This is a genomic window from Actinoplanes sp. NPDC049802, from assembly GCF_040656595.1.
Classification (GTDB): domain Bacteria; phylum Actinomycetota; class Actinomycetes; order Mycobacteriales; family Micromonosporaceae; genus Actinoplanes.
Genome location: NZ_JBFAMR010000034.1, coordinates 1 through 56011 on the forward strand (window position 1 = coordinate 1; position 56011 = coordinate 56011).

General features: G+C 69.5%; 54 protein-coding genes, 2 tRNA genes and 1 other RNA gene (1 of these 57 cut by a window edge). 23 read left to right on the top strand and 34 right to left on the bottom strand.

Annotated features, from left to right (window positions below; translation table 11 throughout):
• The coding region (locus AB0I88_RS23295) for a DUF397 domain-containing protein (protein WP_361028347.1) at positions 1 to 140 on the bottom strand (140 nt) is incomplete at its 3' end.
• A gap of 261 nt (positions 141 to 401) precedes the next feature.
• Here AB0I88_RS23295 and AB0I88_RS23300 point away from each other — a divergent pair.
• Together AB0I88_RS23300 and AB0I88_RS23305 are read left to right on the top strand one after the other, a co-directional pair.
• Entirely contained in the window at positions 402 to 650 is a 249-nt protein-coding gene (locus AB0I88_RS23300) for a hypothetical protein (RefSeq protein ID WP_361028113.1), read from the top strand.
• On the top strand, positions 643 to 1002 hold the full coding sequence (locus AB0I88_RS23305) for a hypothetical protein (RefSeq protein WP_361028116.1): 360 nt from the start codon (positions 643 to 645) through the stop codon (positions 1000 to 1002). Before AB0I88_RS23300 ends, AB0I88_RS23305 begins: the two co-directional genes overlap by 8 nt.
• A 54-nt stretch (positions 1003 to 1056) precedes the next feature.
• Here the strand turns inward: AB0I88_RS23305 and AB0I88_RS23310 are convergent, their stop codons facing one another.
• The 8 genes from AB0I88_RS23310 to AB0I88_RS23345 form a co-directional block, all read right to left on the bottom strand.
• Positions 1057 to 2037, bottom strand: coding sequence for a sugar kinase (locus AB0I88_RS23310; protein WP_361028119.1), 981 nt, complete (start codon positions 2035 to 2037; stop codon positions 1057 to 1059).
• Positions 2009 to 2620, bottom strand: coding sequence for a bifunctional 4-hydroxy-2-oxoglutarate aldolase/2-dehydro-3-deoxy-phosphogluconate aldolase (gene eda, locus AB0I88_RS23315; RefSeq protein WP_361028122.1), 612 nt, complete (start codon positions 2618 to 2620; stop codon positions 2009 to 2011). The genes AB0I88_RS23310 and eda overlap by 29 nt, the downstream gene beginning before the upstream one ends.
• Positions 2621 to 2764: 144 nt before the next feature.
• Positions 2765 to 3484: an SDR family oxidoreductase gene (locus AB0I88_RS23320; RefSeq protein WP_361028125.1), complete on the bottom strand. Its 720-nt coding sequence runs from the start codon at positions 3482 to 3484 to the stop codon at positions 2765 to 2767.
• A gap of 68 nt (positions 3485 to 3552) precedes the next feature.
• Entirely contained in the window at positions 3553 to 4374 is an 822-nt protein-coding gene (locus AB0I88_RS23325) for an IclR family transcriptional regulator (protein WP_361028128.1), read from the bottom strand.
• A 27-nt stretch (positions 4375 to 4401) separates the two neighbouring features.
• Entirely contained in the window at positions 4402 to 5241 is an 840-nt protein-coding gene (kduI, locus tag AB0I88_RS23330; protein WP_361028131.1) for a 5-dehydro-4-deoxy-D-glucuronate isomerase, read from the bottom strand.
• An 82-nt stretch (positions 5242 to 5323) separates the two neighbouring features.
• Positions 5324 to 6631, bottom strand: a complete 1308-nt coding sequence (locus tag AB0I88_RS23335; protein ID WP_361028134.1) for a TRAP transporter large permease — start codon at positions 6629 to 6631, stop codon at positions 5324 to 5326.
• Positions 6632 to 6643: 12 nt separating this feature from the next.
• Positions 6644 to 7150 (bottom strand): TRAP transporter small permease, encoded by a 507-nt coding sequence (locus tag AB0I88_RS23340; RefSeq protein ID WP_361028137.1) that lies wholly within the window; start codon positions 7148 to 7150, stop codon positions 6644 to 6646.
• A gap of 40 nt (positions 7151 to 7190) precedes the next feature.
• Complete coding sequence (locus AB0I88_RS23345; protein ID WP_361028140.1) at positions 7191 to 8228, bottom strand: TRAP transporter substrate-binding protein; 1038 nt, start codon at positions 8226 to 8228, stop codon at positions 7191 to 7193.
• A gap of 265 nt (positions 8229 to 8493) precedes the next feature.
• Here AB0I88_RS23345 and AB0I88_RS23350 point away from each other — a divergent pair, with 265 nt between their 5' ends.
• Positions 8494 to 9447: a DUF4862 family protein gene (locus AB0I88_RS23350; protein ID WP_361028143.1), complete on the top strand. Its 954-nt coding sequence runs from the start codon at positions 8494 to 8496 to the stop codon at positions 9445 to 9447.
• Positions 9448 to 9464: 17 nt separating this feature from the next.
• On the top strand, positions 9465 to 10703 hold the full coding sequence (gene nhaA, locus AB0I88_RS23355; protein ID WP_361028146.1) for a Na+/H+ antiporter NhaA: 1239 nt from the start codon (positions 9465 to 9467) through the stop codon (positions 10701 to 10703).
• Between the two features lie 170 nt (positions 10704 to 10873).
• On the opposite strand, the gene AB0I88_RS23360 is transcribed toward nhaA, so the two are convergent.
• The 4 genes from AB0I88_RS23360 to AB0I88_RS23375 all read right to left on the bottom strand — a co-directional run bounded on the left by AB0I88_RS23360 (position 10874) and on the right by AB0I88_RS23375 (position 15470).
• Complete coding sequence (locus tag AB0I88_RS23360) at positions 10874 to 11695, bottom strand: SAM-dependent methyltransferase (protein WP_361028149.1); 822 nt, start codon at positions 11693 to 11695, stop codon at positions 10874 to 10876.
• Between the two features lie 89 nt (positions 11696 to 11784).
• The gene (locus AB0I88_RS23365; protein ID WP_361028152.1) at positions 11785 to 13359 is read right to left on the bottom strand and encodes a diguanylate cyclase; all 1575 of its coding nucleotides are present in this window, start codon (positions 13357 to 13359) and stop codon (positions 11785 to 11787) included.
• Between the two features lie 129 nt (positions 13360 to 13488).
• Positions 13489 to 15039 carry an MDR family MFS transporter gene (locus tag AB0I88_RS23370; RefSeq protein WP_361028155.1) on the bottom strand — a complete coding sequence of 517 codons (1551 nt, stop codon included), beginning with the start codon at positions 15037 to 15039 and terminating at the stop codon, positions 13489 to 13491.
• Positions 15036 to 15470, bottom strand: coding sequence for a MarR family transcriptional regulator (locus AB0I88_RS23375; protein ID WP_361028158.1), 435 nt, complete (start codon positions 15468 to 15470; stop codon positions 15036 to 15038). Before AB0I88_RS23375 ends, AB0I88_RS23370 begins: the two co-directional genes overlap by 4 nt.
• Positions 15471 to 15697: 227 nt before the next feature.
• On the opposite strand from AB0I88_RS23375, the gene AB0I88_RS23380 reads away from it, so the two are divergent.
• A complete protein-coding gene (locus tag AB0I88_RS23380; protein ID WP_361028161.1) occupies positions 15698 to 16330 on the top strand; it encodes a helix-turn-helix domain-containing protein in 633 nt (210 codons plus the stop codon).
• A 66-nt stretch (positions 16331 to 16396) separates the two neighbouring features.
• Here AB0I88_RS23380 and AB0I88_RS23385 read toward each other — a convergent pair whose 3' ends face one another.
• The 14 genes from AB0I88_RS23385 to AB0I88_RS23450 form a co-directional block, all read right to left on the bottom strand.
• Positions 16397 to 16960 carry a helix-turn-helix domain-containing protein gene (locus tag AB0I88_RS23385; RefSeq protein WP_361028164.1) on the bottom strand — a complete coding sequence of 188 codons (564 nt, stop codon included), beginning with the start codon at positions 16958 to 16960 and terminating at the stop codon, positions 16397 to 16399.
• A gap of 178 nt (positions 16961 to 17138) precedes the next feature.
• Positions 17139 to 17561: a VOC family protein gene (locus AB0I88_RS23390; RefSeq protein WP_361028168.1), complete on the bottom strand. Its 423-nt coding sequence runs from the start codon at positions 17559 to 17561 to the stop codon at positions 17139 to 17141.
• A 38-nt stretch (positions 17562 to 17599) separates the two neighbouring features.
• Positions 17600 to 17944 (bottom strand): hypothetical protein, encoded by a 345-nt coding sequence (locus AB0I88_RS23395; RefSeq protein ID WP_361028171.1) that lies wholly within the window; start codon positions 17942 to 17944, stop codon positions 17600 to 17602.
• A gap of 11 nt (positions 17945 to 17955) precedes the next feature.
• Positions 17956 to 19527, bottom strand: a complete 1572-nt coding sequence (locus AB0I88_RS23400; RefSeq protein ID WP_361028174.1) for a polysaccharide deacetylase family protein — start codon at positions 19525 to 19527, stop codon at positions 17956 to 17958.
• Positions 19527 to 20714, bottom strand: coding sequence for a UDP-N-acetylglucosamine 2-epimerase (non-hydrolyzing) (gene wecB, locus AB0I88_RS23405; RefSeq protein ID WP_361028177.1), 1188 nt, complete (start codon positions 20712 to 20714; stop codon positions 19527 to 19529). Before wecB ends, AB0I88_RS23400 begins: the two co-directional genes overlap by 1 nt.
• 23 nt (positions 20715 to 20737) lie before the next feature.
• Entirely contained in the window at positions 20738 to 22066 is a 1329-nt protein-coding gene (locus AB0I88_RS23410) for a glycosyltransferase family 2 protein (protein WP_361028180.1), read from the bottom strand.
• Positions 22067 to 22382: 316 nt separating this feature from the next.
• Positions 22383 to 23165 carry a hypothetical protein gene (locus tag AB0I88_RS23415; protein WP_361028183.1) on the bottom strand — a complete coding sequence of 261 codons (783 nt, stop codon included), beginning with the start codon at positions 23163 to 23165 and terminating at the stop codon, positions 22383 to 22385.
• Positions 23166 to 23285: 120 nt separating this feature from the next.
• On the bottom strand, positions 23286 to 23912 hold the full coding sequence (locus tag AB0I88_RS23420; protein WP_361028186.1) for an ATP/GTP-binding protein: 627 nt from the start codon (positions 23910 to 23912) through the stop codon (positions 23286 to 23288).
• Complete coding sequence (locus AB0I88_RS23425; protein ID WP_361028189.1) at positions 23890 to 24351, bottom strand: DUF742 domain-containing protein; 462 nt, start codon at positions 24349 to 24351, stop codon at positions 23890 to 23892. The genes AB0I88_RS23420 and AB0I88_RS23425 overlap by 23 nt, the downstream gene beginning before the upstream one ends.
• The gene (locus tag AB0I88_RS23430) at positions 24348 to 24794 is read right to left on the bottom strand and encodes a roadblock/LC7 domain-containing protein (protein ID WP_188120236.1); all 447 of its coding nucleotides are present in this window, start codon (positions 24792 to 24794) and stop codon (positions 24348 to 24350) included. Before AB0I88_RS23430 ends, AB0I88_RS23425 begins: the two co-directional genes overlap by 4 nt.
• Positions 24791 to 27784: an ATP-binding protein gene (locus AB0I88_RS23435; RefSeq protein ID WP_361028193.1), complete on the bottom strand. Its 2994-nt coding sequence runs from the start codon at positions 27782 to 27784 to the stop codon at positions 24791 to 24793. Before AB0I88_RS23435 ends, AB0I88_RS23430 begins: the two co-directional genes overlap by 4 nt.
• Positions 27771 to 28850, bottom strand: coding sequence for a hypothetical protein (locus tag AB0I88_RS23440; protein WP_361028196.1), 1080 nt, complete (start codon positions 28848 to 28850; stop codon positions 27771 to 27773). The genes AB0I88_RS23435 and AB0I88_RS23440 overlap by 14 nt, the downstream gene beginning before the upstream one ends.
• A gap of 516 nt (positions 28851 to 29366) precedes the next feature.
• The gene (locus AB0I88_RS23445) at positions 29367 to 31037 is read right to left on the bottom strand and encodes a DUF885 domain-containing protein (RefSeq protein ID WP_361028199.1); all 1671 of its coding nucleotides are present in this window, start codon (positions 31035 to 31037) and stop codon (positions 29367 to 29369) included.
• Positions 31038 to 31058: 21 nt separating this feature from the next.
• A complete protein-coding gene (locus AB0I88_RS23450; protein ID WP_361028202.1) occupies positions 31059 to 32117 on the bottom strand; it encodes a PHP domain-containing protein in 1059 nt (352 codons plus the stop codon).
• 105 nt (positions 32118 to 32222) lie between these two features.
• On the opposite strand from AB0I88_RS23450, the gene AB0I88_RS23455 reads away from it, so the two are divergent.
• Positions 32223 to 34073 carry a M48 family metallopeptidase gene (locus AB0I88_RS23455; RefSeq protein WP_361028205.1) on the top strand — a complete coding sequence of 617 codons (1851 nt, stop codon included), beginning with the start codon at positions 32223 to 32225 and terminating at the stop codon, positions 34071 to 34073.
• Positions 34073 to 35035 carry an S-methyl-5-thioribose-1-phosphate isomerase gene (gene mtnA / locus AB0I88_RS23460; protein WP_361028208.1) on the top strand — a complete coding sequence of 321 codons (963 nt, stop codon included), beginning with the start codon at positions 34073 to 34075 and terminating at the stop codon, positions 35033 to 35035. Before AB0I88_RS23455 ends, mtnA begins: the two co-directional genes overlap by 1 nt.
• Here the strand turns inward: mtnA and AB0I88_RS23465 are convergent.
• From AB0I88_RS23465 to AB0I88_RS23475, 3 genes are read right to left on the bottom strand one after another with little or no spacing between them, the layout of a single operon-like run.
• Positions 35032 to 35604 (bottom strand): DinB family protein, encoded by a 573-nt coding sequence (locus tag AB0I88_RS23465; RefSeq protein ID WP_361028211.1) that lies wholly within the window; start codon positions 35602 to 35604, stop codon positions 35032 to 35034. The two genes, mtnA and AB0I88_RS23465, sit on opposite strands and share 4 nt — an antisense overlap.
• A gap of 41 nt (positions 35605 to 35645) precedes the next feature.
• A complete protein-coding gene (locus AB0I88_RS23470) occupies positions 35646 to 36590 on the bottom strand; it encodes a prephenate dehydrogenase/arogenate dehydrogenase family protein (RefSeq protein WP_361028215.1) in 945 nt (314 codons plus the stop codon).
• A 10-nt stretch (positions 36591 to 36600) separates the two neighbouring features.
• The gene (locus tag AB0I88_RS23475; protein ID WP_361028350.1) at positions 36601 to 37320 is read right to left on the bottom strand and encodes a M23 family metallopeptidase; all 720 of its coding nucleotides are present in this window, start codon (positions 37318 to 37320) and stop codon (positions 36601 to 36603) included.
• Between the two features lie 135 nt (positions 37321 to 37455).
• On the opposite strand from AB0I88_RS23475, the gene AB0I88_RS23480 reads away from it, so the two are divergent.
• The 3 genes from AB0I88_RS23480 (at position 37456) to AB0I88_RS23490 (ending at position 39164) form a co-directional block, all read left to right on the top strand.
• Complete coding sequence (locus AB0I88_RS23480; RefSeq protein WP_361028218.1) at positions 37456 to 37857, top strand: hypothetical protein; 402 nt, start codon at positions 37456 to 37458, stop codon at positions 37855 to 37857.
• 360 nt (positions 37858 to 38217) lie between these two features.
• Entirely contained in the window at positions 38218 to 38721 is a 504-nt protein-coding gene (locus AB0I88_RS23485; RefSeq protein ID WP_361028221.1) for a tRNA adenosine deaminase-associated protein, read from the top strand.
• Positions 38718 to 39164 carry a nucleoside deaminase gene (locus AB0I88_RS23490; protein WP_361028224.1) on the top strand — a complete coding sequence of 149 codons (447 nt, stop codon included), beginning with the start codon at positions 38718 to 38720 and terminating at the stop codon, positions 39162 to 39164. The genes AB0I88_RS23485 and AB0I88_RS23490 overlap by 4 nt, the downstream gene beginning before the upstream one ends.
• Positions 39165 to 39230: 66 nt before the next feature.
• Here AB0I88_RS23490 and deoD read toward each other — a convergent pair whose 3' ends face one another.
• Positions 39231 to 39938 (bottom strand): purine-nucleoside phosphorylase, encoded by a 708-nt coding sequence (deoD, locus tag AB0I88_RS23495; RefSeq protein ID WP_361028227.1) that lies wholly within the window; start codon positions 39936 to 39938, stop codon positions 39231 to 39233.
• Positions 39939 to 40053: 115 nt separating this feature from the next.
• Here deoD and AB0I88_RS23500 point away from each other — a divergent pair.
• The 4 genes from AB0I88_RS23500 (at position 40054) to AB0I88_RS23515 (ending at position 42437) form a co-directional block, all read left to right on the top strand.
• A tRNA-Ser gene (locus AB0I88_RS23500) sits at positions 40054 to 40143 on the top strand.
• A 345-nt stretch (positions 40144 to 40488) separates the two neighbouring features.
• On the top strand, positions 40489 to 40698 hold the full coding sequence (locus AB0I88_RS23505) for a hypothetical protein (protein WP_361028230.1): 210 nt from the start codon (positions 40489 to 40491) through the stop codon (positions 40696 to 40698).
• A 191-nt stretch (positions 40699 to 40889) separates the two neighbouring features.
• Positions 40890 to 41231 carry an STAS domain-containing protein gene (locus AB0I88_RS23510; protein ID WP_361028233.1) on the top strand — a complete coding sequence of 114 codons (342 nt, stop codon included), beginning with the start codon at positions 40890 to 40892 and terminating at the stop codon, positions 41229 to 41231.
• A gap of 558 nt (positions 41232 to 41789) precedes the next feature.
• A complete protein-coding gene (locus AB0I88_RS23515) occupies positions 41790 to 42437 on the top strand; it encodes a hypothetical protein (RefSeq protein WP_361028236.1) in 648 nt (215 codons plus the stop codon).
• Between the two features lie 78 nt (positions 42438 to 42515).
• Here AB0I88_RS23515 and AB0I88_RS23520 read toward each other — a convergent pair.
• Positions 42516 to 42603: transfer RNA gene (locus AB0I88_RS23520), tRNA-Ser, on the bottom strand.
• A gap of 84 nt (positions 42604 to 42687) precedes the next feature.
• Between AB0I88_RS23520 and ffs the strand changes: the two genes are divergently transcribed.
• The 9 genes from ffs (at position 42688) to AB0I88_RS23565 (ending at position 53992) form a co-directional block, all read left to right on the top strand.
• An RNA gene (ffs, locus tag AB0I88_RS23525) (signal recognition particle sRNA small type) lies at positions 42688 to 42784 on the top strand.
• Positions 42785 to 42866: 82 nt separating this feature from the next.
• Positions 42867 to 46193 carry a DNA polymerase III subunit gamma and tau gene (locus AB0I88_RS23530; protein ID WP_361028239.1) on the top strand — a complete coding sequence of 1109 codons (3327 nt, stop codon included), beginning with the start codon at positions 42867 to 42869 and terminating at the stop codon, positions 46191 to 46193.
• Positions 46194 to 46686: 493 nt separating this feature from the next.
• Positions 46687 to 46986: a YbaB/EbfC family nucleoid-associated protein gene (locus AB0I88_RS23535; RefSeq protein WP_361028353.1), complete on the top strand. Its 300-nt coding sequence runs from the start codon at positions 46687 to 46689 to the stop codon at positions 46984 to 46986.
• 3 nt (positions 46987 to 46989) lie between these two features.
• Positions 46990 to 47583 (top strand): recombination mediator RecR, encoded by a 594-nt coding sequence (recR, locus tag AB0I88_RS23540; RefSeq protein ID WP_361028242.1) that lies wholly within the window; start codon positions 46990 to 46992, stop codon positions 47581 to 47583.
• A gap of 390 nt (positions 47584 to 47973) precedes the next feature.
• On the top strand, positions 47974 to 48972 hold the full coding sequence (locus AB0I88_RS23545) for an ABC transporter permease (protein WP_361028245.1): 999 nt from the start codon (positions 47974 to 47976) through the stop codon (positions 48970 to 48972).
• Between the two features lie 75 nt (positions 48973 to 49047).
• A complete protein-coding gene (locus AB0I88_RS23550; RefSeq protein ID WP_361028248.1) occupies positions 49048 to 50805 on the top strand; it encodes an ABC transporter substrate-binding protein in 1758 nt (585 codons plus the stop codon).
• A 93-nt stretch (positions 50806 to 50898) separates the two neighbouring features.
• A complete protein-coding gene (locus AB0I88_RS23555; RefSeq protein ID WP_361028251.1) occupies positions 50899 to 51912 on the top strand; it encodes an ABC transporter permease in 1014 nt (337 codons plus the stop codon).
• The gene (locus tag AB0I88_RS23560; RefSeq protein WP_361028254.1) at positions 51912 to 52955 is read left to right on the top strand and encodes an ABC transporter ATP-binding protein; all 1044 of its coding nucleotides are present in this window, start codon (positions 51912 to 51914) and stop codon (positions 52953 to 52955) included. The genes AB0I88_RS23555 and AB0I88_RS23560 overlap by 1 nt, the downstream gene beginning before the upstream one ends.
• Positions 52952 to 53992, top strand: coding sequence for a dipeptide ABC transporter ATP-binding protein (locus tag AB0I88_RS23565; protein WP_361028257.1), 1041 nt, complete (start codon positions 52952 to 52954; stop codon positions 53990 to 53992). Before AB0I88_RS23560 ends, AB0I88_RS23565 begins: the two co-directional genes overlap by 4 nt.
• A gap of 58 nt (positions 53993 to 54050) precedes the next feature.
• On the opposite strand, the gene AB0I88_RS23570 is transcribed toward AB0I88_RS23565, so the two are convergent.
• The gene (locus AB0I88_RS23570; protein WP_361028355.1) at positions 54051 to 54926 is read right to left on the bottom strand and encodes a calcium-binding protein; all 876 of its coding nucleotides are present in this window, start codon (positions 54924 to 54926) and stop codon (positions 54051 to 54053) included.
• 42 nt (positions 54927 to 54968) lie between these two features.
• Positions 54969 to 56011: the 3' portion of a calcium-binding protein gene (locus AB0I88_RS23575; protein WP_361028260.1), read on the bottom strand. The gene runs 337 nt beyond the window's last position; only the last 1043 of its 1380 coding nucleotides appear in the window; the start codon falls outside the window, past its right edge; the stop codon is at positions 54969 to 54971.

Below are 56011 nucleotides of genomic sequence, written 5' to 3' on the forward strand. Positions count from 1 at the left end.
CGGGAGTTACGCACGGCAACATCACCACTCGGCAGGACGGCGCACTCCACGCAGTTGCCACTTGGGTTGCTGCGCCGGCTCTTCTGCCAGGTCACGCCCTGCAGCTCGCCGGCAGGCATGCCGTTGACCGCATAGGTCATTCCAAGCTCCCTAGATTTGCCCCGGATCGCCCATCGATCCGGGAATCGGTGGTCTCCGCGTGCCTAAACGGGGCGCTGATGCAAATGCACGTGCATCTGGCCTTGCGTAGTCACGAGATTCTGAGCATGATAACGCACGTACTGGTTCCTATGGGTGTCACTCAGGGTGACATCTTTAGGTGACGGGTCGGCTGCGGAGCGACGTCTGCGGCCTCGGCGCGAGGCTCCCTGGCGGGGGCGTCCGAGCGAGAGGTGACGAGTATGTCGATACCCAACGCGGGCCCCGAGCACCCCGATTCGAGTGAGCCCGGCGCGACCGACAGCTCGCGCCGGGCGAACCCGTTGGTTTATCGGGACGAGCCGTTCGCGGATGATGTGTTCGCGGCGTCGACCCGGGCCAGCGCGGTCACCCACCGTTTCGGAGGGGTGAGGTATGCGCTGAACAGGCCCGGGGACACCACCCCGCGGCGGCCGCCGGCCGAGGAGGATGAGTCCGACGCGCGTGACTGAGCTCGTTCGTTGCCGCCGCCGGCAGCGACCCGCCGGGCTGCCTCGGCCCCGAGCGCCGCGCGTCCGTGACAACCGGCTGCAGCCGAGTGGTCCCGCCTGGCCGGTGTATGAGTTCGCCGAATCGGACTACTGCTACGGCATCGGCCCGATCCGGGTTCGCCTGGTGCGGGTCAACCGGGCGCGGCCCATCCCGCACGAGGGAGACGTCTGGCTGGGCGTCCGCGCCATCGTGATCGACCGGTTCGGCCGGGAAGGCGCGGTCCGCGAGATGCTCGTCCGCGCCGGCAGCGTGCCGGTCCCCCCGGCGTGCAAGCGCCCCCGCCTGCGGGTGTTGCGCAGCACGCCCGTCTGACACCGGGTGGGCGGCGCGGTTCCCCGTGCTGGGCCGCCCACCCGGCTAAATCCGTCAGCGGCGCACTGCGGCGCCGGCGCCGTCGGCGAGCGCCATCACCTCAGCGGCCGTGGCCATCGACGTGTCACCGGGGGTGGTCATCGCCAGTGCCCCGTGCGCCGCGCCGTACTCGACAGCGACCTGAAGCGGACGCCCGCTGAGCAGCCCGTAGATCAGCCCGGAGGCGAACGAGTCACCTGAGCCGACGCGGTCGAGCACGTCAAGGTCCAGTCTCTCCCTGGCGTGAACCACTCCGGTCGACGGTGACCAGGCCACGGCGCCGAAGTCGTTGCGACTGGCGCTCACCACGCGCCGCGTGGTGGTCGCGACGACGGGCGTCTCCGGGTACGACTCGACATCCCGCACCCCGATCAATGCGTCCACGAACGGGAGCACCTCGGGCAGCAGGTCGTTACCGAGACTGGGCCGGTAGTTCACGTCGAACGACACCACGGTCCCGTGTCGCCGGGCAGCCTGTACAGCGGTGAGAACCGTGGAAGCCGCCACCGGCGACAGCGACGCGTAGATCCCGCCGGTGTGCAACCACCGCACCCCGGCGACCCCGAACAGGTGGTCCCAGTCCACGTCGGACGGCCGCATCTGCGAGGCCGCGCTGTGACCACGATCGGAGGTGCCGAGCGCTCCGCGTACCCCGAATCCGCGTTCGGTGAAGTTGAGCCCGTTACGCACCGTACGACCGACTCCGTCATAGGGCACCCAGCGCACCAGCGACGTGTCCACCCCGCCGGCCAGCATGCAGTCCTCGACGAGCCGCCCCACCTCGTTGTCGGCGAGCGCCGTGACGACCGCGGTACGCATGCCGAAGACACGTCGCATCGCGCGGGCCACGTTGTATTCGCCGCCGCCCTCGGAGACCCGGAACGTCCGCGTGGTCCGCACCCGTCCTTCCCCCGGATCGAGGCGCAGCATCACCTCGCCGAGGCTGACCAGGTCGTACCGGCAGGAGTCAGCGTCCCGCAGCCGCAACGACGTCATGCACCCCTCCGATGAGCTCTTGGATCCGGTCGAGATCGGCCGAACGCGGCACCATCCAGGAACCGCCGATCGCGAGTACCGAGGGCAGCGCGAGATAGTCACCGGCATTGGCCGCGGTGATTCCACCCGTCGGCACGAACCGCATGTCACCGAAGACCGCCGCGAGCGCGGCCACAGCCGGCGCCCCTCCCGAAGTCTCGGCCGGGAAGAACTTGACGGCCTCCAGGCCGAGCTCCCGGGCAGCCAGGACTTCCGTCGCGGTGGCCACCCCCGGGAGTACGGGTAACCCGAGCATGCCGCACCGCTCCACCACGGCACGGGACAGGCCCGGGCAGACAGCGAAGCGGGCACCGGCTTCCGCGGCGGCGGTCGCCTGCTCCGGCGTGAGCACGGTCCCCGCTCCGACCAGCAAGTCCCTGTTGCGCGCCATCGTGGCGATCGCCGCGATCGCCCCCGGCGTACGCAACGTGACCTCGGCGATCGGCAGCCCGCCACCGACCAGGGCCTTTCCGAGGTCGGCTGCCCGGGATTCGTCGTCGAGGACGACGACCGGCACGACGGGATGTCCCTCAAAGATCTTCATCGGATTACTTTCTCCAGGCCGCGACCGGCCCGGTGTTGCGAATCGTGCGCACGCGCTCGGCGACCCGGGCCGCGAGCCGCGGATCCGCGGTCGAGAAGAAGTCGCCGAACTCATCGGCGCGCCCGAGCTTTCTCGGCGCCGGCGTCAGCGGGCGAGCCAGCCGCCGTCGACGGGAAGGATGGCTCCATTGATGTAGTCGGCCGAGCTGGAGCAGAGGAAGAGCACCGCGCCGGCGATATCGGCAGGCTGGGCCCAGCGCGCGGCGGGGATCCGGCTGAGGATCTCGCCGCTGCGCTGGGGGTCCTGGCGCAGGTCGTGGGTGTTGGCGGTGGCGACGTAACCGGGGGCGACGGCGTTGACGTTGACTCCCTGGCCGGCCCACTCGTTCGCCAGGGCCTTCGTCAGGCCGGCGACAGCCGACTTGGATGATGTGTAGCCCGGGACATTCACCCCGCCCTGGAAGCTCAGCATGGACGCCATGTTCACGATCTTCCCGTGGCCGCGCTCCAGCATCGAGCGGCCGATCTCGCGGGACAGCACCCAGGTCGCGCGGAGGTTGACATCCATCACGTGGTCGAAGTCGTCGTCGGAGTGTGTCGCAGCGGGGTTCCGGCGGATCGTGCCGCCGTTGTTGACCAGGATGTCGACTTCGCGGCCGGCCAGGTCGGTTGCCAGCGCCGTCACGTCCGGCCGGATGGAGAAGTCGGCTTGCAGGGGGGTGAAGCTGCGGCCCAGTCCTTCCACCACAGAACGGATCTCGCTGGCTCCGGACGGCATGTCGTGGCTGACACCGATGATGTCAGCACCCGCGGCGGCCAGCGATTCTGCGATCGCCAGCCCGATTCCCCGGTCAGCGCCGGTCACGACCCCGACCTTTCCCTCCAGGCTGAAGCTGCGGGTGAGGTATGCGGAAGTACTGCCGGCTGGGCGCATCATGAATAGGCTCCTTCAGGTGGCGCGGAAGAGGATGAGGGGACGAATCCGAGGGCTGCCGAGATCTGCGCGGCGGTCTTGATGGCCAGCGGGGCCATCGCCTCCAGTTGCTCGCGCGTGTGTTCGATCGTCAGCGTCGAGATGCTTATCCCGTAGTTGATCTTGTGGGTCGAGTCCAGGATCGGCGCCGCCACGCAGATGACGCCGGGGACGTTCTCCGCGAGGTCGAGCGCGTAGCCGACCTCGCGGATCCTGTCGATCTCGGCGCGCAGTCCGTCCAGGGTTGTGATCGTGTTCGGGGTCAGGGTCGGCAGTCCCGCGCGAGCCACGAATCGGTGGAGCTCGTGGTCGTTGTATCCGCTGAGCACCACCTTTCCGATGCCCGATGTGTGCATGGGGATCGCAAGCCCGACCCGGGAAGGCATCCGGTAGGGCTTGTCGGAATCGGCACGGATCAGATAGATGATCTCGTCACCGTTGGCCACGCCGACGTGGACCGTGCAGTGCACCTCGTCGACCAGAGCGTCGACGAAAGGTTGTGCGATCGCGGAGATGTCGATTCGCCGCAGGGCCTGCCCGGCCAGCGAGAGGATCTTCGGGCCGGGCAGGTAGCCACCGTCGGGCGCGACCGTGACGAATCGCCGCTCGATCAGGGTGGCCAGGATGCGGTGTGTGGTGGCCTTGGCGAGACCGGTCGCCTCGACCACCTCCGAGAACCGCGCATGAGTCATGACCGCTTCCAGGACGAGCAGGGTCTTCTCGCTCGCGTTGGCACCACCGGTTAGCAGCTGGTCGGTCACTCGGACCGTGTCGTTGGTCATGAACTCACCTAACTGGAGGATGTGGGATCAGCGCATGTCAGCGATGGCGAAGCCATCCATGTCGTCGAACGACTGATTTTCCCCTGCCATCGCCCAGACGAAGCTATAACTTGCGGTGCCGACACCGGAATGCACCGACCAGCTCGGGGAGATCACAGCTTCCTCGTTGCCGACCACCAGGTGCCGGGTCTCGGTGGGCTCGCCGAGCAGGTGGACCACCCGGGCATCGGCCGGAAGGTCGAAGTACAGGTACACCTCGGTCCGCCGGGCGTGGGTGTGCGCGGGCATGGTGTTCCACATGCTGCCCGTGTGCAGGGTGGTGACGCCCATCACCACCTGGCAGCTCCGAACACCCTTCTCATGGATGTACTGGTTCAGAGTTCTCCGGTTCGATTGCTCCGGGTCACCGAGTTCCCGGACGGTGCCCTCGCCGGGAGCCACGAAGGTGGTCGGATACGCCGTGTGGGCCGGTGCGGAGAACAGGTAGAACCGGGCCGGGCCCGCCTCCCCGGCGGCGTCGCCGGACTCGAACACCACGTCGACGGCACCGCGTCCCACGTACAGGCATGCGCCGTGCTGGGCCTCGTATCTGGTGCCGTCCACGGTGATGATTCCGGGACCGCCGACATTGACGATCCCGGCCTCGCGGTGCTCGAAGAAGTACGGGCTGACGATCTCCGGGAACGTCGGGAGTGTGACCGGCCCGGTCACCGGCTTCACGCCGGCCACGACCACCCGATCGTGATGCGTGTACAGAGCGTTGACGTCGTCGTCCACGAACAGGCCGGGCACGAGGTAACGGCCACGCAGCTCGCTGGTGTCCATGCCCGGGACATGCTCGGGGCTGGTCGCGTAGCGCTGCTCCATGATTCTCCTTACAACTGTGGCGGGCAGCCCGGCCGACGGTGCGGCCGGGGCGATCCGGGTTCGGTCGAGGTATCGACCTTGGTCAGGGCATGAGGCCGAAGAGCTCCGGCAGCCAGAGCGACAGGCCAGGCGTGAAGATGACGACGATCAGGCACACCACCAGCCCGCCCAGGAAGGGCAGCAGTTGCCGGACGATGCCTTCGATCGGCTGGCCTGAGATCTTCGCCCCGACGAAGAGCACGGTTCCGACCGGCGGGGTGACGGTGCCGATGCAGAGGTTGAAGATCATCATGATGCCGAAATGGATCGGGTCGACGCCGAAGCTCGTCACGATCGGCAGGAAGATCGGCGTGAAGATCAGAACGGCCGGGGTGGCGTCCATGAACGCGCCGACGACGAGCAGGATGGCCGCGATCAGCAACAGGATGACGACCGGGTTCTCGCTGAACCCGAACATCGTGTCCGCGACCAGGTCAGGAATCTGGGAGAAGGACAGGACGAAGCCCATGATCGTCGAGGCCGCGATCAGGAACATGACCACTGCCGTGATCCTGGTGGCCTCCAGCAGGATGTTCGGGACGTCACGGAGCTTGATCGTGCGGTAGAACGCCGATTGGATCGCCGAGTAGAACACCGCGATGACAGCGGACTCGGTCGCGGTGAAGAAGCCGGCCAGGATTCCGACGATCACCACGGCGATGAGCAACAGCGACGGCAGTGCGATGAGCAGCACCCGGACGCCTTCGCGGAAGCCGACCCGCTGGGTCTCCCGCAGCTCGGGACGCCGGCGGACGTAGAGGAACACCATGATCGAGCAGGTGATCGCCCACAGAGCGCCGGGCAGGTACCCGGCCATGAACAGGGCCGCGACCGAGGTTCCCGACACCAGCGAATACACGATCATCAGGTTGCTGGGCGGGATCAGCAATCCGGCCGGGGCCGAGGCGACGTTGACCGCCGCGGAGAAGTTCTTGTCGTAACCGCCCTTGGCCGCCAGCGGGCCCATCGTGGTGCCGATCGCGGCGGCAGCCGCGATCGAGGATCCGCTGACCGCTCCGAACAGGGCGTTGGCCGCCACCGTGGTCTGGGGCAGCGAGCCCGGCACGCGGCCGACCAGCACCTTGCCGGCATTGATCAGCTGTAGGGCGATGCCGCCCTGGCTCATGATCACGCCGGCCAGCACGAAGAACGGGATGGCCAGCAGTGCGAATGAGTTGATACCTCGAAACATCTGCTGTGCCGCGGTGAGGGCACCGCTGTCGAAGCCGACCACGACGAACATGGCCAGCGCCGAGGACAGCCCTACCGCAACGCTGATCGCCGCTCCGATCAGGAGAAGAACGGCGATACCGACTACCAGTACGAGACCTGCGATTGCTGCAGTTTCCATGGTTCCTCCTTCCTATGACAGCGCGGTCTCGGCTTCCGAGTCGATCGCGTTTTCGTTGCCTTTGCCGATGTAGATCGCGTGGTAGACGTTGTAGAAGGCGATGATGACGCCGGAGATCGGCAGGGCCAGATACATCCAGCCGACGTTCGCCGGCAGCCCGGTCAGGGTCTGGTCCCACGTCAGGTCCACCACCTGGTAACCGCCCCAGACCAGGACCAATACCGCGAAGGCCAACGTGCAGAGCTGGACGACGACGGCGGTGACGCGCTGAACCTTGGCCGGCATCCGCTGAACCGCCAGATCAGCCGCGACGTGCCCGCGCTGACCGAAGACCCAGGCCGCGCCCAGCAGGCCCAGCCAGATGAACAGGTACTTTCCCAGCTCCTCCGACCAGCCGCTGGGGGAGTTCAGCACCTGACGGGCGAACACCTGCCAGCCGACGTCGAGCACCAGAGCCGCGAACAACACGATGCAGCACCAGGCCAGTACCCGGTCCACCACACCCTTGACCGCCGTCATTCCTCGAACCCTTCCGCTGTCATCCACCCGGACCGCCGGCTCATTTGGCGGCCGCACGGACCTTGGCGTGGATGCCGCGGGTCGTGTCGTTGGTGAGCTTCTGCTGCGTCAGCGGAGCGATCAAGCTGGTGAAGGCGGCCGAGTCGACCTCGTTGAACTTCGCGCCGGCCTTCTCGGCCAGTGCCTTGGACCTGGGAATCTCCTGCCCCCAGAGCGCCCCCTCCTCCTCGACCGCGATGGCGAGCTCCTCCAGGAAGGCCTTCCGGGCGTCCTCGGGCATCGCGTCCAGAACCTTCGGGTTGATCAGGAGGTAGTCGGGCAGCATCAGGTGCCGGGTGTAGCTGTAGAACTTGGCGACCTCAGCGTGCTTCACGTTGGCGTACGTGAGTTCGTTGTTCTCGGCGCCGTCCAGCACCCCGGACTGGATGGCGGTGTAGACCTCGCCCATTCCCATCGGGGTCGGGCTACCGCCCATGAGCTTCATCATGTCGATGTTCGTGTCCGACTCGATGACCCGGATCTTCAGGCCCTTCATGTCGGCGGGCGTGTTGATCGGCTTCTTCGAGGTGTACATGTTCCGCACTCCGCCGTGGAAGGCGGCGAGCACGTGCAGGCCCTGGCTGTCCAGCGAGGAGTACAGCTCGGAGACGATCGCCGGGTCGTTCGCCGTCTTCCGCTGATGTTCCTGCGAGTCGAAGGTGAACGGCAGGTTGAAGACGATGAAGTCCTTGTTGTAGCTCTCCATCAGCGGCGCGGCGATCATCGACATCTCGAGGGTGCCGGCCTTGACCAACTCGACGGTGTCCTTCTGGGTGCCCAGGGTCTCGTTCGGGAACACCTCGATGTCGTACTTGCCGTTGGTCCGCTTCTTCAGCCGCTCGCCCATGGCGTCGAGGGCGACGAACTGCGGGTGGTTCGGCTGCTGGTTGAACGCCAGCTTGAAGACCTTCTCGGCTTTCGCGCCGCCGTCCTTCGCGGCGTTCTTGCTGCTCGTCCCGTTACCAGCCGCGCACCCGGACAGGGCGAGCGCGGCGGCCATGGCCGCGGCGGTGAGGGTAACGGCCTTAATCCTTCTCATGCTGAACTCCTTCTCGATACACCGACGCGTGCCGCGCCAGGGCGGCCCGCGTGTCGGGGGCTGTCCCCCGGAGCGAGGCCCCGGGGGGTTAGGACGGTCCTTGCGTGCCCCCGATCTCAGTGCGAGACTTATATGGAACCGCGTTCCGTCGGACGGAACCATAGCGGGGGGCAGGCGAGGCGTCAATCCCCATTTGTGACCGCCGACACCCCCGCAGAAGCAGCCGCGGCTGCTGCCCCCTGCACGCCACGTCACGGAGGAATCGATGACCAACCCCGCCGGCCTGTTCCTGTCCGCGTACATCTCCGCGCCGACGGATCCCGTCGATGAAGACGCCTTCTACGATGCGGCTGCCCGGCTCGACATTGATGGGCTGGAATTCGCCCTGTTCCCGTCCGGCGCCCGGACCCTCGAACTGGACTGGATCCGGGAGCACGTCAACCCGGGACACGACCTGATCGTCTCACTCGTGCCGTCGATGATGGCCGCACTTGGCAGCACCCCGAACTACGGCTTGGCCTCGACCGATGACGTGCAGCGCAAGCGGGCGCTGAGCGACGTAGGGCGGGCGTGCGACCTGGCCGTCAGCCTCGCCGCCGAGTACGGGACCCGGCGGGTGGTCGCGATCGAGATCCACACCTCCCCCGGCCCCCGCGGTGGCTCGCTCGAGGCGTTCGAACGATCGCTTGCCGAGATCCTGACCTGGGACCGGGCCGGGGCCGAACTGCTGGTCGAGCACTGCGACGCCTACGTCCCCGGCCAGACACCCGCCAAGGGCTTCTTCCCGCTGGCCGACGAGATCGCCGTCGTCCGGTCCTTCGGCCTGCCCACCGACGTTCTCGGGATGAGCCTGAACTGGGGCCGCTGCGCCATCGAGGGGCACGGGTCGCGGCTGCCGATGGAGCACATCCAGGCCGTCACCGACGCCGGGCTGCTGCGGGCCTACATCTACTCCGGCGCGACCGGCGAGGACACCGTTTGGGGGCCTGCCTGGACCGACATGCACATCCCCAGTCGCGGTGACGCCCCCGCCCTGGCCGCCTCCGCGGCCTCCCTGCTGGGGCCCGACGAGATCGCCGAAACCCTCCGCGCGATCGGTGACACCCCGCGGATCGGGTTGAAGTTCGGCATCCGCCCGCTCGACGCCGACGTGGCGACCCGGCTTGCGGTTGTCGAGGCGACACTCGCGCAAATCGTCGCTGCCCGCGCTGCCGGCTGACCCGGCCACCACCTCCGATGACCAACCGACCCGTCGACGCCTTCAGCAGCCTGTCCCCTGGCGGCAGGCGCAACTTCACCGACACCCTCCGGGCCGAGAACGCCGGCGCGATCCTGCTCGCCATCGGGACCGTGCTGGCCCTGATCTGGGCCAACTCACCCTGGCGCGACTCCTACACCGATCTGAGCAGCATCGTGGTCGGCCCCGCCGGCCTGCACCTGAACCTCTCCATCGCGGACTGGGCCACCGACGGACTGCTGACGATCTTCTTCTTCGTCGTCGGCCTGGAGCTCAAGCGCGAGTTCGTCACGGGCCAGCTCCGCAAGCCCGCCACCGCGGCGGTCCCGATCATCGCCGCGGTCGGCGGCATGATCATGCCGGCCGCCATCTACGCCCTGGTCAACCTCGCCCACGGCGGCCCTTCGATGGGCGGTTCGGCCATACCGGTCGCCACCGACATCGCCTTCGCGGTGGCTGTCCTCACCCTGTTCGGCCGTAGGTTGCCCATCGCGCTGCGGGCCTTCCTGCTCACCCTCGCCGTCGTCGACGACCTGCTCGGCATCGTCGTCATCGCGGTGTTCTACGCCCAGGGCCTGGCCTTCGGGTGGCTGGGCGCGGCCTTCCTGGCGATCGGCGTTCTCGCCGTCCTGATCCGTCGGCACGTCACCGCCTGGATCCTGGTGCCGCTCGCCGTACTGGCCTGGGTCTTCATGCACCTGTCCGGAGTCCATGCCACGATCGCCGGTGTCCTGATCGGGTTCACCGTTCCCGCGCTGGCCCGGGACGGCCAGGACCGCAGCGTGGCCGAACGCTGGGAGCATTACTGGCGTCCGGTGTCGGCAGGGCTGGCCGTCCCGATCTTCGCCCTGTTCGCCGCCGGAGTCAGCCTGAGCCCGGACGCGCTGGCGACCACCATGACCGAGCCCGCCGCCCAGGGCGTCATCCTCGGGCTCGTGGTCGGTAAACCCCTCGGCATCATGCTGGCAACGTTCGCCCTGGTCAGACTCACCCGGGCGAGCCTTGACCCGATGGTCACCTGGCTCGACCTGCTCGCCGTCACCGCGGTCGCCGGGATCGGGTTCACCGTCGCGCTGCTGATCGGGGAACTCTCCTTCGCCCCCGGCGCCCCGCAGTCCGAACCCGTCAAAGCGGGCATCCTGATCGGGTCGCTCACCTCCGCCGTGATCGGCAGCCTGCTGCTCGCCTGGCGCAGCCGGGCGTACCAGCGCCGCGAAGTGCCGGTACCCGTCGAATAGATCAGTGACCGTGAGAACGAGTCCACCGCGACAGCCTTGATGGTCGGCGGGATTCGCTCGCCCGGTCGCTGACCGGCCCTACCGCGGGTCACGGGCTCTCCTCGAGATGGCGGGCCAATCGAGGAGAGCCCGGGTGCGGTGCCGTCACATCACGGTGCCCTTGTGGGGCATCAGGGTTTACGGGCCACGCCCGACCAGTAGTAGGCCGCCTGGGGGTCTTCGACCTCGATGTCGGGGCGCCACGCCGAGACCGGGACGATGCCGGGCTCGAGGAGCTCCCAGTCGCCGAAGAAGCGCTCGACGGCCTCGCGGCTGCGGGCGACCAGGGTCATGCCGGCGCCGGTGGCGGCGGCGACCGCGGCATCCACCGCGACCGGGTTGAAGTCGGCGGTCGGGTGGGTGATGGCCAGGCAGCTGCCGGAGGGCAGCGCGTCGCGCAGCTCGGCGACCGTGGTCCACGGGTCGTCGGCGTCGGCGAGGAGCATGAGGATGGCGATCAGGGTGAGGCCGACCGGCTTGTCGAGGTCGAGGGTTTCGCGCAGGGCCCGGTCGTCGAGGATGGAGCGGGGCCGGCGGATGTCGGCGGCGATGTACTCGCTGCGGCCGGACGGGTGGCTGATCATCAGGGCGCGGGCGTGGACCAGCACGATCGGGTCGTTGTCGACGTAGACGACGCGGGTCTCGGGCGCGATCTGCTGGGCGATCTCGTGCAGGTTGGGCCGGGTGGGGATGCCGGTGCCGATGTCCAGGAACTGGCGGATGCCCTCTTTGGCGACGAGGTCGCGGGCGACCCGGTGGACGAATTTCCGGTTTTCGCCGGCCATGTATTTCATGCCGGGGATGGCCTGGATCATCGCGTCGCCGACGGCGCGGTCGACGGCGAAGTTGTCCTTGCCGCCGAGCCAGTAGTCGTAGATGCGGGCGGAGTGCGGCACGTTGATGTTGACTCCGGGCGGGGCCACCTCGATGGGTGCGGAACTGTCCTCTGCCACGACCGCCTCCTTGCGTCACAACCCGTCGAGCCGAGCGCACCCAGCCTAGCCCGGACGATCGATCGACTTCACCCCTCGGGGCCGCGATTTCAGGCGGCCGAGGCATACCCGCGGGAGGCGGCTGAGACGACTCGATCACGTCCGGCGTGCTTGGCAGCGTACAGGCGACTGTCCGCAGTGGACAGTAGAGCCGGCTGTGTCGCGGCCGGCACGTCCGCCGCGGCGGCGACGCCGATGCTCACGGTGACCGGCAGGCCGTGCGTCAGGTCGCGCCAGTCGTGCTCACGGATCGTCCGGCGGATGTCGTCGAGCAGGGTGAACGCCCGGCCCGGGGTGGTGCCGGGCAGCACGATCAGGAACTCCTCGCCACCCATCCGGGCGGCGAAACCCTCCGGGCACCCGGCCGCCACGCCGTCGGCGAGCAGGGCGGCCACCATGATCAGGACCTGGTCGCCGGCGCTGTGCGAGAGCCGGTCGTTGACCTGCTTGAAGTGGTCGAGGTCGATGAGAGCGACGATGAGCGCCGGGTCCGTCTCGATGAGGACGGGCAGCGCCTCGTCGACGTGGCGCCGGTTGTGCAGGCCGGTGAGCGGGTCACGGCGGGCCTGCTCGCGGAACCGCTCGGCCTCCTGCCGGGCCTCGACCGTCTCGAACATCGCCTGCCGCGTACGAGTACGCGCTTCCCGCTGGAGGGAGTGCATCTTCTGGTACTCCGCGAAGAACGTCTTGTGCACCGCGAACGCCTCGGCGAAGTCGCCCCGGGCGGCGTGCAGCTCGGCCTGCTCCTGATGTACGCGGACGAGCACGTCGACGATGTCTCGTTCGGCGCACAGGGCACGGCACTCGTCGAGGCTCTGCTGCGCCCGCTGGAACGCCCCGAGTCCGCGCTGTGCCTCGGCGAGGGTCAAGAGGTACTCCGGGAGGGCGTCGGCGTCCTCGTGCCGTCCTTCGGCGTGCCGCTCGATGCAGAGCCGCATGGTCGCCTCGGCCTCGGCGAACCGCCCGTTGCCGATCTGGATGGCGCCGACCGTGTCGAGGAAGGCCGGCTCTAGGGGGATGCCCCGTTCGTCGGCGAGCCGTTGGAGGCGGTTGGCGACCTCTTCGGCACGCTGCTGGTTGCCGGTGTCGTACTCCGCGTAGGCGTGGTTGTTGAGCAGGCACAGCAGGGCCGGTGAGCCGCTGAGGACGGCCAGTTCCTCGGCCTGCGCGTAGCGGATCCGGGCGGCCTCCATCGACCCGGCCGACCACAGCGCGTCGGCCAGCTTGGTGCGGTGCCAGATGTGCATGTGGGTGGTGGACTCGTCGTCGAGCAGCTCGACCGAGAGCAGCGCGTGCTCCAGGGCCTGCTCGGAGTCGCCGAGATGCTGGTGGATGCTGGCCCAGATGAGGTGGGTGCGGGCGAGCAGGAGCCGGGCGTCGTTGCTGACGGCCCACTCGTGGACCTGCCAGATCTGCTCGGCGGCCCCGGCGATGTCGCCCGAGCGCATCCGCATGTTGGCCTGGCAGAGCCGGGCCCGGGCGATCAGGAGTGGATCGCCGAGGGCCCGGGCGGCCTCCTCGATGGAGATCGCCCGGGTCAGCTCGGCCTGTGCGTCCCAGGAACGCTCGTCCTCGATGGTGAGCAGAGCGGCCGAGAGCACTTCGGCGTCGATCGACCGCACCATCCGCCTCCTCCGTGATGCCGACAGGTGTTGTGCCGACAAGGCTCATCGGCGGGAGAACGTCCTGACTGAGGAAACCCGAGATTAGCGCTGTGTGAACGGATCATTCCAAGGAGTGCGGAGTGATCTGCCCTACTTCGTGGGCGCGGACAGGTCGACGGTGGAGCGCAGCCGGGCCGGTTTCATCGCGATGGCGGCCACCACACCGATCACCGCGACCCCCATGGAGATCAGGAAGATGTGGCCGGTGGCGTCGCCGTACGCGGACCGGATCACCTGCTGGATCGGCTCCGGCAGCGCGGCCAGGTTGAGCGAGCTGGTGCCGGAGCCGCTGCCGGCCGGTACGCCCAGAGCGGTGAGCTGCTCGGTGATCGAGTCGGTGACCCGGCGGGCGAGGACCGCGCCGAGGACCGAGACGCCGATGGTGCCGCCCAGCGACCGGAAGAACGCGACGGTGGAGCTGGCCGCGCCGATGTCCTTGAGCGCCACGGTGTTCTGCACGGCGAGGACCAGGTTCTGCATGGACATGCCGACGCCGACGCCGACGAGGGCCATGGCGAGGAAGATGTACCAGAGCGGGGTGTCGTGGTCGAGCGCGGACAGCCCGCCGAACCCGATGACCAGGATGATCGTGCCGGCCACCACGTACGGCTTGATCCTGCCGCTCTTGGTCATGGCCTTGCCGGCGATGGTCGAGGAGACCAGGATGCCGAACATCATCGGGATCATCAGCAGGCCGGCCTCGGTGGGGCTGTAGCCGCGGCCGATCTGGAAGTACTGGCCCAGGAAGACGGTGCCGCCGAACATCGCCATGCCGACCGCGAGGCTGCCCAGGATGGCCAGGGCCGTGGTGCGCTCGCGGACGATCGGCAGCGGCACCACCGGCTCGGCGACCCGCGACTCGACCCAGGTGGCGATGCCGAGCAGGGCCAGGCCGGCGCCGACCATGGCGAAGGTCTGCCAGGACAGCCAGGCGAAGGAGTCGCCCACGAACGACACCCAGATCAGGATGACGCTGACGCCCGCGGCGATCAGGGTGGCGCCCGCGTAGTCGACCTTCACGTTCTCCCGGCGCATCACCGGCAGGTGCAGGGTCTTCTGGAGCACGAGCAGGGCGATCACGGCGAACGGGGCGCCGATGAAGAAGCACCAGCGCCAGCCGAGCGCCTCGGTGTCCACGATCAGGCCGCCGAGCAGCGGGCCGGCGACGGTGGAGAGGGCCATCACGCCGCCCAGGTAACCGTTGTAGCGGCCGCGCTCCCGGGGCGGGATCATCGTGGCGATGGCGACCTGGACCAGCGCCTGCACGCCACCCATGCCGAGGCCCTGGAAGGCGCGTGCGGCGATCAGCTGCTCGGTGGTCTGGGTGAAGCCGGCCGCGAGCGAGCCGATCACGAACAGCACGATGGCGAGCTGGACCAGCAGCTTCTTGCTGTAGAGATCGGAGAGCTTGCCCCAGATCGGGGTGGACGCCGTGGCGGTCAGCAGGGTCGCCGTGATCACCCAGGTGTATTGGGTCTGGCTGCCGTTCAAGTCGCCGATGATCTTCGGCAGGGCGGTGGAGACGATGGTGGAGCTGGCCATCGCGACGAACAGCACGAGAAGGAGGCCGGAGAGCGCCTCCAGGATCTCGCGGTGCGTCATCGGGCTCTGCTCCACCCGGTCCAGGGTGGGTGCGCTCATCGAGTGGCCTCCAAAACGGTTTCCTGGGCGATCAGGTCGTGGGCGAGGCGGCTCATCGACGCGGTCAGCGCGTCGATCTCCTCGGGGCTCCAGTCGCGGAGGGCATGGCTGATCCGCTCCTGGTAGAAGGCGTGCGCCTCGTCGATCGCCTGGTGCCCGGCCGCGGTGAGGTGCAGCTGGGTGGCGCGACCGTCGTCCGGGTCGGGGGTGCGGTCCACCAGGCCGGCGCGGACCAGGGCGGCGACCGAGCGGCTGATGGTCGACGGGTCGAGGGCGTGCTCGGCGGCGAGCTCCTTCATGTGGCAGGCGCCGGCCGGCTCACGGCGCCGGATCGCGGCCAGCACGCCGACCGGCGCGGCGACGGGATGCCGCTGTTTGAGCAGCCGGACGGCCTTGAGGACGTCGTAGATCGACTTCACCAGCGGATCCATGTCCATCTCCTTGCGATGCTTGTTGCATACAACTATTCCGGCAAGATTGCTCACTGCGCAAGTTTGCTCATTGGGAACTGAATCACACGCCGGTAGGCTCAGGTACATGAGCGAGCTTGCGAGCGAATCAACTAGCTCAGGTTTGAACTCATGACGATGCCGGAGCGCAGCGGAGGCGTCGTCATGAGCGAGCTTGCGAGCGAATCAACTAGCTCAGGTTTGAACTCATGACGATGCCGGAGCGCAGCGGAGGCGTCGTCATGAGCGAGGCGGGCCTTCGGGAGCGCAAGAAGGAGGCCACCCGGCAGGCCCTGCACGAGTCGGCGCTGCGGCTGGCGCTGGAGCACGGCCCGGAGCGGGTCACCGTCGAGGCGATCGCCGACGACGCGGGTGTCTCCCGGCGCACCTTCTCCAACTACTTCGCCAACAAGGAGGAGGCGCTCTTCCACGGCGACCGGCGCCGGATGCGGGAGCTGGGCCGCCTGGTCCGGGCCCGGCCGGCCGGCGAGCCGCCGTGGGCCGCGCTGACCGCGGCCGCCGCCGAGTTCTACAGCGAGACCAGCGGCCTCGATCCGGAGTGGATCGCCCGCAGCCGGCTGGTCCGCCGGCATCCGTCGCTGGCCGCCGCCCAGGTGCAGACCTTCGCCGCGATGGAGCGCGAGCTCGCCGCCGAGGTCGCCGTCCGATTCAAGGATCAAGACCCCTCAGGGGTACGCGCGACGCTGCTCGCCGCCACCTTCCTGGCCGCACTGCGGATCTCGTTGAACGTGTGGCTGGAGAACCCCGCGGAGTCGTCGTTCTGGGACCTGGTCCGGGCGGCGCTGGCCGACGCGGGCCGGGGCTTCGCGGCACAGCGTTGACGAAGAGCGCTGCTCCGAGGTGGGCACCCGACTCGACGGCGCTCCGCCCGTACACACAAAGGGTTTTTAGATCGACCGCGTGCCGAGGCCGCCGATGACGAGGATGAGTTGCCGTCGCCAGGCGTGCGGATCGGCCGCGTGCTGGGCGACGCCGGCGTTCGCCATCATCAGCAGGCTCAGGTCGTCGCGGGTGAAGTCGGATCGGAGCCGGCCGGCGCGCTGGGCCCGGGTCAGCACGTCGACGGCCCGCTGCTGGGCGACGGCGCGCAGCCCGGCGAGGCGTTCGTCGTCGTCGAACGCCGTGGTGACCAGCAGTTCGGCGAGACCCCGGTCGGTGGCCTGCAACTCGCAGACCCGGGTCAGGTAGCCGACGAACGCGGCCCACGGGTCCGGATGTTCGAGCGCCTGCTCGGCCAGATGAACCGCGGCGGTCATGTGGCTCGCGAAGACCTCGGCGATCAGATGGCGGCGGCTCGGGAAACGCCGGTAGAGGGTGGCGTTGCCGACGCCGGCCCGCCGGGCGATCTCGTCGAGCGACGCGTCTAGGCCCTGCTCGGCGAAGACCTCGCGCGCCGCGGCGAGCAGGGCTGCGCGGTTACGGCGGGCGTCCGCACGCAGCCGGGTGGCCATGGGCCACAGGATACGACGTGCGGCGGGAAACACGGAGATCCGATGTCACGGTGCCGGAATGTCACTCGGGGAGATCGACGTTCCGGCCGCTGACGGCGTTGCCGGGGCGCGTCCCGCGACTCCGGACGGCCCCGGACGGCGCCCCGCGGTGCTGATGTTCATGGATCTTTCGGGCCGGTCAGGTGATGCAGAACTCGTTGCCTTCCGGGTCGGCCATCGTCAGCCACGAGTGCGGGCCCTGCCGGCCGGCCCAGAGGAACGTCGCGCCGCGCTCGACCAGCCGGTCGCGCACGGCGTCACGGTTGTCGGCGCCGACGAAGACGTCGATGTGCGTCCGGTTCTTCACGGTCTTGGCGGCGGCGTCGTACTGGAAGAGCATCCGCCGGTCCGTCTCCGGATGCCGGATCGCGGAGCCGGTCCGCCACACCAGCCTGCCCCGGTGGTGGGTGGTGTCCTCGTCGGTGGCGAACCCCTTGGCGACCATGTCCTTGATGAACGCCTCGTCCTGGGGCTCCACGTTCCACTCGAGGGTCTCGGCCCACCAGTCGGCGAGTGTGTGCGGTTCGGTGCAGTCCACGACGGTTTGGAAGTCGTATGCCATGGACCGCACGCTACCGACGATTCAGGTCAGGAAACGGCCTAATCGGCGTACAGGCCCGGAAAGAACCGATCGACCGCGGTCACGTCGTACACGTGCCGCACCTCGTTGATCCGCTGCCCCTCGACACCGAGGAACTCGACCAGGCGAGCCGTGCCGAACGGCGCCACCAGGTCGTAGACCAGCGCCGATCCGTCCACCGCGTCGGTCCGGGCGACCACCGTGACGCTGTCCGCGAAGGCGGCGATCCGGTGCAGCACCTGCAGCAGTTCCTCGTCGTCCACCGGGGCGTCGAGATTCCACTCGGCCTCCACGTCCGGGGCGAGCAGCCTCCTCGCCCCGGGCAGGTCGTCGCTGGTCCAGGACCGGGCCCAGAAGTCCACCACGTCCAAGGTTCTCAGCCGTTCAGCATGGTGCCGGCGCTCACGAACGTGTAGCCGGTCCTGATGATGCCCGGAACCAGCTCCCTCAAGTGCTCGGTGCCGAGATACGGGTGGTAGAAGAAGCTGGCCACACCGTCACGGACCACCAGGTTGCGCTCCGCGCTGGCGATCAGGTCGGCCGGCAGCCGAACCGGGTGCGTGTTGTACGCCTCCGGCTCCACGTTGCCGATGTTCTCCGGCACCACGACCGAGCCGTAGACGTCCCGGACCGTGTACGGGAAGAACTGCCCGAACTGGCGCGTGTAGTCGTAGCCGCCGCCGGTCAGCACACCCGGGAAGTACAGGCCGCGGTCGTACCGCTTGCCGAAGAGCCGGTGCACCGCCTGATAGTCGGCCGGGCTGGCGGCGTAGTGCGGGAACTCGAAGATCGACGGGGCGCCCAGGCCGGCCGACACGAACAGCGCCCCGGACGTGACCATCCGGGCGGTGGCCCAGGCGACCGAGTCCTCCCGTACCGGGCCGTCGTAGATCACCCGGTCCGCCGCGTCGACGTGCGCCGTGTAGAACTCGAAGTCGTTCCCGCTGGCCCCGTCGTACGGGTTGGCGACCGTGCCGTACTGGTGGGTGTAGCCGTGCATGAGCAGCGTCCCGCCCCGGCTCTGCATGTACCGCAGCGCGGCCACCACCTGCGGCCGTTTCAGCAGGGTGTAGTCCTCGCCGTCGGCCGGGTTGCGGTAGCGGGGGTAGACCGCCACGGTGAACGGCACCTTCACCGACGACAGGTAGTCGGCGATCGCCCGCAACTGCTCGGGGTCGGCGTCCGGGCCGACGTCCTCGATGCGGATCAGCGCCCGGTGCCGCTCGGCGGTGGCCGGGGCGAGGGCGTCGAACAGCAGGTCCGCGAAGATCAGGTAGCGGTCGTCGTGCGTCACGTACGAGAACGGGATCTCACCGACGTAGGTGAGGTTGCCCGAGCGGACCGCCCACGGCAGGTCGCCGGCCGACGCCAGCGTGGTCACCTTGCCGGCGTCGCCGATCGTGAGGTTCATCAGGCCGGACCTGTTGTCGGCGGCGCGGGTCAGGACCCGGCCCTTGTAGGTGACCTCGGCGACGTCCCGGAAGTCGTAGAGCCCACTGGTGAAACCGTGCTTCGCGGCGAAACCGTCCAGTGCGGACAGCTGCCAGACGTTGTCGCGGACCCAGATCACCGGCTTGGTGGTGGCCAGCACGTCGGCCAGGAACGCGGCCGGCAGCGGCTCGTCGTAGGTCGAACCCAGGTAGATCACCGCGGTGTGGTTCCTCAGATCGCCGGCCCGGTAGGCCGCCACCGGCGCGGCCGTCCACGAGCCGAAGTGTGAGGCCAGATTCGCCGTCTGGGTGGCGTAGACCTCGCCGAGCCAGCCGTAGTCGCCGGTGGTGTCGTACAGGATCAGGGTCTTGGCGGTGCCGCCGCCGGGCGCGGCCTTGCCGGTCCGGACGGCCGCGGTCGCGGCGCCCGCCTCGATCACGTTGTAGCCGACGGTGGCGACCGCGGCGGCCGCGCCGGCGGCCAGGATACTGCGGCGGGAGATGGCGGTGTTACGCATCAGGCGACGGCTCCGGTGGTGAGGGCGGTGTGCTGGGCGACGGGCATGGCCTCGGGCGCGGGTGCGAGACCCAGGAGGGCGGCGGTGGCCTGCGCGGTGCGCCGGGCGGCCAGGCCGTCGCCGTACGGGTTCCCGCCGGCCGTCATGGAGTCGCGCCGGACCCGGCTGTCCAGCAGCGCGGACGCCTCCGACACGATCAGCGCGGTGTCCGAGCCGACCAGCTTGGCGCAGCCGGCGTGCAGCGACTCGACCCGTTCGGTGACCTCCCGCAGCACCAGCGCCGGCACCCCGAACGACGGGGCCTCCTCCTGGATGCCGCCCGAGTCGGTGAGCACCAGGTACGCCTCGGACAGCAGCCGGGACAGATCCGGGTAGGGCAGCGGGCCGGTGACCGTCACCCGCTCCACCCCGGCCAGCGCGGCGTCGACCTGGGACCGGACCGCCGGGTTCGGGTGGCTCGGCAGGATCACGTCGATGTCGTCGTACCGGGCCACCAGTTCGCGGACGGCGGCGAGGATCCGGTCCAGCGGCTCGCCCCACGACTCACGGCGGTGCGCGGTCACCAGGATCAGGCGGTTCGTGCCGGCCGCGCGGGCCGCCGCGACGGCCGGGTTCTCGAACGGCAGCCGCCGGCCGGCGACCGCGAGGGTCGCGTCCACCACGGTGTTGCCGGTGATCAGCACGTCGCCGGCCGGGATCCGCTCGTCCAGCAGGTTCATCGCGGCCAGCGGGGTGGGCGCCAGGTGCAGGGCGGTGACCTGGGCGACCAGGCGGCGGTTGCCCTCCTCCGGGAACGGCGAACCCAGGTCGCCGGAGCGCAGGCCGGCCTCCAGGTGGACGACCGGGATGCGGCGCCAGAACGCGGCCAGCGCGCCGGCCAGGCTGGTGGTGGTGTCGCCCTGCACGATCACGGCGGCCGGGGTGCGTACCGACCACAGCTCGTCCAGCTCGCGGATCATCGCGGTGAGCAGCTCGGCCTGGCCGCCGGTGGACCGCTCCACCGACAGCGTGATGTCCGGCTCGAGACCGAACGCGGCGAGCGCCTGCGTGACCATCGTGGGATGCTGACCGCTGGCCAGCAGAACCGGCGTGAGCAGCCCGGCCTCGCGCATGGCGAGAGCGACCGGGGCGAGTTTGACGGCCTCGGGGCGGGTGCCGCCGACCAGGTGGACTTCACGACGGGACATGGGGAGCCTTCTCTCGAGGGATCTCAGGCGGGGAGAGCGACGGGTTCTTCGGCGAGGCGTTCGGTCTTGGCCCAGGCCTGGCGGCCGCTGGCCTGCCGGCCGAGGGCGCGGTAGGTGGCGGCCAGACCCAGGATCAGAAACGCGGGGTACGCGACGGCGGCGGCCAGCATCCGGTGCGTACGTTCGTCGCCGAGCTTCCGCTTGTGCACCAGCACCCAGAGCAGCCCCGGGAACGTGGTGACCGCGAGCCAGACGCCGCCGCTCTCGGCCAGGGCGGCCCAGGTCGGCAGGAAGGCGATCGGGTGACCGATCAGCAGGCCGCCCAGCCCCGCGATGCCGGTGCCGATGAGCACCACGGTGACCATCGCGTTGGCCCACGGGGACAGCAGGTAGTGCAGCATCTCGGCGAGGGCGACCCGGGCGATCCGCGGCGACGAGAAGAGCCGGCCGAGGTAGCGGGCGCACTGCATGTTGCCCTGTGCCCAGCGGGTCCGTTGCCGGGTCAGCCGCCGTACGTCGACGACCGCCTGCTGGGTGACCGAGGCGCGCGAGGTGTACCGGACGGCGACGCCGCCGAGGTGCATCCGCAGGCCGAGTTCGAGGTCCTCGACGAGGCAGCTGGACCAGGGCGCGGATCCCAGCGCCTGCAAGGCGGAGAGCCGGCTGAACTGGCCGTTGCCGCCCAGCCCGACGGTGTCCAGGGCGTCGCGCAGGTTCTGGCAGGCGTCCACGATCGCGCCGAACTCGAGGTCCTGGACGGCGCCGAGGATGCGGTTGCGGTTGCGGATCCGGACCTGCACCTGGACCGCGCCGACCCGGGTGTCGCGCATCAGCCGGGACACCTCGACCAGGATGTTCTCGCTGCCCTGGCCGTCGCCGTCGATGATGCCGACGACCACCCGTTCGGGTGCCACGCCTGCTTCGGCGGTGAGCATCGAGATGTGCCGGTAGGCGGCGTTCAGCGCCTCGCCCTTGCCCTGCCGTGCCTCGGGCAGCTCACGGCGCATGACGTGCAGGCGGGGGTGGTCGATGCCGGCGAGGACCTCGGGGGTGCGGTCGTCCGAGCCGTCGTCGACGACCAGGACCCGGGACAGCGTGCCGGCCGGGCCGCGCAGTTCGAGGGCGGCGCCGACGGTGTTGGCCACCACCGCCTCCTCGTTCAGCGCCGGGACGATGATCCAGAAGTGGTCGGGCCGGCCCTCGCCGCCGGAGCGGGCCCGGTTGACCACCTTGGCGCGGTGGGTGCCGATGTAACGCAGGCCGAACCACATCAGGATGACGGTGGACAGCGGCCACGCCAGCAGGAAGGCGTAGCCCACGATCACGATCAGCCAGCTCTCTGACGCGGTCATCGAAGCCTCCCCAGCGCGGTAACTGTCCGTGTCCCAACCTGAGCGAGGTGGGCCGCGCTCTTGGACGTAACAGGACATTAAGGCGCTACCCAGCGTGACTCAAGGGCGCTGAGCGGAACGGAGGAGGAGACCGACCAAACGGTCTAACCCAGACATCTCAGACCGCGCGGGCCTGGCGAAACCGGGCGCGTATCAAACAATTGCGTGTTGAGTTCGGGCGCGAATCGCGCCCGAACTCAACACGCAGAAAGCGAGCATTCGACTACTTAGAGTGACCTGGCCGGTCGCGGCACAAAAGTTACCGTCAGTAACGGTGTTACTGCGGGCCGTCGAGCAGTGTGGGATTGTCCCGCAACATGGCGGCCAGGCGGCGGGCCGCCAGCTCGGTCTCCTCGGGCCGCTCCACCTGCAGCGGGATCGGCTCCGGCAGCGGCTCCGGGAAACCCGGCTGCGGCTCGGCCGGCTCGGCGTGCTGGGCGGCGAAGGCCGCCGGGCGCAGCGGCGGCTCCGCATAGGCCTGCGAGGGCTGCGCGGCAGCGAACGAACGAGGCGGCGCCTGCGGCGGCACCTGCGGGGGCGGCATCGGCGCGAACGGATGCGGCGTGGTGTTGCCCTGGTCGGCGTAGCCAGCCGGATCGTGGCCGAACGCCTGCTCGTGCCGGCTCGCGACGAAAGGCTGCTCGGCCGTGCTCGGCTCGTCGTAGGCGGGCTCTGTGTACTCGAAGTCGGTGGGGCCGAAGCGGTCCTGATCGTCGCGGCTGGCCCGCGGAACGGGCGGCGGCTCCGCGGCCGGCTCCTCGACCTCGATCTCGAAATCGGCGTGCCGGGGAGCGGGCTCGGTGGCCCGGGCGGCGACCCGATTGTCGGCGCTGACCTGGACCGTCCCGTCGATGAACGAGAAATGCAGCAGCACCGGGTCGCCCGCGCCCTCCACGCCGACCGTGACGCCGAGCTGCGGATTGCGGGCCACCACGGCCGCGATCGCCTCGACCAGCTCCGTCACCGCGGGCGGAGTGCCGTTGTGCTCCCCGGCGGCACGGCGCCTCAGCTCATCGCGCCGGGCGAGCTTGTCGAGCGCGTCGTCCAGTCCGCCTCGCACGTCACCGTCCTCTTTCTAACGCGGCCGCCCGGTTTCCACTCTGCTCCTCCACGGGCCGGTTTGGGAACCGTCCCGCCCGGGGTTCGCGGCGGAATCCGTGACCGGGCGCCCGGTCACACCCTACGACTTCATCCGGATCGCCTTGTCGAGTGCCTGGTCCAGCACCACGAGAAGGGCGTCCCGCACGGATGCTCGGAACCGTGCGTCGAAGGATATGACCGGAACGTCCTCGCGGACCGCGAGGGCCCACCGGACCTCGTCGATGCTGTAGGACATCTGCCCGTTGAAGGTGTTGATACCGACCACGAACGGGAGACCCTGGCGCTCGAAGTAGTCGACTGCCGGATAACAGTCGTCGATCCGGTTGGTGTCCACCACAACCAGCGCACCCAGGGCGCCGCGGACCAGATCGTCCCACATGAAGGCGAAACGGGTCTGTCCGGGCGTACCGAAGATGTAGAGCTTGAGCGTCTGGTCGATGGTGAGGACGCCGAAGTCCATCGCGACCGTGGTGCCGGTCTTCATGGTCGCCTGACCGGGGTTGTCGATGCCGACGGACTCCGAGGTCATCTCGGCCTCGGTGGTCAGTGGCGAGATCTCGGAGATGGCGCCCACGGTGGTCGTCTTGCCGACCCCGAAGCCGCCGGCCACGATGATCTTTACCGGTACCGGGGCCTTCTTGGGCTCCGGTACGCCGGGTATGCGCGCGGTGGCGACGACGCGGTTAGCTGATGGATCGAAGTCCACGGATCACTCGCATGATGGTCTCGGGGTCAGGTGTGTCGTTGTCCAGCACGTGGACGTCGAGCTGGCCGGAGGCGCGTAGGTCGCCGACCAGGATTCGGGTCACGCCCAGGTGCAGGCGAAGGCGTGCGGAGATCTCGGCTACCGAAATCGGGCTCTCCTCGCAGAGAGCCACAATCGCCCTGGTTTCCGGAGAGAGCCGGGACGGCGGTGCACCGGGCACCAGCGTCACCTGAGTCTCCATACCGATGTCGGGATCGCTTCCATCGGTTCGCCCGGCCGTGATGACGAACGGGCGCAGCGTATTGGTCGATGCCTCGACCGGCGGGTGTTCCCCGGTGGGGGTGTAGCCGCCGGTCGAGTGCTGAGGACCGGATTGCAGGAACGGCCGGACTCCGGGTCGCGCCGGAGGCACCGGTTCGTCGGGGTCCGGGTAGGTCACTGCTGAACCGCGTTTTTCAGCTCGGCGATCAGGCGCGGGCTCAGAGCACCGCCGGCACGGGTCGCGAAGAGAGTCATCTCGTACGCCAGGGTGCCCAGGTTCGCGGAACGGTCGGCGATGACACCCAGCACCGAGCCGGCGCTGATCGCGGTCACCAGCAGGTAGCCGTCGGCCATGTCGATGATGACCCGGTTCAGGGCGCCCAGCCGGTACCAGCTCGCCGCACCACCGGCGAGGCTGGTCAAGCCGGAGACCACGGCCGCGAGACGCTCGGCGTTGGGCCGGTCCTTGATCGCGGACATGGCCATCAGGAGGCCGTCCGAGGAGACCGCGATGGCCTCGATCACGCCCGCTGTACCGGAGGTGAACGAGTCCAGCAGCCAGTTGAAGGTTTTGGCCTCGGCGCTGAGCTGACTTTGCGCGGTGGAGTAGGGGGAAGTCATCGCGGTTGTCCCTCGTGTTGTGGCTGACTCTCATTCAGTGCGAGTGCGACCCCGTACTCGAACTGATCCATCAGGGCTCGGGCGGCCTCGGGGTCGAGCGTGGCCGGGGCCGGCGGGGTGATCGGTTGATGCATCTCGTCGCGAGGCAGGGTGGCGCCCGGCACGCGACGGGTCAGCGGTGCGCCACCGTTGGACGACGGCGGCGCCGGCGGAGCCACCGGCGCGGGCGGCGGTTCCCATGCGGGAGCGGGCTCCTCCCAGGCCGGAGCGGGAGTGTCCCACGCCGGAGCCGGGGTTTCCCATGCCGGAGCACTGAGGTGGGGAGCCTGCATCGAGACGCTGGTGTCGCTGATGTCGCCGTGGGCCCGGCTGACACCCGCCTCGAAAGCGTCGAACATGGCCCGGGCCGCCAGCGCGTCGTCCTGCGTGGTGGGCACGGCCATCCGCTGAACCGTGGTGTCCGCGGCCGGGAGCTGGCTGCCGGGAACCCGGCGGCGCAGCGGGGCGGCGGATTCCTCCCGGTGCGTAGCCGGAGCGGCGACCGGCTCCGGCGTGTACGGCTCCGGCGTGTACGGCTCCGGCGTGTACGGCTCCGGGCTGACCGGCGCCGGGATGGCGGCCGGGGCCCAGGCGGTCTCCGAAGGCATCGGGGTGTTCCAGGACGACTTCCCGGCGGGCAGTTCCGGCAGCGCGTTCGGGACGCGGCCGGCCACCGGGGTGCCCAGGTCGTAGGCGGGCGCCGGCTCCTGGTAGGCCGGGCGCGGCGAGTACACCGGCTCGGCGTCGTAGACCGGCTGTCCCGCGTACAGGTCCTGTGCCGGGGCCGGGTCGAGGGCCGGCGCGGTCTGCGCACCGAACGCGTTCCACGACTGGCCCGCCTCGACGATCTCGGTGGCCCGTCCGAGCACCACCGGGTCGAACGGCTGCTGGCTGCCCGGCACCGAACGGACCGCGCCGCTGGCGATCGCGACCTCGGTGGTGTTGCCCCGCAGGGCGCCCGAATAGGCGGGCGCCGGGGCGACCGGCTCCGGGGCCTGGATCCGCGGTTGAACCGGGGCGGACGGGAAGGCGGCGGCCGGAACCGGCGACGGGTAGCTCGGCGCCGGGATCGCGCTGAGGTTCTCCACCCGGGTGACCAGGTGCGAGGGGTTCAGGTCGATCCAGGCGGTCAGACCGCCGTCGGGCGTGTCGGTGAGGGTCACCTCGACGCCGTGCCGGCGGGCGAGCCGGCCGACCACGAAGAGACCCAGAACCTCGGTGGGCGCCAGGTCGAGACGCTCACGGCGGGTCAGTCGCGCGTTCTCCTCGGCCAGACGCTCGGGTGCGAGGCCCAGGCCGTGGTCGATGATCGCGAGGCGGGCGCCGCCACGCAGCTCGTCGGCGGTGACCGTGACGGTGGTGTGCGGCGGGGAGAACGAGGTGGCGTTCTCCAGCAGCTCGGCCAGGAGCAGCGTCAGGTCGGCCAGGATGGCCGGGACCACGACGATGTCCTCGGGGATGTCCACCTCGACACGGGTGTAGTCCTCGATCTCACCGAGGGCGAGTCGCACCACGTCGGAGAGGGCCAGCGGTGCCATGTGCTCGTTCGCGCCGGCGCCACCGGAGAGCACGACCAGCGCGGACGCGTTCCGGCGCAGACGACTGGACATGTGGTCCAGCCGGTACAGCTCGCGGAGGCGGTCGCTGTCGGTCTCCTTGCGCTCCAGAGAGTCGATCAGGCTCAGCTGACGGCCGACCAGGTTCTGCGTACGACGGCCGACGTGGCCGAACATCTGGGCGACGTTACGGCGGCCGAGAACCTGGCGCTCCACCAGCCGGGCGGCGGTGGTCTGCACGCGGTCGAACGCGCGGGCCAGGTCACCGATCTCGTCCTGGGCCTCGACGTCGACCGGGTCGAGTCGAATCGGCCGGACCTGGGCCTCGGCCTCGTCGTCGGCCACGCGCTCCAGCTCCGACTCGGCGGCGCGGGCGATCCGGTCGGCCGAGACGGTCAGGCGGCGCAGCGGCCGGGCGACCGCGCGGGCCATGAAGATGGAGAGCGTGATGACCAGGATGAGCAGCAGGAACGTGCCACCACCGAGGAGGATCGCCTGCCGGATGGCGCTCTCCCGGTTCGTGTTCACCGTGATGTCCACGTCCTGGGCCACACGCTGCTCGACGAAGCTACCGAGGATCGTCACCGACTGCAGCGACGGGTAGAGCGTCTTGATCCGCAGGCCCTTGAGGGCCTGGGTCGGGTTCTGCTCCAGGGCGGTGTTGAACTTGGGGCCGACCCGGGAGGCGAACGCCTGCTGAGTGTTCAGGTAGAGCTTGTACTGCGCGTCGGTGAAGTAGACCTTCGACGAGGTGATGATCGCCGAGATCTGGCTGAACACCGCGTTGAACTTGCTCAGCAGCAGGCTGGCGTCCTGCGGGTTCTTGGCCGCCACCGCGGCCGCGGCCAGGTAGCAGGAGGCCTGGCTGATCAGGTCGTCGGAACGCATGGCGCGTTCCAGGGCGTACACCTGCTGGCCGGTTTCGGTGGTGAGGTCGGCGCTGGTGGTCAGGCCGAGACCGTCGATCAGCGGGGTGATCGCGCCGGTGAAGTCGTCGACGACGTCCGTGGCACCGATCGTCCGGTTCAGCACGTTCTGCCGGGTGCTGTTGAGGCGGGCCGCGCCGGTGACGGCACGGCGCAGCTCGATCGGGGCGTCCTCGTCCTCGGCCAGCTCGGCCACCATGTCGGCGGCCTCGGCGCTCTGCAGGACCAACGCGGTCTGGTCGACCAGGCCGAGCAGGAAGCCGACCGAGAGCAGCCGTTCCTCCTGGAGCTCGATCAGGGCCGCACTCACCGAGGTGGCCCGCACAACGGTGTCCGAGGTGTTCTCCGCGATCCGGGCCGCGTCGACGCGTTCGTAGATGACCGGGATGCTGAGGCCGAGGACCCCGAGCAGCGGTACGAGCACCAGCAGGGCGAGTTTGCCCAGGATGCGGAACTTACCGAAGAGCACTGGAACGCTCCCGCCCAGTAGCGCTGCCGCCGTAGTTGGGAGCCGAGTCGTACGGACCGGCGCTGTGCGCGCCCGCCGGCGGCGAGCCGGGGCCGGTGCTGTCGTCGCGCACCGAGACGTCCCGGCCGGCGTCGGCCGAGTCGCTGACCTTGACGGCGCGGCTCCGGGTCCAGAAGGCCGCGACCAGCAGCAGCACGACGGAGACGCCCAGCAGGGCCCAGGCCTCGATCTGGCGGACCCGGAGTTCGTCGCTGCGCTCGTCGAGCAGCGTCGACATCTCCTTGAGGGTCACCGTGGTCAGCGCGTTCAGCGCGGTGGAGAGTGTGCTCTGCGCGGTCACCAGCGTCGAGACGTCCGGGTTGCCACCGAAGTTGGCGCCACGGTTGGCGGCCTCGATGCCGCGGCGGAACGAGTCGAGGTTGCTCACCAGGTTACCGGCGAGGGTCGAGCTCTCGGTGTCCTCGGCGGCGGCCTGGAGGTTGTCGGTCAGCTCCGCGACGCTGTCCTCGACGTTCGAGACGGCGACACCGAGCTGCACCTGGAGCGCGGCCCGCTGGCGCTGGTTGGCGCCGGCCAGCATGTTGGCCGAGTCGCTCATCCGGCTGACGTTGGTGACCGCCTCCGGCATGTTCACCGTGATGGTCTCCTGCAGGAACCAGATGTCGCTCTGCGGGTCCATGTTGAGCTTCGTGCTCTCCCGGATCTCGCCGTACAGCTCGAGGGCCAGCTCGCCGACCTCGACGTGGGAGTCGTAGATCGTCTGCGAGGACCCGGAGATGCCGGGCAGGCGGCCGATCTTCTCCTTGAGGCCGGACCAGCGGCTGGTGGTGTCCAGGTCTTCACCGAGGCGCTCGTCCAGCCCCTGCACGCGCGCGACCGCGGCGGTCAGCGAGGCGGGCTCGGCGGAGACGCCCTGGAGAGCCTGTGACTGCGACTCGGCGAGCGCGCTGACCAGCGGGGCCAGCGCCGCGAGGTACTCGACGCCCTTCTGTTTGAGCTCTGTCTCGTCCCGCAGAGTGGTGTTCTCGTTCAGGACGCGCAGGAACAGGGCTGCGGTCGGCAGCACGACGAGAACCGTCAGCACCACCGCGAGGGCGGAGCGTAAACGCGTTCGCCGGCCGTTCACCGAGACTGACATTGCTTTAGTCCTCCGCCATGCACACGCGATGGGCCAATGGGGGGGCTACGGAGAGTAGCCATGCGGGCGCACCGATCCGGGTCAATCTATCCGAGAAATCCTCAGAAAACCCCTTTCCAAGGGTCAGAGTTCGCTCGGCTGATCGGGGGATACGCGACACTGCCGACTTCGCTGTACGAACGCCAAGGCTGTGGCCAGATCGAGAAAGGCCCAGTCCACATGGCTTCCGGAACTAAGTGAGGAGCGCCGCGGGAGATCGTATCCGTCCCCTAGGCGGGACGTGAATATGAGTTCTACTTCGGATTTGTTACATCTAAGCGGAGATGCATTCACGGAACGTATCTGAACGATCGCTCAGCGGGAAAAACGCACTTAGAGTAGTGAATCAAATACTGAAGGGCGGGTCTCTCCGTCCCGGTTTCGGTACGGAGAGACCCGAATGACTCAAATCCTGGCCAGTGCCTTTCGGAGCGGATCGAGCCCCAGCGACCCCAGATCGAGAGCGTCCCGGTGGAACGCCTTGAGGTCGAAATCACTTCCCTTACGAACCTTTGCCTCGTCGCGAGCCTGCAACCAGATCCGCTCGCCCACCTTGTACGCGGGCGCCTGCCCCGGCCACCCCAGATAGCGTTTCCACTCGAACCGCAGGACCTCGTCCGGCAGCCGGGTGTGCGCGCGCAGAAACTCCCAGCCCAACTCCCGCGTCCATCGCTCACCCGGGTGGAAACCGAACGAATTGTCCCGCGGGATCGCAAGCTCGAGGTGCATGCCGATGTCGACGATCACCCGGGCGGCCCGCAGCGCCTGACCGTCGAGCATGCCGAGTCTGTCGCCCGGATCGGTCAGGTGACCCAGTTCGTCCATCAGGCGCTCGGCGTACAGGGCCCAGCCCTCGCCGTGCCCGGAACACCAGCACAGCAGCCGCTGATACCGGTTCAGCCGGTCGGCCCGCAGCAGGGTCTGGCTGACCTGGAGGTGATGACCGGGCACACCCTCGTGGTAGACGGTGGTCACCTCCCGCCAGGTGGAGAAGACCTCCTGGCCCTCCGGCACCGCCCACCACATCCGGCCGGGACGGGAGAAGTCCTCGCTCGGGCCGGTGTAGTAGATGCCGCCGTCGCTGGTCGGGGTGAGGCAGCACTCCAGCTTCTGAGCCGGGCCCTCGATGTCGAAGTGCACGCCGTTCAGATCGGTGATCGCCCGGTCGGAGAGAGCCTGCATCCAGTCCCGGAACGCCTCCTTGCCGCGGATGCTGCGGGCCGGGTCGGCGTCCAGGACGGCCACCGCCTCGTCCACCGACGCCCCGGCGCCGGCGATCACCGCCGACACGGCGCGCATCTCCCGCTCCAGGCGGTCCAGCTCGGCGAAGCCCCAGAGGTACGTCTCCAGCAGATCCACCTTGGCGCCGAGGAAGTACTGGGAGGCCAGCGCGTACCGCTCGGGTCCGGCCGCCTCCTTCTCCCGCCCGCGCGGGGCCAGCTCGCCGCGCAGGAAATCGCCGAAGCCGGCGGTCGCCGCGGTGGCCGCCGCCGCGCCCCGTTCCAGCTCCCTGGCCAGACCGCCGGACGCGCCGAGCCGCCGGGCCAGGCCGTGGAAGAAGTCGTCACGCGCCGGATCGGTCCACGCCTCGCACTGCTCGGCCACGGCCAGCAACTGCGCCCGGGCGCTGACCCGGCCGGCGTCGGCGCCCTCGAGCAGGGTCCGCCGGTACTGCGCCAGGGCGTGCGGAAAGGCGTTCAGCCGGGCGGTGATGTCGGCGACCGCCTGCTCACCCTCGGTGGGCATGACGTCGAGGACCATCCGCAGCTCGTGCAGGGCGCTGGTGATGACACTGATGTCGGTGCTCACATAGCCGGCGTCGTACTGCGCCAGCTGGAGCCCCAGGCGCTCCATCATGGCGTCCTTGGCGACCTGTTCGGATTCGTGCTCCGGCTCGGTCACGTCCAGATCGTTGATGGTCCGGCGGAGCAGTTCGGCCTGCGCCTCGAACCCCTCCGGCGAGAGGTCGTCGGTCTTGTCCCCGTAGCCCGCTATGCCGGCCGCGGTGGCACCGGTCGGATTGAGCGCGGCCCATTCGTCGACGTATCGGTTCGCGAGTTCGTCAATTCGTCCCACGCCGCCGACCCTACGCCGATCTCAACCGTGTGATCCGGTCCACTCCAGCAGCCGTTCGGCCGTCCAGGTGTTCACCACCCGGCCGGCCGGCACCCCGCACAGCGCGGCCCGCTCGCAGCCGAAATCCAGCCAGTCCAGCTGGCCGGGGGCGTGCGCGTCGGTGTCGATGCTGAACACGCAGCCCGCCTCCACCGCGACGGTGAGCATCCGCTTCGGTGGGTCGAGCCGGTCCGGCCGAGAGTTGATCTCGATGGCTTTGCCGTGGTCGAGGCAGGCGGCCAGCACCTTCTCCAGATCGAACTCGCTGGGCGGCCTGGTCCGGGCCCGGCGGTGCGCGGCGTCGCCCTCGCCGGCCGCCGCCACCTTGCGCCCGGTCATGTGGCCGAGGATGTCGAGATGCGGGTTGCCGATCGCGGCCACCATCCGCCGCGTCATCCGGGCCGCATCGTCGCGCAGCCTGCTGTGCACCGATCCGACCACCACGTCGAGCCGGGCCAACAGCTCCTCCTCCTGGTCCAGGCTCCCGTCGTCGAGGATGTCCACCTCGATGCCGGTGAGGATGCGGAACCCCTCGGGCAGCGCCTCGTTCACCATCGCCACGTGATCGAGTTGACGCCGCAGCCGGTCGGCGGTCAGCCCGCGGGCCACGGTGAGCCGCGGCGAGTGGTCGGTCAGCACGAAGTACTCGTGGCCGAGATCGGCGGCGGCCAGCGCCACCTCCTCGATCGGTGAGCCGCCGTCCGACCAGTCCGAGTGCACATGGCAGTCGCCGCGCAGCGCGGACCGCAGCGCGGCGGCCGCGGCCGGCAGATCGGCGCCCTCGGTGGCGGCCAGCCGGCGCAGGTAGACCGGCTCCTCCCCGGCCAGCGACTCGGCCACGCAGCGCGCGGTCACGTCGCCGATGCCGGGCAGCTTCGCCAGCGTGCCCGCCTCGACCCGGGCGGCCAGCTCGTCGGGCGAGGTCGCGGCCACCGTCGCGGCCGCCGACCGGAAGGCGCGCACCCGGTACGTCGCCTCGTTGGCCCGCTCCAACAGGAACGCGATGCGCCGCAGATCGGCGACCGGATCACGAGTAGCCATAACCGCAGCCTATGGCCTCGAACGGATCTTGCCGGTCCGATATCGAAGTCGGTATCTTCCGACGGCCGCCCGGACGGGCGGCCCGGGGGAAGGGAACACGCCGTCATGTCCACTACGCTGCGCGCCGCCGTCTCGGTGGCGATGCTCGTCGGCTTCTACGTGCTGGGACTGTTGCAGCTCGCCCTCGTCGGCTGGCTGCTCTACGAGATCTGGTCGCACATGCACGGCGCCGGCGCGGCCAAGCTCAGCTGGCTGCTGCTGGCCGCGGTCGGCGCGGTGGTCGCCGGCCTGTGGCAGGCCCTCCGCGCCAAACCGGACGAGCCGAGCGGCATGCTGATCAGCCCGGAGCAGGCGCCCCAGCTGTGGGCGACGGTCCGCGAGCTGGCCGCCTCGGCCGGCACCCGCGCCCCCGACGAGATCCGCCTGGTGCCGATGGTCAACGCGGCGGTCAGCGAGGACGCCAGACTGCTCGGCCTGCTCGGCGGCACCCGCCGGCTCTACCTGGGCATGCCGCTGCTGCAGACGTTCACCATGGACCAGCTGCGGGCCGTCCTCGGGCACGAGCTCGGCCACTATTCCGGCTCGCACACCCGGCTCGGCGCGATCACCTACCGCGGCCGGCTCGCCATGCACGAGACGCTCAGCCGGGTCGGCCGGTACAACGTCTTCGGCTGGGTCTTCAAGGGCTACGGCCGCCTCTTCCGCCTGGTCAGCAACGCGGTCGGCCGGCGCCAGGAGTTCGAGGCCGACGAGGTGGCGGTCCGGGTGGCCGGCGCCGACGCGGCCGTCGGCGTGATGCGCGAGCTGCCGGTCGTCGCCACCGCCTGGAACTTCTACTTCGGACGCTACATCAACGGCGGCGTCGAACTCGGCTTCGCCCCGGACGACGTCTTCGGCGGCTTCGGGCAGCTGCACGCGGCCCGCACCGAAGAACTGGCCGGCCTGCGCGACATGGAACCGGACCACGAGACCTCGGTGTGGGACACCCACCCGGCCCTCGGCGAGCGGATCACCGCGATGCGGGCGCTGCCCCCGGTTCAGCATGCCGCCGACCGGCGCCCGGCCGCGATCCTGCTGCCCCGCCTCGACGAGGCCGGACGGGCCCTGCAGGCCGAGGTCTTCGACTTCGGCGACCGGACCGTGCTGCCGTGGCCGGAGTTCACCGCCGCCTCGATCACCGCGGCCCAGCAGCGCGGCGCCGACCGGATCTTCCGGTCCGCGGCCCGCCTGCTCGGCGTACCGGACGCGGGCCTCGCCGAGATCCTCGACCTGACCGCCGCCGGCAAGCTGGGCAAACTGGCCGCCGAGTTCTTCCCGGACGCCACCCGCAAGGAGGCGGCGCTCGCCTTCGCCGACCCGATGGACGACCTGATCACCCTGGCCGCCATCCGGTCCGGGGTGGCCGGATACCAGCACTCCTGGTCCGCCCCGGCGCGGCTGGTCGGCCGGGACGGCGAGCCGGTCGACTACTCCGGCATCGCCGCACTGGCGGTCGTCCCGGAGACCGTGGAGGAGGCCCGCCACCGGCTCGGCGTGCTCGGCATCAAGGTGGACGCGGCCCGGGTCGTCGAGTCCCGTGCCACCGCCGGCGGCTCGGACGTGATCGGGGCGCTCGCCAACGTACGCGTCGACGGACAGGAGACCGACCTGATCATCCTGGACAACGGTCTCGTCCTCGTGCCCGCGCCCAAGGGCACCGACGACGGCGAGAAGCGGCTCAAGGCGATGCTGGCCGGCAGTGACCCGGCCACGCTGGCCCAGATCTACCGCTACCTGCCGTACGAGGAGATCACCGCCGCCCGGATCGTCAAGCCGGTGCCGATCAGCGCCGAGGTCGACCTGCACGACGGCTCCACGGTCCGGATCAAGGCCCGCTGGACCGGTGATGAGCTGGGCAAGAGCCAGGACGCCCTGGAGAAGATCCTGATCCACCTGAACGAGCGGGCCGACCGTTGATGCGCACCATCGACTGGGTCAACGGGGCCGTCGAGATCATCGACCAGACGGCCCTGCCGGCCGAGGAGCGGGTGCTGCGGCTGCACACCGTGGGCGAGCTGATCGCCGCGATCCAGTCGCTGGCGGTGCGCGGCGCCCCGGCGCTCGGCGTGGCCGGGGCCTTCGGGGTGGCGCTGGCGGCCCGTGTCCACTCCGACGATCCGGTGGCGCTGTCGGTGGCCGTACGAAAGATCGAGAGCGCGCGCCCGACGGCGGTGAACCTGGCCCGCGGCGCCCGTCGTGCCGCCGCGCTGTTGCCGCACGGGCCGGAGGCCGTGCTGGCCGAGGCCTGCCTGATCCGTGACGAGGAGATCGAGGCGTCGGCGGCGATGGCCCGGATCGGTGCGGACCTGGTCGCCGAACTGTGCGGGGACCGCCCCCGGCTGCTCACCCACTGCAACACCGGCGGGCTGGCCGCGGTGACCATCGGCACCGCCCTCGGCGTGGTCGGCGAGCTCCATCACCGTGGCCGGCTGGCCGGGGTGATCGCGAGCGAGACCCGGCCGCTGTTGCAGGGCGCCCGGCTCACCTCATGGGAGCTGACACGGTGGGGTATCGAGCACCGGGTGGCGGTGGACTCGGCCGGGCCGTTCCTGATGGCCCGCGGCGAGGTGGACGCGGTCATCCTGGGCGCGGACCGGATCTGCGCCAACGGCGACGTGATCAACAAGATCGGGACCTACGCGCATGCGCTCGGCGCACGGCGGGCCGGCATCCCGTTCCTCGTGGTGGCGCCGGAGTCCACCGTCGACGTGGACACGCCGTCGGGCGCCCATGTGGAGATCGAGGACCGGGGTCCGGCCGAGGTCACCGCCTGGGGCGAGGCGGTGAACCCGGCCTTCGACATCACCCCGTACGACCTGGTCACCGCGATCGTCACGGATCGCCGGGTGATCCGCGTGGACCGGGGTGAGAGGCCCTAGCCCTCCTTCGTCCAGGGCCTCATCCACGGGGACTCGGGCCAGCCTTCGGCGGCCGCCATCAGCGGGTACGCGGTGGCGCCGTCGACGGTCTGCCGGATCACGTCGGCGTGCCCGGTGTGCCGCGCCGTCTCCTGGATCAGGTGCAGCAGCACCCACCGCAGCGACCAGGCGTCGTACTCCTTCGGGTTCCACGGCACCGAGTGGTCGATCGGGACCGGGTGGTCGAGGTCGGCGATGTCCCGGACCGTCTTCTCGGTCGACTCCGCCACCCGGTCGTAGTACGCGAACAACTCCTCGACGGTCTCCCCGCCGGCCATCGTGAAGTTGCGCTCGTAGGCCTCGTAGTCGACCGGCTGCGCCTCTCCACGCACGGTCGTCATCCAGCCCTCCTCGGTGGAGGCGCAGTGCTTGATCAGCCCGCCGACGCTGAGCTCGCTGGCGCTCGGCGTGGCCCGCAGCTGTTCCGGGGTGAGCCCGAACGCGGTCAACTTGATCACGTAACGCATCTGGGCGAGGTAGGCGAGCAGACCGTCCTGCTCATCGGTGACGGGGCGGACCTGACCGGGCATCGGAACTCCTAAGCGGTGGCTTGCTGGCGTCACCCATCACGTTAGGAGAGATAGAGGTCAGTTTCCGGCCGCATTCCGAGAAGCTCGGTGCCGTTCACCGACGTCACCCATCCACCCGCCCGGCCCAGCGCCAGAAGCGCCTGCACGTCGGCCGCCACCGTCACCGTCGCACCAGGCGGGGGCGGCCAGGCGCGCCGTACCCGTGAGCCGAGCGCCAGGTAGGTCGAGAGCCCGGACACCGGATCCGAGAGCAGCAGGTCCTCCTCCAGCTGCTGGAGATCACCGATCACCCGGCTCAACTCCCGATGCACGGCGCTCCAGTTGCCGCCGCACATCGCCGCGGTCAGTTCGGGACGGGTCGCGGCGACCCGGGTGGCGTCCCGGAACGAGCCGGCCGCCAGCGTCCCGGCCAGCGGGTTCGCCAGCAGTTGGGTGGCCAGCACAGCCGCGAACAGATGCGGCACGTGACTGATCTGCGCCACCGCGGTGTCGTGTTCGGCGGCGGTCACCGGCACCACCCGGGCACCGATCGAGGTGAACAGCCCGGCCAGCAACAGCCAGTCCGCCAGGTCGGTGCCGTGCGGCTCCAGACAGAGCGCCCAGGTGCAGCCCTCGAACAGGCCCGGATCGGACGCCGCGAATCCCGAGGTCTCCTTGCCGGCCATCGGGTGCCCGCCGACGAACCGGAAACCCTTCATCAGGTCCCTGACGGGACCCTTCACCGAGGTCACGTCGGTCACCAGGCCGTCGTGACCGGCCATCTCCGCGATCACGTCAGGCAACACCGTGAGGGGTACGGCCAGAGCGGTCAGTTCCGCGCCCCGGATCGCGTCCGGCACCGTGCCGGCGACCCGGAACCCCGCAGCGCGCGCCGCCTCCCGGGTCTCCGGATCGGCGTCGTAGCCGACCACGTCGTGTCCGGCCGCGGCCAGCGCCCGCAGCAGGGAACCACCGATCAGCCCGAGACCGATCACCGCTGTACTCACGACGCAGAGCCTAAGCCTGGCAGTTGTTCTTGCGCTTCCAGGTGGCGACCGACGCGACCGGGCTCTTCTGGCCGTTCTCTCGCCACGAGGCGAGGTAGGTGTACGGCCAGACCACGCCGCGCCGCACCTTCCAGTCGCCGGTCTTCGCGCACGGCGGCGAGATGCCGTAGTGCACGTGGCAGACGTCGTTGGCGTTGCCCGTCTTGCCGGTCAGGCCGAGCAACTGCCCCGCCTTCACCCGCACACCGGGCCGGATGCCGGACCGCACCTTGCTCAGGTGCGAGCCGTAGTAGCGCACGCCGTCGTCGCCCAGGATCGACACCGACAGGCCGCCGTTGGCCGGCCCGTCCGGCTTGCCCTCGACGTACGTGTCGGTGAGGCTCACCTCCAGCACCCGCCCGCTCGTGGTGGCCACGAACCGGGAGCCGCAGTTCACGAACAGGTCGGTCGCCGGGTACTTCGAGTGGGTGTTGTGCCAGTCGACGTTCGGCGCGTCCACCGGGAAGACGTACTTCACCTTGGTGGTGGCCGGCTCCGACGCCGACGGGGACGCGCTCGCCGGCGCGGACGGTTTCGTGCTCACGCTCGGAGCGGCACCCGCCGGGGCCGACGCGGTCAGCGACGGTCCGGCCGCGGACGACGGTGCCACCGGATCCACGAACTGCGGGGTCGAGGCCGGCGTGGCCGACCCATTGGTGGACCCGCAGCCGGCCAGGCAGACCGCCGCGATCGTCAAACCAGAGAGGGTACGGAGTGAACGCACCGCGACATCCTGGCAGATGAGGGGAAATCGTGCAGACCGCGTACCGATGAACGGGTTGGCTAGGCTGCATCGGGGAACGTCGTGACAGGAGGCGGGCGACAGATGGCTGACCGGCAAGGCTCCTGGCCCGCGGCCCAGCCGCCGCCCCCGGGCTACCTGCCGCCGCGCAACCTTCCGCAGCCGTCCCCGCCGTTCTCCGGACCACCGCCGCGGCCCACCTATCGGGAGCCGCATCCGGTGACCGCGGCGCCGGTCCTCGCCGGGCTGGCCGCCACCACGGCGTGGTTCGTGCTGTTCGGCAGTCTCGGAAGCAGTCTGGCGTCGTATGCCTGGTGGACCATCGGCGCGGCGGTCGCCGCCTGGCTGGTCGCCCTGCTTCTGGCCGTCCTCGGCGACCGCGGGGTGGCCGTCGGAGTGGCCGTCGCGAGTGGCCTCGGCCTGTCGATCGCACTGCTGTTCGTGACGCTCCGCTGGGTCGCCACCCACGACTTCCCGCTCTGGTGAGACGACCACCACACGTGCCCTCTCGGTAGCCCTGAGCAGTGGTTCTGCCGAGATGGCCATCGACCCTTGACGAACGCCGTACGGCTCGGCACTCTCGGCTTCATGGCCCCCTCGCCACAACGGCTCGACCCCGATCGCTGCCGTCGACGTCTCGAATTGCTGGCGGCACTCGCCCAGGCGAAGTCGTCCCGTGAGTCGATGCCATCACAACGTCTCCGCGGCCTCAGGCTCCGTGAGTTGATCGCCACGCGACGTCGCCTGGTGAACTGACTTCGAGCCGGTCAAGGCGTGGCGCGATGCACCTGCCGCCGCACCCGCTACCGTCAGGCGCTGAGAGATAAAAGTCGCGTTGGGGGAATCGTGTCGATTTTCGCTGCCGCTGTCGCCCGTGCCAAGAGCGGATGGACGGCGTCGGAGCTGGACCTTTCAGGTTTGGCCGACATCGACGAGGTGGTGGACGCGCTGCGGGATACCGAGCCGGACGCCGACCTCGCATTGTTGTTCGTCGAGAGCGACGACGAGTACCTCGCGATCCTGCGCCTCGACGAGGGCGAGGACCTGCGGGTCTTCGGGTCCGACTCGGCGTTCGCCGAGGAGTCGCGGATCGGTTCGGTACTGCTCGGTGAGGTGGAGGCGCCGGCCCTCGGGCTGGACGACCTGGCCGCGAGCGATGAGGACAGCACACCGGCCGAGCCGGACGCCGACCCGGTCGGTGACGCCGAACTGCTCGGCGACCTCGGGGTGAGCGCGCAGCGCCTGCTCGCCCTGTGCGGTATGGAGGGGATGCTGCCGTCCGACGTCACCGCCGAGATCTGCCAGAAGATCGGCTGCGGTGACGAGATGGAGGAGCTGCGCGAGGCGTGACACGCCGTAGGCGGCACGAGGAGTGGATGCGGCGCGCGCTCGCCGTCGCGTCCACCTCACCCGGCGACGTCCCGGTGGGAGCGATCGTCCTCGGACCGGACGGCGCCGAGTTGGCGTCCGCCGGCAACGAGCGTGAACTCACCGGCGACCCCACCGGGCACGCCGAGATACTGGCGCTGCGCCGGGCCGCCGCCCGCCGGGGCGAGTGGCGGCTCGACGGCTGCACGCTGGTGGTCACCCTGGAGCCGTGCACCATGTGCGCCGGCGCCCTGGTCCTGGCCCGGGTGTCGACGCTGGTCTTCGGCGCCTGGGAGCCCAAGACGGGCGCGGTGGGCTCGCTCTGGGACGTGGTCCGGGATCGCCGCCTCAACCACCGTCCGGAGGTCTACGGCGGCGTCCTGGAAACCGAGTGCGCCACCCTGCTGCGCGACTTCTTCCGCTGAGGGATCCACCTCAGCCGGCCGTGAGAGCTGTCTGAACGCCGTTCGACAGCGCCCACGTCCGGCCGGTCAAGCGATCGCGGTATTGAGGCCGATCTTGACCATGTTGCTGAAGCCCTGCTCGCGTTGTGCCGACTCCATCGCCTCACCACGCTTGATGTGGTCGCTGACGGTGAGGATGGTCAGTGCCTTGGCGCCGTACCGGGCGGCGATGGTGTAGATCGCGGCCGACTCCATCTCGACGGCCAGGACGCCGTAGTCGGCGAGAGCGTCGTACAGGTCGGGACGGTCGGTGTAGAAGGCGTCGGCGGCCAGGATCGGGCCGACCCGCATCGGCACACCCTGTGCCTCGGCCACGTCGACCGCGGTGCGCAGCAGACCGAAGTCGGCGACCGGCGCGTAGTCGATCAGCCCGTCGAAGCGGGCGCGGTTCATGTTGGAGTCGGTGGCCGAGCCGATCGCGGCGATCACGTCACCGAGGTTGAGATCCATGGCCAGGGCGCCGCAGGAGCCGATCCGGATGACCGACTTCACGCCGTACTCGTTGATCAGCTCGTGGGTGTAGATCGAGGCCGACGGCATGCCCATGCCGGAGCCCTGGACCGAGACCCGGACGCCCTGCCAGGTGCCGGTGAAGCCGAGCATTCCCCGGACCTGGGTGTAGCAGACCGGGTCCTCCAGGAAGGTCTCGGCGATCCACTTCGCCCGCATCGGATCGCCGGGCAGCAGCACCCGGTCGGCGATGTCACCGGGCTTACCACCGATGTGCACGCTCATGTGTTGTCTCCGTCTTCCGTGTAGATAGGTTCGATCTTGCCAGGTCAGCCCGGTGACGGCGGGTTATGGGTGACCCCGCGGCGAGCGCGTTCCAGCGTCGGGTAACGTACTTCCCGGTGGTGTGTCCGAGTGGCCTAAGGAGCACGCCTCGAAAGCGTGTGAGGGTTTACGCCCTCCGCGGGTTCAAATCCCGCCGCCACCGCCACTGGAGAAGCCCGGTCCATCGGACCGGGCTTCTCTATCTTTTGGCCCTTGATCCTGTTACGCTCCGTCGCCAGTTGCCGGATCGGCCGAGAGCGTGAGCGGTGGCTCATCCGTTCGGCTGTTCTCCATGATCAGCGTGCGTTTTGTAACAGCCGTGTTTCTTCCCAGTTCAGGGCCCTGGATCACGTTGTGTAGTCAACCGGGGACGGCCCTAATACATAGGGTGTTGCGCAAGTCACGCTCGTCAAATACACCGGATCAGACAATGTGGTTCCGACCGGGCGGCGAGAAACATTCGCAGAATCACTCGACCCAGATTCGTCGATGTCTGTCCTAGATTTGACACGTGAGAGTTGAGCATCACTGGTGGAATGGCGACGTCCGGCTCGCGCGCCGAGACGTCTACGTCCGCACCGACGGCGCGGTCTGGGAGGTTGAAGCCCAGATGGGCGGCCCCGAGGGCAAGTCGAAGGTGCAGCAGTGTCCCGGCAAGGCGTCAGCGATGATCCTGGCCGACGCGTGGCGTGGTCCACGCTGGCGGTGGCGCGAGCTCTGAGTCCGAGAGTCGCGCCAGGAGCCCCCCAAGGTTGCGCCGCAATTGCTTGACTGTCCCGGCCAGCCTCGAAACGGGCCGGACCCCATGCGGGTCCGGCCCGTTCGTGTTGCCTGACGCACGCTCTGTCCGGTGAGTGGAGAAGTTCTGGATCTAGCCTGAATTCCCATCACACTGGTAGGAAGCCGATCATCATGTACGCCACAGTCACCGATCACCGCTCCGACGTCGCCGTGCTGCACCTGCGCGGCGAACTCGACGCCGACACCGCCGGTCAGCTGTACGCCGCCCTGGCCGGCCTGCTGGAGCGCCCGGTGCCGCGGATCGTGGTCGATCTGACCGCGCTGAAGTTCTGCGATTCGGTGGGACTGAGCGCGTTCATCACCAGCAAACAGGTGATCTCGTCGCGCGGGGGGTGGCTGAGCTTCGCCGGTCCGAACCCGTTCCTCGCTCAACTGCTGGAGACGGTCGGACTGAGCCGATATTTCGCGATTTTCCCGGAAGTGGAGGACGCGATAGCGGCCGCTCAGATCTAGACCGTGGCCCGGCGTCGAGAAGCCGCCGACTTGGACGGGGGCGTCACGGCGAACGGCGCCGGCCTCGACCGGGGACCGGTTCGGCGTACCGAAATCACGGTCTCTCCGCGCCGGAAAAGCCCTGGGTGACCGTGGTCGGCGGGCGTGCGGGTCATCCTGTGGCGGTGGGTCACGCCAGCGGCGCCGAAGGCGACCGCGAAATCGGGCAAACGGAACGGCCGACCCGGCAATCGGATCGCCGGACGAACCGAAGAAGGCGAGGGCCGGCTCCGATCGGAAGCCGGCCCTCGCCCGCACTGTTTTCGTCACCGACAATAGACCGGCCGCGCTGGACGCCCCACGGCGGGGCCACCACGACAGAAGGCCCGGCAATCGGCCCGGCCTTCAACGTTCGCCCTGGTAGAGCTGGCCGGAAGACCCGGATCCGGATGAAGGTGCCGTGTGGTGCGGCGAACGCCGGAGGCCGGCACGTCGAAGGCTCGTGCCAAAGATCTACTGTGACGAGTAGCCGCCACCTCCGATCATTAAGGACAGTTGATGAGAGCCCTCGGTCGAGCAGTGGGCGCCGTGCTGGCACTAAGCATGCTCACGTCCTGTGACGCCGGCGATGCGCAGCCGTCGTCCAGCCATCCCTCAACGGCGCCGACTGCGTCATCGAGTGCCGTCGCCTCCGGGCAGCCCTCGCTGGTGCAGCCTGTATCGGCAACGTGCGCCGTTGAGACCAAGCCGCGCTGGTTGCTCACCCCCGGCGACGCATGGCCGACGGACGAGCAGGACGCGATGTGGCGAAACGCGTTCAACCTCGGCGAAGCATGCGACGGCGGTCCGGCATGGCCGGAGAGTTGCGACCTGCTCAGTGACCTCATGTTCGAGGAATGGGCCGGCCATCGCACCGAGGGTGCCTACTACGCCGCCGGCACGTCCCTCCTCAGCGCCTCCGGCAAAACCGTCGAGGAGCGCATCCTGCTGTTCGGTAGACCTTCCAGCGGAGGCCTTCGCATCCTCGCCGACCAGGCGGAGAAGTGCGGAGCGACCCGGAAGAGTTCGACGGGGAAAGCGGTGATCTATCGGTTCCCGTCGGAGCCGCGCCGACAGAGCTACCTGATCCTCCAGCGCGCGGTCGCAATCCAACTGTCCGTGCCTGACGATGCCATGGCACCCAGGATGATCGAGAAGGCGCTCCGCCGCGCGGCGGAGGCCGGCTAGCCGAAACGGACACGGGAAGCGGGTAGCGAGAAGGCCGGACCCGATGGGTCCGGCCTTGCGTGTTTCCGCTGCCGAAGCTGGCGGAGGATACGAGATTCGAACTCGTGAGGGTGTTAACCCAACACGCTTTCCAAGCGTGCGCCCTAGGCCTCTAGGCGAATCCTCCGTGCGCCAGAATACAGACGCTTCCCGGTTCGGTACGCACGGGGAGGGGGTCTGCGTGGCACGCGGCGCACCGGGTAGGCTAGCGATCAGCCCCTCGTGCGGCGTGTATCTCGTGAACCTCCCCAGGGCCGGAAGGCAGCAAGGATAAGCGGGCTCTGACGGGTGCACGGGGGGTCCTTTCGTTTCCGGTCTCTTCCGGGGCACGCCGTTTGTTCTTGTCAGACCCTCGACGGAGAATGACGCGGTCTTCAGGAGGTGGCAGGAGTGGCTCTCGCCCTCTATCGCAAATACCGTCCGCGCACCTTCGCCGAGGTCATCGGCCAGGAGCACGTCACGGAGCCGCTGTCGCAAGCGCTGCGCAGCGGGCGGCTCAACCACGCCTATCTCTTCTCCGGTCCACGCGGCTGCGGCAAGACCTCCAGCGCCCGCATCCTGGCCCGCTCGCTCAACTGCGAGCAGGGCCCCACCCCGGAGCCGTGCGGCGTCTGTGCCTCCTGCAAGTCGCTCGCCAACGACGGCGCCGGATCGATCGACGTCATCGAGATCGACGCGGCCAGCCACGGTGGCGTCGACGATGCCCGTGAGCTGCGGGAGAAGGCGTTCTTCGCGCCCGCCGGCAGCCGCTACAAGATCTACGTGATCGACGAGGCGCACATGGTCTCGCCGGCCGGCTTCAACGCGCTGCTCAAGCTCGTCGAGGAGCCCCCGGAGTATGTGAAGTTCATCTTCGCCACCACCGAGCCGGACAAGGTGCTCGGCACCATCCGTTCCCGCACCCACCACTACCCGTTCCGGCTCATCCCGCCCGCGGTCCTCCGGCCGTACCTGCAGCAGCTCGCCGACGCCGAGGGCATCACCGTCGAGCCCTCGGTGCTTCCGCTGGTGGTGCGGGCCGGCGGCGGCAGCGCCCGGGACACCCTGTCGATCCTCGACCAGCTGATCGCCGGATCCGGGCCGGAGGGTGTCACCTACGGCCGCGCCGTCGCCCTGCTCGGCGTCACCGACGCCGCCCTGATCGACGAGATGTGCGACGCCCTCGCCACCGGTGACGGCGCCGCCGCCTACGCCACCATCGACCGGGTCGCCGAAGCCGGCCACGAGCCCCGCCGCTTCGCCTCCGACCTGCTCGAGCGCCTCCGCGATCTGATCATCCTCCAGCAGGTGCCGGACGCGGTCGCCAAGGGCCTCATCGACGGTCCCGCCGACCAGCTCGAGGCGATGGCCGGCCAGGCCGCCCGGCTGGGCGCGGCCACCCTCTCCCGCTGCGCCGACATCGTGCACAACGGCCTGGTGGAGATGCGCGGTACGACCGCGCCGCGCCTCCTGCTGGAGCTGCTCACGGCGCGCATGCTGCTGCCGGGCGCGGAGGCGTCGTCGGCGGCGCTGCTGCAACGCCTGGAGCGCCTGGAGCAGGGGATCACCCGTCCACCGGCTTCCGGTTCCGCCGCCGGCGTCCCGGCTGCCTCCGTGGAGGTCCGAGGTGGGCAGCCAGCCGTCGACCCCACCGGTGACGTGACCCGGGGTGCCGCGGCCGGTGGCGGCGCCAAGGCTGCCGCCATGGCCGCGGCCCGGGCCGCCTCCTCCCGGCCCGGCCCGGCTGTGGTGCGCCCGGTCTCCCCGGCTGCCCCGTCCGTGTCCGGGCAGTCCGTGTCCGGGCAGGGCGCCCCGGAGCCGGCCGGTGCCGCCCAAACCGTCCACGGTCAAGTGGACCCTGCTTCGGGCACCGCTTCTTCGGCGGACGCCGCCGCGGCCGCGTCTTCTTCGGCCGGGTCCGGCCAGACCACGCATTCGTCGGACAGTGCCGCCTCCGATGCTCAGCAGGCCGGCGGTGCCGCGCCCTCCTCCCGGCCGGTTTCGCGGTCGGCCGGCCCGGAGCCGGATTGGAACGGTGTGGCGGAGGGCCGGCGCCCGATGGACGCCGGATACGACGAAGAGCCCCCGTGGGACGACGAGCCGCCCGCGCCCCGGGTCTCCGAGTTCGACCGGGTCCGGGCGGTCTGGGAAGAGCTCACACAGACCAACCAGCGGGTCGGCACGGCCCAGTCGCACGGCGTGGCACTCGGTCGCGTCGACGGTCAGGCGGTGGTCATCACGGCGCCGACCGCCGGCCTGGTCGCCCGCATGCGCAACCTCAACGAGCTGCTCGCCGACGAGTTCAGCAAGGCCCTCGGCGGTCGCTGGCAGGTGCGTTGCGAGGTGGGTGACCCGCCGGGCTCCGGCCCGGCCCGCGGCCCGGCCGGCGACAACCGTTCCGGCGCGGCCGGACCCGCCCACCCGTCCGCACCGGAGCGCAACGCCGGCCCGGAGCGCAACACCGGCCGGTCCGAGCCCCGCCCGTCCCGTCCGGCTCAGCGTGGCCCGTCCGCCGACAGCGAGGACGACTGGCCGGCGGCGGCACGCCCACCGGCCGACCGAAGCGCCCGGGCGCACGCCCCCGAGAGCGACGACCGGCCGCACCCAGTGGGCGCCGGCGACTGGCCGGAGCCCGCGCGGCCTCCGCAGACCGTCGGTGGCGACCGGCGAGGCCCGGCCGCGGACACCGGCCGGTCCGAGCCGGTCCGGCCCGGCGCCTCGTCGGACGTGTCGAGGCCCGCTCCGTCGGTGACGGCCGGGCACGCACAGACCCCGGCGACAGATCGTGGGGTCTCGTCCGAGACGGTTGATGTCGGCTGGCCCGAGCCAGCGGGGCCGGGGGTGGCGGAGCGTGGTGTCTCGCCCGCCGGCGGAGCCGTGGCCGGTGACGGTGATCGGCCCGAGCCTGCTCGGCCTCCTGCCATGGACGGCGGTGCCACGCCTTCGGGTGGTTCCGCGGCGGGTGACGGTGGATGGCCCGAGCCCGTCCGGCCGCCCGTGTCGGCGGAGCCCTCGCGTCCGGGTTCGGTGCGGGCCGGCTCAGCGGCGGGCGGCGAAGACTGGCCCGAGCCGGCCAGGCCGGGCGCCGGCCGATCTGACCCGCCGGCGGCGCACACGTCGTCTGACTGGCCGGATCCCGTCCGGCCGGGTGGTGGAGCCGAGCCTGCGGGCGGCTGTCCCACAGCGGCGCCGTCCGTGACACCGGTCGGCGCCGGATCGCCGGTGAGGCCGTCCGTGACACCGGCCCGCGCCGGATCGCCGGTGGGGTCGGTCGGGGCGGGCGGGTCTTCGCTCTCCGCTGGTTCGGCGGCGCGACCAGCGGGTGGTTCGGTCGGGGGCGGTTCGGCGCTGGGCGGGGCAGCCGTCTCCGCGGCGCCCGCCCGCTCGGCTGCCATGGAGGCGGCGCGTGCGGCAGCGCGTACCGGTAAGGACGCCTCCGGTGGTGGTGCGGCCGCCGCGCGTGCGGCCTTGGCCGGCACACGCGGCGTGGCGCAGGCACGGCCGGCGGCCGGGGGATCTTCGTGGTCGGACGGCTCGCCGACGGAGGAGGCACCTTACGACCCCGAGTACGACGGCCCACCCTCCGCAGCCGCCGCTCCCAGCTTCGACGGGTTCGACCCCGGTGACGAACCGCTCGACGACGTGATCGACGAGAAGACGGCCCGGCAGAGCGGTGAGGAGCAGGCGATGCAGTTGCTCCGGGCCGCGTTCGGCGCGGAGAAGATCGGCGAGCTCTGACCCCGCCGCCCGGCTGTGGGGTGTGCCGGTTCACAGGTGGCGATGCACTGTGGTCGATCTTGTTCGGCTGGTCGTGGGCGCTCTCTCGGAGAGTCTGTGTCAGCGTCTACGGCCGGCCGGTATCGCTGGGCCGGCGTTGAGTGTCGTGTCGACGGTGCTGTGGCAGCGTCTACGGCCGGCCGGTATCGCTGGGTCGGCGCTGAGTGTCGTCTCCACGGCGCTGTGGCAGCGCCTACGGCCAGCCGGACAAGATCAGCCAGAATCCGGACGGTCCCCGGCTGTGGTCTGGGCAGAGGGCGGGTGCCGCCGGATGGGAGCCGGGCCGGGTGGCTGGAGCGGTGTGTGGTGCCGGGTGTCCGGCGGCGTCGTGGCGGGCATGAAGAGGGCGGCGGTTACGCTGGCGGCGGTAACTTCGACCGCCGTGCGGTATTGACGGTTGACTACGAATGACTACTTGAGGAGCGGTGCCATGCGCCCCGGTGCACAGCCGAACATGCAGCAGATCATGAAGCAGGCGCAGAAGATGCAGCAGCAGGTCGCGCAGGCGCAGACCGAGCTGGCGGCGGCCGAGCTGACCGGCACCGCGGGTGGCGGGCTGGTCACCGTGGTGATCACCGGTCTGGGTGAGTTCAAGTCTGTGAAGATCGATCCGAAGGTCGTCGACCCGGAGGATGTGGAGACGCTGGAGGACCTGGTTCTCGCGGCGATCCACAACGCGGCTGAGGCGCAGCGGGAGCTGGCCGAGTCGAAGATGGGCCCGGCGACCGGCGGCTTCTCCCTGCCGGGATTCTGATCCGTGTACGAAGGCGCCATCCAGGACCTGATCGATGAGCTGGGCCGGCTGCCGGGCGTGGGCCCGAAGTCGGCTCAGCGCATCGCGTTCCATGTCCTATCCGCGGATCCGGCCGACGTGAACCGGCTGGCCACCGCGCTGCGTAAGGTGAAGGAGCTGGTCCGCTTCTGCACCATCTGCTTCAACGTGGCCGAGTCGGAGCAGTGCCGGGTCTGCCGCGACACCCGCCGTACCAATGAGGTGCTGTGTGTGGTGGAGGAGCCGAAGGATGTGGTGGCGATCGAGCGGACCGGCGAGTTCCGGGGCCGCTATCACGTGCTCGGTGGGGCGATCAATCCGCTGGAGGGGATCGGTCCGGACAATCTGCGCATCCGTGAGCTGCTGCACCGCCTCGGCACGGGGGAGGTCCGGGAGTTGATTTTGGCCACCGATCCGAATACGGAGGGTGAGGCTACCGCAACCTATCTGGCTCTTTTGGTGAAGCCGATGGGGATCGCCGTGACTCGTCTGGCGAGTGGTCTTCCGGTCGGCGGTGATCTGGAGTACGCCGATGAGATCACTCTCGGTCGTGCCTTCGAGGGGCGGCGTGCAGTTTGATTTAACATGCCGTAACAGTGCCGTAACACCGTGTCCTTGTTTGGCTCAGAAAGCCTTCTTCTGGGGATACTTTCCGTTTATGCACGGTCTAGGTCACGGCAACATCACGGAGGAGACACGGAACCGCCCGTGTGCGGGCAGTGAACTTGACCGGGGGCACCGCGCTAGGTGAATGTTCCTCTCGATGGCGGCAACACCCGCCGTCGAGTGCCTTCGTGGCGTCGGCCTGATCTGGGTCGGTGCGACGGGGGTCGGCACTCGAGGCATGCGTTAACCGATCGGTTGCCGTTCGCTGCGTGGGCCATCGTCATCGGTCAGGGTCCGTGTGCCCGTGCCGGTGACCGTGGACTCCTGCCGTTCGGTCGGCCGGGAGAGGACCGGACACTTCACATGGTCGTTGGACCCGGCACGGTCTCGGACCAGCTTCCGGTGGTTCCGGATGACCCCGCGGAGGGAGCTGCTCCGGGCAAGGCCATCGAAGGCCGCTCTCTCGGGCGCATCGCATGGACCCGTCTCAAACGAGACCGCGTCGCGATGGCCGGCGGGTCCGTCGTCATCTTCCTGATTCTGGTGGCCATCCTGGCGCCGTGGATCGTGGACGCCTTCGGGCACCCGCCGAACCAATTCCACCAGAACCTGATCGACACCAGCACCCTGGTCCCGAAAGGCGGCACGGGGATCAGCGGTGACCATCTCTTCGGGGTGGAGCCGCAGAACGGCCGGGACATCTTCAGCCGGGTCGTCTACGGCGCGCGGATCTCCCTGCTGATCGCCTTCCTGGCGACGCTGCTGTCGGTGCTCATCGGCGCCACCCTGGGTGTGGTGGCCGGCTACTTCGGTGGCTGGGTGGACTCGCTGATCAGCCGGGCGATGGACGTGTTCCTGGCGTTCCCGCTTCTGGTCTTCGCGATCGCGCTGGCCGGTGTCATCCCGGACACCGCGTTCGGGCTTTCCGGGGACTCGCTGCGGATCGCCCTGCTGATCTTCATCATCGGGTTCTTCAGTTGGCCGTACATCGGTCGCATCGTCCGTGGGCAGACGCTGTCGCTGCGTGAGCGGGAGTTCATTGACGCGGCCCGGAGCCTCGGCGCCCGCGGCCCGTACGTGATCTTCAAGGAGATGCTGCCGAACCTGGTGGCACCGATCCTGGTCTACGCGACTCTGCTGATCCCGACGAACATCCTGTTCGAGGCGGCGCTCTCGTTCCTCGGTGTCGGTATCCGGCCGCCCACGGCGAGCTGGGGCGGCATGCTCTCCGAGGCCGCCCGGTTCTATACGGTCTGGCATTTCATGTTCTTCCCGGGTATGGCGATCTTCATCACCGTGCTCGCGTTCAACCTCTTCGGCGACGGCCTGCGTGACGCGCTCGATCCCAAGGGGCGGCGCTGACGTGGCGCCGATCGCATTCCCACCAGCCGTGCGGTTCGGACCCGAACCGTTCCACCAGGGAGGTTGCTGAAAGTGATGCGAAAATCGAGAGCGCTGGTGGCCGGTGTGGCCGCTCTGGCGCTTACTCTCTCCGCCGCCGCCTGCGGCGGGAGCGATGACGACAAGGGATCGGACAGTTCCGGCGGGGCCAAGCCGGAGTTCAACGCGGCTCTGACTCAGGTCTTCAACCCGTCGGACAAGAAGGGCGGCACCATCCGCCTGGCGAACTCCGGCGACTGGGACACCCTCGACCCGGGTGAGACCTACTACGGCTACTCGTGGAACTTCCTCCGCCTGTACGGCCGTGGCCTGCTCATGTTCAAGCCGGTTCCGGGCGCCGAGGGCAACACGGTCACTCCCGACCTGGCCGAGGGCCTGGGTACGCCGAGCGACGGCGGCAAGACCTGGACGTACAAGATCCGTAAGGGCGTCAAGTTCGAGGACGGCACCGAGGTCACGTCGAAGGACGTGAAGTACGCGGTGCTCCGTTCCGTCGACAAGGCGACGTTCCCGAACGGCCCGGCGTACTTCGAGGGCTTCCTCAACCTGCCGGAGGGCTACAAGGGCCCGTACAAGTCCAAGGGCGTGAACACCGACTCGGCGATCACCACGCCGGACGACCAGACGATCGTCTTCCACCTGAAGACGGCGTTCGGTGGTTTCGACTACCTGGCCGCGCTGCCGCAGACGGTTCCGGTTCCGGAGGCCAAGGACACCGGCACCAAGTACAAGGAGCACGTGATCTCCACGGGCCCCTACAAGTTCGAGACCAACGAGCTCGGCAAGAGCTTCAAGCTGGTCCGTAACGACCAGTGGGACGCGGCGACCGACCCGAACCGCAAGGCGCTGCCGGACGCGTACGAGGTTCAGCTGAACGTCAACGCGGACGACATCGACAACCGGCTGCTCTCCGGCGACCTGGACGTCGACGTGGTGGGCACCGGCGTGCAGCCGGCGACCCTCGGCCGCGTGGTCGGCGACCCGACCCTGAAGGCGAGCACGGACAACCCCACCCTGGCCCGGCTCTGGTACACCTCGATCAACCCGACGGTGGCCCCGCTGGACAACATCGACTGCCGTAAGGCCATCGAGTACGCCGCGGACAAGGTCGCCTACCAGACCGCGTACGGCGGCCCGCTCGCCGGTGGTGACATCACCGGCACGCTGCTGCCCCCGATGATCCCGGGTTACGAGAAGTTCGACCTGTACCCCTCGGCCGACGGCACCGGTGACGTCGCCAAGGCCAAGGAGCACCTGGCCGCGTGTGGTCAGCCGAACGGCTTCGAGACCAACATCGCGTACCGGGCCGAGCGCCCGAAGGAGAAGGCGACCGCCGAGGCGCTGCAGCAGTCGCTGGCCCGGGTCGGCATCAAGCTCACGCTGAAGCCGTTCCCGCAGGGTGACTACTTCTCCCAGTACGCCGGCAACCCGCCGTACGTGAAGAACAACAAGCTGGGCCTGAACCTGAACGGCTGGGGCGCGGACTGGAACGACGGCTTCGGCTTCCTGTCGCAGATCGTGGACAGCCGGGTCATCCGGGAGACCGGTGGCTCGTCCAACACCAGCGTCCGGATCCCCGAGGTCGACAAGCTCCTCGACCAGGCCTCCGCGGAGACCGACACCGCGAAGCGTGACGCCTACTGGGGCCAGATCGACAAGCGCGTCATGGAGGAGGCTGTCATCCTTCCCGGCGTCGTCGCGAAGAGCCTGCTCATCCGCCCGAAGACGCTGACCAACGTCTTCGTCAGCGACGCGTACAACATGTACGACTACCTGTCGCTGGGTGTCGCGTAACCCGTCCCAACTCGCACTACACCTCGATAGGTAGGTGAAGGCAGCAGGCGGCCGGCCCGGAGACCCCGGGCCGGCCGTCCTCAGCCGGACTCTGTGATCACATACATCATCAGGCGTCTCTTCGCGGCAGTCATGCTGCTCTTCATCATCAGCGCCGCCACCTTCGGGATCTTCTACCTGATCCCACGGCTCGTCGGAGCCACTCCGGAAACGCTGGCGACCCGCTACGTGGGCCGTGCCGCGACACCGGAGACGGTCAACCTGATCGCCGAGAAACTGGGCTTCTACGACCCGCTCTGGCTGCAGTACGGGCACTGGGTGAAGGCCATCTTCACCGGCGCCGACTACGACCTGGGCGCGACGGTCGAGCACTGCCCGGCCCCGTGTTTCGGCTACTCGTTCATCACGAAGCAGCCGGTCTGGCCCGAGTTGATCGACCGTCTCCCGGTGACCCTGTCGCTGGCCATCGGCGCCGCGATCCTCTGGCTGCTCCTCGGTCTCTCCATCGGCACGCTGTCGGCGCTGCGCCGGGGCTCCTTCCTGGACCGGGCCGCGATGACCTTCTCGCTGGCCGGCGTCTCGCTGCCGATCTTCTTCACCGGCATGGTGTCGCTGCTGCTGTTCAGCTACACGCTCGGCTGGACCGCGCCCGGTGGTACCTACACCCCGTTCACCGAGAATCCCGGCGAATGGGCGTACGCCCTGATCCTGCCGTGGGCGGTGCTCGCCCTGCAGTTCTCCGCCCAGTACGCCCGGCTCACCCGGGCAGGAATGCTGGAGACCATGGGTGAGGACTACATCCGGACGGCGCGGGCGAAGGGCCTGCGGGAACGGGATGTCAACGTCAGGCACGGCCTGCGCGCCGCTCTCACCCCGATCCTGACCATTTTCGGTCTCGACTTCGGTCTGCTGCTGGGCGGCGCCGTGCTCACAGAGTCGGTGTTCTCGCTGCCCGGCCTGGGCAAGTACGCGGTTGACGCGATCACCAACAACGACCTGCCGAAGGTGCTCGGCGTGACCCTGATGGCCGCGATCTTCGTGGTCGTCGCCAACCTGATCGTGGACCTGCTCTATGCGGTCGTCGACCCGAGAGTGAGGCTGGGCTGATGCCGGACGGGCAGGCTTTCCTCGAGGTCAAGGACCTCAAGATTCACTTCCCCACCGACGACGGCCTGGTTCGCAGCGTCGACGGGCTGAGTTTCCAACTGGAGCGCGGCAGGACCCTCGGCATCGTGGGCGAGTCGGGCTCCGGCAAGTCGGTGACCAGCCTCGGCATCCTGGGGATCTACAACCACCGGAACTCGAAGATCTCCGGGGAGATCTGGCTGGACGGCAAGGAGCTCGTCTCGGCCGGCCAGGAGGACGTGCGCAAGCTGCGCGGCAACCAGATGGCGATGATCTTCCAGGATCCGCTGTCGGCCATGCACCCGTACTACACGGTCGGTCATCAGATCGTGGAGGCGTACCGGGTCCACCACAACGTCTCCAAGAAGGTGGCCCGCAAGCACGCGGTCGACATGCTGGGCCGGGTCGGCATCCCGCAGCCGGACCGCCGGGTCGACGACTACCCGCACCAGTTCTCCGGTGGTATGCGACAGCGCGCGATGATCGCGATGGCGCTGGTCAACGACCCGAAGCTGCTGATCGCCGACGAGCCCACCACGGCTCTGGACGTGACCGTCCAGGCACAGATCATGGACCTGATGCACGACCTGCAGGCCGAGTTCAACTCCGCCCTCATCGTGATCACCCACGACCTCGGCGTGGTGGCCGAGCTGGCCGACGACGTGCTGGTCATGTACGGCGGCCGGTGCATCGAGTACGCCTCCGCCGCCACCATCTTCGAGCGGCCCGAGCACCCGTACACCTGGGGTCTGCTCGGCTCGATGCCGCGGATGGACCGGCCGGTGCAGGAGCGGCTCGTGCCGATCGCCGGCTCCCCGCCCTCGCTGATCAACCTGCCGAAGGGCTGCGCTTTCAGCCCGCGTTGCGCTTTCGAGGAGCGCACCGGTGGTCTGGGCCTTACCGTGCCGCCCGAGCTGAACCGGGCCGGCGGCACCAACCACCTGGTCCGCTGCCACCTGCCCACCGAGGAGCGGCAGCGGCTCTGGCTGGAAGAAGTGAAACCGAAGCTGGAGGCCCAGTCATGAGCCAAGAGGCTCTGCTCTCCGTCAAAGGGCTGGAGAAGCACTTCCCGATCGTCAAGGGCCTGTTGCGGCGCCAGATCGGCGCGGTGCGCGCGGTCGACGGCGTCGACTTCGAGGTATTCAAGGGCGAGACGCTGGGCCTGGTCGGCGAGTCCGGATGTGGCAAGTCGACCACCGGCCGGCTGCTCACCCGGCTCCTCGAACCGACCGGCGGGTCGATCACCTTCGAGGGCCGGGACATCTCGCACCTGGGTCAGGGCAAGCTGCGCCCGCTCCGGCGGGACATGCAGATGATCTTCCAGGACCCGTTCTCGTCGCTGAACCCGCGGCACACCGTCGGCACCATCGTCGGGGCGCCGCTGCGGATCCAGAACGTCAAGACCGAGCACGGCGTCAAGCGGGCCGTGCAGGACCTGCTCAAACTGGTCGGCCTCAACCCGGAGCACTACAACCGGTACCCGCACGAGTTCTCCGGCGGTCAGCGGCAGCGCATCGGCATCGCCCGTACGCTGGCGCTGCGCCCGAAGATGATCGTCGCCGACGAGCCGGTCTCCGCCCTCGACGTTTCGATCCAGGCCCAGGTGGTGAACCTGCTCGAGGACCTGCAGAGCGAGTTCGACCTGACGTACGTCTTCATCGCGCACGACCTGTCGGTGGTCAAGCACATCTCGGACCGGGTCGCGGTCATGTACCTCGGCAAGATCGTCGAGATCGCCGACCGGGACGACCTGTACAGCAGCGCGCGTCACCCGTACACCGTCGCTCTGATGTCGGCCGTGCCGGTGCCGGACCCGGTCCGGCGTGATCGCGCGCAGCGCGAGCGGGTGCTGCTCACCGGCGACGTGCCGAGCCCGATCAACCCGCCGTCCGGGTGCCGCTTCCGCACCCGCTGCTGGAAGGCGCAGGACATCTGCGCGACCGAGGAGCCGCCGCTGGTCGAGCGGTTCGGCGACCCGTCCTCCCACCTGACCGCCTGTCACTTCCCGGTGACCGACGACGAGGTGGTGGCGGGCCGCCGCCCGGCCGTCGGCAAAGCCTGAGAGGTACGAAGAAGGCCGCTCCCGGCTCGGGAGCGGCCTTCCGCGTGTTTCGGGGGCATCAGTCGAGCAGGTCGTGCTCCTTGAGCGCCGGAATGCTGAACGGCTTGGAGTACTCACAGTTCAGCACGGTGTCGGCGGGCGCGGTGCCGGCGAAGCAGTTGTCGCCGGTCGCGGTGGCGTCGGGGCCGCCGTCCAGGAGGTCGACGTTGCCGTCCACGACGTCCCCGGGCATGCCGTGGTCGTCGGCGTACCCGCCGAACAGCGCGTCGTCGCCGGCCTCGCCGTGGACCGTGTCGAGGCCGTCGCCGGCGTCCAGGGCGTCGTCGCCGCCGGCGCCGCGGATGGTGTCGTCACCGGCGAGGCCGGCGATCCGGTTGCCGCCGCCGTTGCCGGTCAGCACGTCGTTGTGGGTGGAGCCGAAGATGTGCTCCACGTCCGCGCCGACGGTGTCGCGCTCGCCGGCCTTGCCGTCGTCGGCGACGCCGTCGAGGTCGACGGTGACCGGTCCGCTGTGGGCGGAGTAGTTCACCAGGTCCGAGCCGGTGCCACCGAGCATGAGGTCGGTGCCCGCGCCGGCGTCGAATCGGTCGTCACCGGCGCCGCCGTAGAGCTTGTCGTTGCCGCCGTAGGTGTCGCGGAGCAGGTCGTCGCCGCCCCCGCCGACCAGGACGTCGTTGCCGTTCTGGCCTTCCAGCAGGTCGGGGCCGTTGCCGCCGGTCAGCCGGTCGTCGCCCCAGCCACCGGAGAGACCCTCGATCCCGGTGAGGGTGTCGCCCTCGCCTTTGCGGCCGTCGTCGCGCTTGCCGCTGTCGGAGTCGGCGGTGACCGCCTTCCGGCGGTGGAAGTAGGAGACCTCGTCGGCACCGGCGCCGCCGTTGATCAGGTCCGCGTCGGCCGAGCCGGTGTCCTTGCCCTGGGAGTGGTGGTCAGCCAGGTGCGACGAGACATATGTGTGTCCTTCCCCGTACGAATGCCTTCAGCTCTCGCAGTTGACCGCGGTGTCCTCGTCGGCGTTGTAACTGCACGCGTCACCGGACGCGTGCACCCCGCCGTCGAGGACGTCGTGGCCGCCGTCGGCGGCGGTGGTCGGCTCGCTGCCGGCGATGAGCCGGTCGTTGCCCACGCCGCCCATGATCTTGTCCGCGCCCTCGTCGCCGCCGATGATGACGTTGTTCGCGGCGTTGCCGATCAGGGTGTCCGAGCCCCAGCCGCCGGTCAGGTTCTCGATGTCGGTGCCGACCGTGTCGTGCTCGCCCTTCGCGCCGTCGTCGCCGGCGCTGCCGTCCAGGTCGACGGTGATCGGCTCCCAGTAGGCGTGGTAGTCGGCCAGGTCCACGCCCGGGCCGCCGGTCAGCACGTCGCCGTAGAGCTTCTCGGTGTCGTGGTGCACCGACTCGTCGCCGGTCAGGATGTCGTTGCCGGCGCCGCCGTTCAGCTTGTCGCGACCCGTCTCGCCGAAGAGACGGTCGGCGCCGCCCTGCCCGTAGAGGCGGTCGTTACCGCCGCCGCCCCTCAGCACGTCCGCTTGGGCGGTGCCGGTCAGGGTGTCGTTGCCCGCGCCGCCGGTGAGGTTCTCGACATCGGTGGCGATGGTGTCCTTTCCGCCCTTGATGCCGTCGTCACCCTTGACCCCGTCGGCGTCGGCGGTGACGGCCTTCTTGGCGTCGGAGTAGTCGACCACGTCGACGCCGTCGCCGCCGCCGAAGTAGTCCGACTCGGTGCGGCCGCTCGCGAAGATCGAGTCGTTGCCGCTGGAACCGTAGAGCTTGTCCTTGCCGGCGCTCTCCCGCAGCGTGTCGTTGCCGGTGCCGCCGTTGGAGCGGTCGTTGCCGCTGCCGTCGTCCAGCCTGTCGGCGCCCTCACCGCCGTCGAGGATGTCGTTGCCGCTCTCGCCGTACAGCCAGTCGTTGTGGTCCCCGCCGGCGATCGTGTCGTTGCCCTTGCCGCCGTGCAGGTAGTCCCGCCCGGTGCCGCCGGACAGATGGTCGTTGCCGGTGGAGCCGAACGCGTACACGACCA

What these genes read in the sequence shown, in the direction of transcription:
- AB0I88_RS23300 (WP_361028113.1), top strand. Translation starts at nt 402, where the DNA reads ATGTCGATACCCAACGCGGGCCCCGAGCACCCCGATTCGAGTGAGCCC.
- AB0I88_RS23375 (WP_361028158.1), bottom strand. Translation starts at nt 15,470, where the DNA reads ATGGATCCGCTGGTGAAGTCGATCTACGACGTCCTCAAGGCCGTCCGG.
- wecB (WP_361028177.1), bottom strand. Translation starts at nt 20,714, where the DNA reads ATGTCCCGTCGTGAAGTCCACCTGGTCGGCGGCACCCGCCCCGAGGCC.
- AB0I88_RS23310 (WP_361028119.1), bottom strand. Translation starts at nt 2,037, where the DNA reads ATGACGTCGTTGCGGCTGCGGGACGCTGACTCCTGCCGGTACGACCTG.
- AB0I88_RS23450 (WP_361028202.1), bottom strand. Translation starts at nt 32,117, where the DNA reads ATGGCTACTCGTGATCCGGTCGCCGATCTGCGGCGCATCGCGTTCCTG.
- AB0I88_RS23560 (WP_361028254.1), top strand. Translation starts at nt 51,912, where the DNA reads ATGCCGGACGGGCAGGCTTTCCTCGAGGTCAAGGACCTCAAGATTCAC.
- AB0I88_RS23390 (WP_361028168.1), bottom strand. Translation starts at nt 17,561, where the DNA reads ATGGCATACGACTTCCAAACCGTCGTGGACTGCACCGAACCGCACACA.
- deoD (WP_361028227.1), bottom strand. Translation starts at nt 39,938, where the DNA reads ATGAGCGTGCACATCGGTGGTAAGCCCGGTGACATCGCCGACCGGGTG.
- nhaA (WP_361028146.1), top strand. Translation starts at nt 9,465, where the DNA reads ATGACCAACCGACCCGTCGACGCCTTCAGCAGCCTGTCCCCTGGCGGC.
- AB0I88_RS23545 (WP_361028245.1), top strand. Translation starts at nt 47,974, where the DNA reads ATGGTCGTTGGACCCGGCACGGTCTCGGACCAGCTTCCGGTGGTTCCG.
- AB0I88_RS23465 (WP_361028211.1), bottom strand. Translation starts at nt 35,604, where the DNA reads ATGCCCGGTCAGGTCCGCCCCGTCACCGATGAGCAGGACGGTCTGCTC.
- AB0I88_RS23325 (WP_361028128.1), bottom strand. Translation starts at nt 4,374, where the DNA reads ATGACCAACGACACGGTCCGAGTGACCGACCAGCTGCTAACCGGTGGT.
- mtnA (WP_361028208.1), top strand. Translation starts at nt 34,073, where the DNA reads ATGCGCACCATCGACTGGGTCAACGGGGCCGTCGAGATCATCGACCAG.
- kduI (WP_361028131.1), bottom strand. Translation starts at nt 5,241, where the DNA reads ATGGAGCAGCGCTACGCGACCAGCCCCGAGCATGTCCCGGGCATGGAC.
- AB0I88_RS23335 (WP_361028134.1), bottom strand. Translation starts at nt 6,631, where the DNA reads ATGGAAACTGCAGCAATCGCAGGTCTCGTACTGGTAGTCGGTATCGCC.
- AB0I88_RS23550 (WP_361028248.1), top strand. Translation starts at nt 49,048, where the DNA reads ATGCGAAAATCGAGAGCGCTGGTGGCCGGTGTGGCCGCTCTGGCGCTT.
- AB0I88_RS23345 (WP_361028140.1), bottom strand. Translation starts at nt 8,228, where the DNA reads ATGAGAAGGATTAAGGCCGTTACCCTCACCGCCGCGGCCATGGCCGCC.
- AB0I88_RS23455 (WP_361028205.1), top strand. Translation starts at nt 32,223, where the DNA reads ATGTCCACTACGCTGCGCGCCGCCGTCTCGGTGGCGATGCTCGTCGGC.
- AB0I88_RS23410 (WP_361028180.1), bottom strand. Translation starts at nt 22,066, where the DNA reads ATGACCGCGTCAGAGAGCTGGCTGATCGTGATCGTGGGCTACGCCTTC.
- AB0I88_RS23350 (WP_361028143.1), top strand. Translation starts at nt 8,494, where the DNA reads ATGACCAACCCCGCCGGCCTGTTCCTGTCCGCGTACATCTCCGCGCCG.
- AB0I88_RS23380 (WP_361028161.1), top strand. Translation starts at nt 15,698, where the DNA reads ATGACGATGCCGGAGCGCAGCGGAGGCGTCGTCATGAGCGAGGCGGGC.
- AB0I88_RS23430 (WP_188120236.1), bottom strand. Translation starts at nt 24,794, where the DNA reads ATGACTTCCCCCTACTCCACCGCGCAAAGTCAGCTCAGCGCCGAGGCC.
- AB0I88_RS23365 (WP_361028152.1), bottom strand. Translation starts at nt 13,359, where the DNA reads ATGGTGCGGTCGATCGACGCCGAAGTGCTCTCGGCCGCTCTGCTCACC.
- AB0I88_RS23340 (WP_361028137.1), bottom strand. Translation starts at nt 7,150, where the DNA reads ATGACGGCGGTCAAGGGTGTGGTGGACCGGGTACTGGCCTGGTGCTGC.
- AB0I88_RS23535 (WP_361028353.1), top strand. Translation starts at nt 46,687, where the DNA reads ATGCAGCAGATCATGAAGCAGGCGCAGAAGATGCAGCAGCAGGTCGCG.
- AB0I88_RS23385 (WP_361028164.1), bottom strand. Translation starts at nt 16,960, where the DNA reads ATGGCCACCCGGCTGCGTGCGGACGCCCGCCGTAACCGCGCAGCCCTG.
- AB0I88_RS23510 (WP_361028233.1), top strand. Translation starts at nt 40,890, where the DNA reads ATGTACGCCACAGTCACCGATCACCGCTCCGACGTCGCCGTGCTGCAC.
- eda (WP_361028122.1), bottom strand. Translation starts at nt 2,620, where the DNA reads ATGAAGATCTTTGAGGGACATCCCGTCGTGCCGGTCGTCGTCCTCGAC.
- AB0I88_RS23565 (WP_361028257.1), top strand. Translation starts at nt 52,952, where the DNA reads ATGAGCCAAGAGGCTCTGCTCTCCGTCAAAGGGCTGGAGAAGCACTTC.
- AB0I88_RS23370 (WP_361028155.1), bottom strand. Translation starts at nt 15,039, where the DNA reads ATGAGCGCACCCACCCTGGACCGGGTGGAGCAGAGCCCGATGACGCAC.
- AB0I88_RS23480 (WP_361028218.1), top strand. Translation starts at nt 37,456, where the DNA reads ATGGCTGACCGGCAAGGCTCCTGGCCCGCGGCCCAGCCGCCGCCCCCG.
- AB0I88_RS23400 (WP_361028174.1), bottom strand. Translation starts at nt 19,527, where the DNA reads ATGCGTAACACCGCCATCTCCCGCCGCAGTATCCTGGCCGCCGGCGCG.